General features: G+C 54.2%; 48 protein-coding genes (2 of these 48 only partly in view). 8 read left to right on the top strand and 40 right to left on the bottom strand.

What is annotated here, in order from left to right:
- Positions 1–574 carry the 5' portion of a GGDEF domain-containing response regulator gene (locus tag J2Z70_RS04360; RefSeq protein ID WP_209869808.1) on the bottom strand. The gene continues 1,061 nt to the left of window position 1, outside the view, so 574 of the gene's 1,635 nt are visible here — the first part of the coding sequence; the start codon lies at positions 572–574; its stop codon lies off the left edge, out of view.
- A 233-nt stretch (positions 575–807) separates the two neighbouring features.
- Between J2Z70_RS04360 and J2Z70_RS04365 the strand changes: the two genes are divergently transcribed.
- Positions 808–1,077 carry an ACT domain-containing protein gene (locus J2Z70_RS04365; RefSeq protein WP_036700808.1) on the top strand — a complete coding sequence of 90 codons (270 nt, stop codon included), beginning with the start codon at positions 808–810 and terminating at the stop codon, positions 1,075–1,077.
- Between the two features lie 23 nt (positions 1,078–1,100).
- The gene (locus J2Z70_RS04370; RefSeq protein WP_036733006.1) at positions 1,101–2,459 is read left to right on the top strand and encodes a PFL family protein; all 1,359 of its coding nucleotides are present in this window, start codon (positions 1,101–1,103) and stop codon (positions 2,457–2,459) included.
- Between the two features lie 334 nt (positions 2,460–2,793).
- Here the strand turns inward: J2Z70_RS04370 and J2Z70_RS04375 are convergent, their stop codons facing one another.
- The 3 genes from J2Z70_RS04375 to J2Z70_RS04385 form a co-directional block, all read right to left on the bottom strand.
- Positions 2,794–3,690: a sigma-70 family RNA polymerase sigma factor gene (locus J2Z70_RS04375; RefSeq protein ID WP_209870215.1), complete on the bottom strand. Its 897-nt coding sequence runs from the start codon at positions 3,688–3,690 to the stop codon at positions 2,794–2,796.
- Between the two features lie 105 nt (positions 3,691–3,795).
- Positions 3,796–4,242: a carboxymuconolactone decarboxylase family protein gene (locus tag J2Z70_RS04380; RefSeq protein ID WP_036733003.1), complete on the bottom strand. Its 447-nt coding sequence runs from the start codon at positions 4,240–4,242 to the stop codon at positions 3,796–3,798.
- A gap of 120 nt (positions 4,243–4,362) precedes the next feature.
- A complete protein-coding gene (locus J2Z70_RS04385; protein WP_209869811.1) occupies positions 4,363–5,817 on the bottom strand; it encodes an MFS transporter in 1,455 nt (484 codons plus the stop codon).
- Positions 5,818–5,986: 169 nt separating this feature from the next.
- Between J2Z70_RS04385 and J2Z70_RS04390 the strand changes: the two genes are divergently transcribed.
- Positions 5,987–6,430: a MarR family winged helix-turn-helix transcriptional regulator gene (locus tag J2Z70_RS04390; protein WP_036732999.1), complete on the top strand. Its 444-nt coding sequence runs from the start codon at positions 5,987–5,989 to the stop codon at positions 6,428–6,430.
- Between the two features lie 31 nt (positions 6,431–6,461).
- Here J2Z70_RS04390 and J2Z70_RS04395 read toward each other — a convergent pair whose 3' ends face one another.
- Complete coding sequence (locus tag J2Z70_RS04395) at positions 6,462–7,901, bottom strand: response regulator transcription factor (protein ID WP_209869814.1); 1,440 nt, start codon at positions 7,899–7,901, stop codon at positions 6,462–6,464.
- A gap of 766 nt (positions 7,902–8,667) precedes the next feature.
- Complete coding sequence (locus tag J2Z70_RS04400) at positions 8,668–9,543, bottom strand: SMP-30/gluconolactonase/LRE family protein (RefSeq protein ID WP_425355096.1); 876 nt, start codon at positions 9,541–9,543, stop codon at positions 8,668–8,670.
- A gap of 127 nt (positions 9,544–9,670) precedes the next feature.
- Here J2Z70_RS04400 and J2Z70_RS04405 point away from each other — a divergent pair, with 127 nt between their 5' ends.
- Positions 9,671–10,297, top strand: a complete 627-nt coding sequence (locus J2Z70_RS04405; protein ID WP_209869820.1) for a GyrI-like domain-containing protein — start codon at positions 9,671–9,673, stop codon at positions 10,295–10,297.
- A 2-nt stretch (positions 10,298–10,299) separates the two neighbouring features.
- Here the strand turns inward: J2Z70_RS04405 and J2Z70_RS04410 are convergent, their stop codons facing one another.
- From J2Z70_RS04410 to J2Z70_RS04460, 11 genes are all read right to left on the bottom strand, one after another.
- Positions 10,300–10,965 (bottom strand): hypothetical protein, encoded by a 666-nt coding sequence (locus J2Z70_RS04410; protein WP_036732991.1) that lies wholly within the window; start codon positions 10,963–10,965, stop codon positions 10,300–10,302.
- On the bottom strand, positions 10,958–11,644 hold the full coding sequence (locus J2Z70_RS04415) for a hypothetical protein (RefSeq protein ID WP_209869822.1): 687 nt from the start codon (positions 11,642–11,644) through the stop codon (positions 10,958–10,960). Before J2Z70_RS04415 ends, J2Z70_RS04410 begins: the two co-directional genes overlap by 8 nt.
- 33 nt (positions 11,645–11,677) lie before the next feature.
- A complete protein-coding gene (locus J2Z70_RS04420; RefSeq protein WP_209869825.1) occupies positions 11,678–12,319 on the bottom strand; it encodes a DUF4004 family protein in 642 nt (213 codons plus the stop codon).
- Positions 12,320–12,489: 170 nt separating this feature from the next.
- Positions 12,490–13,821, bottom strand: coding sequence for a vWA domain-containing protein (locus J2Z70_RS04425; protein WP_209869828.1), 1,332 nt, complete (start codon positions 13,819–13,821; stop codon positions 12,490–12,492).
- A 201-nt stretch (positions 13,822–14,022) separates the two neighbouring features.
- On the bottom strand, positions 14,023–14,634 hold the full coding sequence (locus tag J2Z70_RS04430; RefSeq protein WP_036732979.1) for a 50S ribosomal protein L25: 612 nt from the start codon (positions 14,632–14,634) through the stop codon (positions 14,023–14,025).
- 245 nt (positions 14,635–14,879) lie between these two features.
- Complete coding sequence (locus J2Z70_RS04435; protein WP_209869831.1) at positions 14,880–15,845, bottom strand: ABC transporter ATP-binding protein; 966 nt, start codon at positions 15,843–15,845, stop codon at positions 14,880–14,882.
- Positions 15,838–16,821 (bottom strand): ABC transporter ATP-binding protein, encoded by a 984-nt coding sequence (locus J2Z70_RS04440; RefSeq protein WP_209869834.1) that lies wholly within the window; start codon positions 16,819–16,821, stop codon positions 15,838–15,840. The genes J2Z70_RS04435 and J2Z70_RS04440 overlap by 8 nt, the downstream gene beginning before the upstream one ends.
- Positions 16,822–16,833: 12 nt before the next feature.
- Positions 16,834–17,757, bottom strand: coding sequence for an oligopeptide ABC transporter permease (opp4C, locus tag J2Z70_RS04445; RefSeq protein ID WP_209869838.1), 924 nt, complete (start codon positions 17,755–17,757; stop codon positions 16,834–16,836).
- A gap of 13 nt (positions 17,758–17,770) precedes the next feature.
- Positions 17,771–18,724, bottom strand: coding sequence for an ABC transporter permease (locus tag J2Z70_RS04450; RefSeq protein ID WP_209869841.1), 954 nt, complete (start codon positions 18,722–18,724; stop codon positions 17,771–17,773).
- A gap of 70 nt (positions 18,725–18,794) precedes the next feature.
- The gene (locus J2Z70_RS04455) at positions 18,795–20,549 is read right to left on the bottom strand and encodes an ABC transporter substrate-binding protein (RefSeq protein WP_209869844.1); all 1,755 of its coding nucleotides are present in this window, start codon (positions 20,547–20,549) and stop codon (positions 18,795–18,797) included.
- A 250-nt stretch (positions 20,550–20,799) separates the two neighbouring features.
- Positions 20,800–21,702 (bottom strand): ArsR/SmtB family transcription factor, encoded by a 903-nt coding sequence (locus tag J2Z70_RS04460; RefSeq protein WP_209869847.1) that lies wholly within the window; start codon positions 21,700–21,702, stop codon positions 20,800–20,802.
- Between the two features lie 151 nt (positions 21,703–21,853).
- On the opposite strand from J2Z70_RS04460, the gene J2Z70_RS04465 reads away from it, so the two are divergent.
- Both J2Z70_RS04465 and J2Z70_RS04470 read left to right on the top strand, forming a co-directional pair.
- Positions 21,854–22,129, top strand: a complete 276-nt coding sequence (locus J2Z70_RS04465) for a GNAT family N-acetyltransferase (protein ID WP_209869849.1) — start codon at positions 21,854–21,856, stop codon at positions 22,127–22,129.
- Between the two features lie 12 nt (positions 22,130–22,141).
- The gene (locus J2Z70_RS04470) at positions 22,142–22,999 is read left to right on the top strand and encodes a GNAT family N-acetyltransferase (protein WP_209869852.1); all 858 of its coding nucleotides are present in this window, start codon (positions 22,142–22,144) and stop codon (positions 22,997–22,999) included.
- Between the two features lie 325 nt (positions 23,000–23,324).
- On the opposite strand, the gene J2Z70_RS04475 is transcribed toward J2Z70_RS04470, so the two are convergent.
- From J2Z70_RS04475 to J2Z70_RS04490, 4 genes are all read right to left on the bottom strand, one after another.
- Positions 23,325–24,158, bottom strand: coding sequence for a hypothetical protein (locus tag J2Z70_RS04475; RefSeq protein WP_209869855.1), 834 nt, complete (start codon positions 24,156–24,158; stop codon positions 23,325–23,327).
- Positions 24,107–24,559, bottom strand: coding sequence for a flavodoxin (locus J2Z70_RS04480; protein WP_036732971.1), 453 nt, complete (start codon positions 24,557–24,559; stop codon positions 24,107–24,109). The genes J2Z70_RS04475 and J2Z70_RS04480 overlap by 52 nt, the downstream gene beginning before the upstream one ends.
- Positions 24,560–24,820: 261 nt before the next feature.
- Complete coding sequence (locus J2Z70_RS04485) at positions 24,821–25,186, bottom strand: VOC family protein (protein WP_036732967.1); 366 nt, start codon at positions 25,184–25,186, stop codon at positions 24,821–24,823.
- Between the two features lie 105 nt (positions 25,187–25,291).
- A complete protein-coding gene (locus J2Z70_RS04490; protein ID WP_209869858.1) occupies positions 25,292–26,110 on the bottom strand; it encodes a helix-turn-helix domain-containing protein in 819 nt (272 codons plus the stop codon).
- Between the two features lie 280 nt (positions 26,111–26,390).
- Here J2Z70_RS04490 and J2Z70_RS04495 point away from each other — a divergent pair, with 280 nt between their 5' ends.
- Together J2Z70_RS04495 and J2Z70_RS04500 are read left to right on the top strand one after the other, a co-directional pair.
- Positions 26,391–27,254 carry a class I SAM-dependent methyltransferase gene (locus J2Z70_RS04495; RefSeq protein ID WP_209869861.1) on the top strand — a complete coding sequence of 288 codons (864 nt, stop codon included), beginning with the start codon at positions 26,391–26,393 and terminating at the stop codon, positions 27,252–27,254.
- A 3-nt stretch (positions 27,255–27,257) separates the two neighbouring features.
- Positions 27,258–28,004, top strand: a complete 747-nt coding sequence (locus J2Z70_RS04500) for an RluA family pseudouridine synthase (RefSeq protein WP_036732959.1) — start codon at positions 27,258–27,260, stop codon at positions 28,002–28,004.
- Positions 28,005–28,419: 415 nt separating this feature from the next.
- Here J2Z70_RS04500 and J2Z70_RS04505 read toward each other — a convergent pair whose 3' ends face one another.
- From J2Z70_RS04505 to nth, 19 genes are all read right to left on the bottom strand, one after another.
- Positions 28,420–28,863 carry a MarR family winged helix-turn-helix transcriptional regulator gene (locus tag J2Z70_RS04505; RefSeq protein WP_036732955.1) on the bottom strand — a complete coding sequence of 148 codons (444 nt, stop codon included), beginning with the start codon at positions 28,861–28,863 and terminating at the stop codon, positions 28,420–28,422.
- Positions 28,864–29,041: 178 nt separating this feature from the next.
- Positions 29,042–31,483, bottom strand: a complete 2,442-nt coding sequence (gyrA, locus tag J2Z70_RS04510; RefSeq protein WP_036732953.1) for a DNA gyrase subunit A — start codon at positions 31,481–31,483, stop codon at positions 29,042–29,044.
- Positions 31,484–31,869: 386 nt separating this feature from the next.
- Positions 31,870–33,852, bottom strand: coding sequence for a DNA topoisomerase IV subunit B (parE, locus tag J2Z70_RS04515; RefSeq protein WP_036732950.1), 1,983 nt, complete (start codon positions 33,850–33,852; stop codon positions 31,870–31,872).
- Between the two features lie 73 nt (positions 33,853–33,925).
- Complete coding sequence (locus tag J2Z70_RS04520; RefSeq protein WP_036732948.1) at positions 33,926–34,915, bottom strand: ABC transporter permease; 990 nt, start codon at positions 34,913–34,915, stop codon at positions 33,926–33,928.
- The gene (locus tag J2Z70_RS04525) at positions 34,908–35,891 is read right to left on the bottom strand and encodes an ABC transporter ATP-binding protein (RefSeq protein ID WP_209869863.1); all 984 of its coding nucleotides are present in this window, start codon (positions 35,889–35,891) and stop codon (positions 34,908–34,910) included. Before J2Z70_RS04525 ends, J2Z70_RS04520 begins: the two co-directional genes overlap by 8 nt.
- A gap of 51 nt (positions 35,892–35,942) precedes the next feature.
- On the bottom strand, positions 35,943–36,863 hold the full coding sequence (locus tag J2Z70_RS04530; RefSeq protein ID WP_209869864.1) for a GDSL-type esterase/lipase family protein: 921 nt from the start codon (positions 36,861–36,863) through the stop codon (positions 35,943–35,945).
- A 411-nt stretch (positions 36,864–37,274) separates the two neighbouring features.
- Entirely contained in the window at positions 37,275–38,057 is a 783-nt protein-coding gene (locus J2Z70_RS04535; RefSeq protein ID WP_209869866.1) for a CAP domain-containing protein, read from the bottom strand.
- Between the two features lie 248 nt (positions 38,058–38,305).
- Positions 38,306–40,267 carry a WG repeat-containing protein gene (locus tag J2Z70_RS04540; RefSeq protein ID WP_209869868.1) on the bottom strand — a complete coding sequence of 654 codons (1,962 nt, stop codon included), beginning with the start codon at positions 40,265–40,267 and terminating at the stop codon, positions 38,306–38,308.
- A 1,451-nt stretch (positions 40,268–41,718) separates the two neighbouring features.
- Entirely contained in the window at positions 41,719–42,726 is a 1,008-nt protein-coding gene (gene mglC / locus J2Z70_RS04545) for a galactose/methyl galactoside ABC transporter permease MglC (protein WP_209869871.1), read from the bottom strand.
- Between the two features lie 109 nt (positions 42,727–42,835).
- Positions 42,836–44,347, bottom strand: coding sequence for a sugar ABC transporter ATP-binding protein (locus J2Z70_RS04550; protein WP_209869874.1), 1,512 nt, complete (start codon positions 44,345–44,347; stop codon positions 42,836–42,838).
- A 161-nt stretch (positions 44,348–44,508) separates the two neighbouring features.
- Positions 44,509–45,579 (bottom strand): galactose ABC transporter substrate-binding protein, encoded by a 1,071-nt coding sequence (locus J2Z70_RS04555; RefSeq protein WP_209869877.1) that lies wholly within the window; start codon positions 45,577–45,579, stop codon positions 44,509–44,511.
- 365 nt (positions 45,580–45,944) lie between these two features.
- Positions 45,945–46,967: a substrate-binding domain-containing protein gene (locus J2Z70_RS04560; protein WP_209869880.1), complete on the bottom strand. Its 1,023-nt coding sequence runs from the start codon at positions 46,965–46,967 to the stop codon at positions 45,945–45,947.
- A complete protein-coding gene (locus J2Z70_RS04565) occupies positions 46,964–48,790 on the bottom strand; it encodes a sensor histidine kinase (protein ID WP_209869882.1) in 1,827 nt (608 codons plus the stop codon). Before J2Z70_RS04565 ends, J2Z70_RS04560 begins: the two co-directional genes overlap by 4 nt.
- A 2-nt stretch (positions 48,791–48,792) precedes the next feature.
- Entirely contained in the window at positions 48,793–50,442 is a 1,650-nt protein-coding gene (locus tag J2Z70_RS04570; RefSeq protein ID WP_209869885.1) for a response regulator transcription factor, read from the bottom strand.
- 344 nt (positions 50,443–50,786) lie between these two features.
- Entirely contained in the window at positions 50,787–51,251 is a 465-nt protein-coding gene (locus J2Z70_RS04575; RefSeq protein WP_076079220.1) for a GNAT family N-acetyltransferase, read from the bottom strand.
- The gene (gene purT, locus J2Z70_RS04580; protein WP_209870218.1) at positions 51,241–52,431 is read right to left on the bottom strand and encodes a formate-dependent phosphoribosylglycinamide formyltransferase; all 1,191 of its coding nucleotides are present in this window, start codon (positions 52,429–52,431) and stop codon (positions 51,241–51,243) included. Before purT ends, J2Z70_RS04575 begins: the two co-directional genes overlap by 11 nt.
- 632 nt (positions 52,432–53,063) lie before the next feature.
- Entirely contained in the window at positions 53,064–56,765 is a 3,702-nt protein-coding gene (locus J2Z70_RS04585; protein WP_209869888.1) for a dynamin family protein, read from the bottom strand.
- A gap of 432 nt (positions 56,766–57,197) precedes the next feature.
- Positions 57,198–57,464: a hypothetical protein gene (locus J2Z70_RS04590; protein ID WP_036697991.1), complete on the bottom strand. Its 267-nt coding sequence runs from the start codon at positions 57,462–57,464 to the stop codon at positions 57,198–57,200.
- 2 nt (positions 57,465–57,466) lie between these two features.
- Positions 57,467–57,671, bottom strand: partial view of an endonuclease III gene (gene nth / locus J2Z70_RS04595; protein WP_036697993.1) — the final stretch only. Its footprint extends 503 nt past the window's final position; 205 of the gene's 708 nt are visible here — the last part of the coding sequence; the start codon falls outside the window, past its right edge; the stop codon is at positions 57,467–57,469.

The raw sequence follows: 57,671 nt of genomic DNA on the forward strand, positions 1-57,671 counted from the left end.
TCATAATGATCGGAATCCGTTCTTTCTTAGCCTTGCCGATAATCTGCTTCAGTACATCAATCCCGCTGCGGTCCGGCAGCAGAATATCAAGGAGAATCAAATCCGGCTTGTTCTCATAAAAAAGCTTCAGTCCGCGTCCTGCCGACAGCGCAATGCTGACATAATAGGACTCCCGCTCCAGCGATTCCCGCAAAAAAGCAACCAGCTCCACATCATCGTCCACGATCAGAATCTCGTACTGCTGATGGACATTGCCGTGGGATAATGCAATCCCGGGAGTCAACGGGGGCACCGCGCCTTTCGATTCCGGTTCGTTAAAGAGCTCCAGCACCGGATAGATATAATCGCCCCATTCTGCTTCCGTCCAGCTTCTATGGTTATCATCCGAGAAATAGAGCAGCGCATTACCCGAGAAAGCCTCTACGGTATCGAGACCCACAGTGCCCGAGGTGCCCTTCAAATTATGCAGGAAACGGTAAATATCCTTCTCCTCGACTGCTGACTGTTCCGACCATTTCTGCAGAGTTTCTCTCGTGCGCTCTTCAACCAGCTCTTTATATTTTCTCGTTGTCATAATAGCTCCTTATATCCGGCTTATCGTTCAAAACTCAAATAAATCATATTTCACATCAAGTGTCAACATTATTATACGCTCAGGAAAATGCAAGCTCAAATCTCTGATCAGCCCGACACAAAAGCTTTGGTTGATAACCTATCCTTGATTTGACATAATAATTAAAATCGTTCATTCCGTTAATGCGGCAATGAGCGAAGATTTCAGACCATGGATAACGGGAGGCTTTTCAATTGAAGGGGATTATTACGGTACTCGGAAAAGACAAGGTAGGCATTATCGCCAAAGTGTGTACATACCTCGCAGAGCACAATCTGAACATTCTGGACATCTCCCAGACGATTGTGCAGGATTATTTCAACATGATGATGATCGTGGACATCTCTGCCCCCAGCAAGTCCTTCGAGGAGATTGTGGAGGAGCTTCAGCAGGTAGGGGAAGACATCGGTGTGGAAATCAAGCTGCAGCATGAGGATATCTTCAATATTATGCACCGGATTTAACCGGCGAGGGAGGAGCAAGGCTAGTGATCTCGATAGTAGAAGTTCAGGAGACGAATAAAATGATCCGGGAAATGAACCTGGATGTCCGCACCATTACGATGGGCATCAGCCTGATGGACTGCGCCCATACTGACATGAAGGTGTTCAACCAGAAGGTGTATGACAAAATTACCCGCTCTGCCGAGAAGCTCGTGAAGACCGGTGAGGATCTGGAGCGCCAATTCGGGGTGCCGATTGTCAACAAACGGATCTCCGTAACGCCGATTTCGATTGCTGCGGGAGCTGTACATACCGATACCTACGTGCCTGTCGCCCAGATTCTGGACAAGGCAGCCAAGGAGGTAGGCGTCAACTTCATCGGCGGGTATTCCGCGCTGGTGCAGAAGGGCTGTACCAAGGGCGACCGGATTCTGATTGACAGTATTCCGGAAGCGCTGGCGGTGACCGAGAGAGTCTGCTCCTCCGTCAACGTCGGCTCCTCGCGCAGCGGCATCAACATGGACGCCGTGAAGCTGATGGGCGACATCATTCTCCAGACGGCGGAGCGCACCAAGGACCGCGACTCCATCGGCTGTGCCAAGCTGGTTGTATTCTGCAATGCGGTGGAGGATAACCCGTTCATGGCCGGTGCCTTCCACGGGGTGGGCGAACGGGAGTGTGTGATTAACGTTGGCGTCAGCGGTCCGGGTGTAATCAAGCGGGCGCTGGAAGAGGTGAAGGGTCAGGACTTCGAGACCCTGTGTGAGACGATCAAGCGTACAGCCTTCAAGGTCACCCGTGTCGGCCAGCTGGTCGCCCAGGAAGCCTCCAAGCGCCTGAATGTACCCTTCGGCATCATCGACCTGTCGCTGGCCCCTACGCCCGAGATCGGCGATTCCATCGCCGAGATCTTCCAGGTCATGGGCCTGGAGGAAGCCGGTGCTCCCGGCACCACAGCTGCACTGGCCATCCTTAACGACAATGTCAAAAAAGGCGGAGTCATGGCCTCCTCCTATGTCGGCGGCTTAAGCGGCGCCTTCATCCCGGTCAGTGAAGACCACGGCATGATCCAGGCGGTCCAGCGCGGGGCGCTGACTCTGGAGAAGCTCGAAGCTATGACTTGTGTCTGCTCTGTAGGCCTTGACATGATTGCCATACCCGGCAGCACCAGCAAAGAGACCCTCGCAGGCATCATTGCCGATGAAGCCGCCATCGGCATGGTCAACAACAAGACCACAGCGGTCCGCGTCATTCCGGTCATCGGGAAGGACGTCGGTGAAATGGTCGAATTCGGCGGCTTGCTCGGATACGCTCCTGTCATGGCTGTCAACCCGTTCAATTGTGCGGGCTTCGTCAACCGTGGCGGACGGATTCCCGCGCCGATTCACAGCTTCAAGAACTAAGTGAGCATGCAGGCTTAATTGCACTCTGTACATCTAAACCTCCTGACTTTCAACCCATTCTGCGTTTAGTTGTATATCGTACATGTATAAGGCCGTTTTTTCTTACTACTCACCCTTTCAGGCAAAGTTAGTTGTACAGACTACACTTAGACGTGGCATGTGTGAATTTTTGCTGTTTTTAAGTGTACGTTCTACAACTATCCCTAAATTTCACTTGGAGCAAAAGACTTCATCGAGGAAATGGGTGAGTTTTATTATTTTCTTTAACAACCAATAAGACACGTTGCCTTCCCGCTCAGGGAGAGTAACGTGTCTTATTGGTTGTTGCCGGGCATCAGCGCTGCGGCAGCCCTGGCGGTACGATAACATGGGACAGCTTCGCAGGGTCCATCAGAAGATACAGGCTCTGAATCCGTTCCCCGCTGGAATCCGTACTCAGGCAGAGCACGCACTTCACGACTCCCTGATCGGTGAAGATCAGACCCGGCTCGCCGTTCAGCAGCCCGCAGGAAGGCTTCCACTCCCGCAAATAGTGCATAACCCGCTTCGAGGTCAGCAGTGCAGTAACTCCCCGGCGGCCGGTCATCGGCCGGAGAATGGTATGCACCTCGCGGCCTCCGCCGTCGGCAACCAGTACCGGATGCTCGCCCAGCAGCTCCAGCATGCCGCCCACGTCATAGGAGGTGAACGCGGCAGTGAAGCGCACCAGCAGATTCTCGGTGACTGCTCCATATCTGAGCGAGGGTAACCGGGAAGCCGGCTCTGTCTGCAGGATACGCTTGGCCCGGCTGAAGATCTGCCGGCAGTTGCTGCCCGACTTGCCTACCATTCCGGCAATGGCTTCATAGTCGTATTCGAAGGCCTCCCGCAGTACGAATACCGCACGTTCTGTGGGAGACAGACGCTCCAGCAGCACCAGAAAAGCATACGACAGATTATCCTTGCGTTCTGCCGCCGCTTCCGGGCCGTCATATCCCTCGCTTACCGGCTCAGGCAGCCACTCCCCGATATAAGTCTCTCTGCGGCTGCGTGCCGAGTTCAGCATATTGAGGCAGCGGTTGGTCACGCCTTTGGCCACATAGGCTTTGATATTCTGAATGCCGCTCCGGTCCCGGTGCTGCAGCTCGGCGAACATATCCTGCACCGCATCCTCTGCATCGGCAATCACGCCAAGCATCCGGTAGGCAATGGAGAAGGCATAGCCTTTATAGCTCTGATACAGCTCCTCCATACCGGGATTCTCCGCTGCAGGTGTCTTGACCTGAGCCGTTATTTTACCCCTGTCCACTTCATGCCCCCCCCTTCCTTACGATTCCGGCTGCTTCATTAACCGAAGTTAGCCGAAGCAGCCCGGGAACATCCCGGTTGTAATGGCAATCCGGTTCCAGCTGTTGATTGTATTGATCGCCATAATCCAGTCTACCAGTTCCTCTTCGCTAAAGTGCGTAAGCATCTTATGGTACAGCTCCAGCGGAACACCAGCTTCGCTGATCAGCGTGACCTGCTCGGCGAATTCCAGCAGCACACGTTCCTTCGCACTGAATAACGGCGCTTCGCGCCACACACTCAGCAGCAGAATATGATCAGCATAGTTGCCCAGCTTCATCAGATCCTTGCCGTGCATATCCAGACAGAACGCACAGCCGTTGATCTGGGAGACCCTTATTTTAACCAGCTCATACAACACCTTATCCTTGCTGCGGCTTCCTGCATGCTGCTCCAGCGCCATCATTGCCCGGAATGCCGGGCCGTTAACCTCACGATAATTCATTCTTAGACTCAAATTAGGTCGCCTCCTTTATGGTTGTATTGCTCTTCATAACTGTAGACAAGATAGAGCCGGTTGTTGTGACACAAAAAAAGCAGGACAGCGAAATTCCGCAGCCCTGCCCGTTTATTCCTGTTATGCGCTCAGGCTCTTGGCCCTGCGCGAGGAGAACAGCCGCCAACCGGTCAGGAGCGCCGATAACAGGCAGATCCCGGAAGAAGTCAGGAAGACTGCATGCATCCCCGAGAGAAACAGCTCCGGACGTCCTTCTACCAGCCCGGTTACCCGGTAGCCGGCCTTGCTGCTCATTACATTGAACAGGATAGAGGTGGCTAAGGTAATTCCGACGACCATCCCCACATTACGGACCAGCGAGTTCACGCTGCCTGCCGAGCCTAGCTGTGTTCGCGGCACCGTTGACATAATCAGCGAGTTGTTCGGAGAGCCGAACATCCCGCTGCCGATGCCGAGCATGGCGATCCAGACGCCGACCAGCATAACCGGACTGCCTTCGTGCAGCCGGGCCAGCCCGAACTGGGCAACCACCATCACGATCAGACCTGCGAAGGTGAGCAGCTCCGAACCGATTTTGTCCGACAATGCCCCGCTTAACGGAGCGACTATCACCATGCAGATCGGGTAGAGCATCAGCAGGAAGCCTGCATCAAAAGGGGACATGTTCAGCATATTCTGCGCATAAAACGGCGCGATGATATTGAAGCAGAAGTTCGAGACGAACACCAGAAAAGCACAGAATATGCTCAGTGAGAACAAGGGATTCCTAAACAGGGTAAGCTGAAGCAGCGGCTGGGCGCTGCGCTGCTCCACAATCAGGAAGACGATGAAGGTAATCACCGCAGCGGAGAGAGCGGCAATGATCCGGGTATCCCCGTATCCAAGCTGCTGGCCGAGCAGAAGTCCGGCGAACAGAGAAACAATGAAGACAGCAAACAGCAGGCTGCCGGGAACATCAATCCCTGACTTCACGCGTACCAGATCCTTCGGCAGTACCTTCCAGCCCAGTGCAATCGCCAGAATGCCAATCGGCACATTCACCCAGAAAATATACTCCCAGCCCATCGACGATACGATAATTCCGCCTAAGCTGGGCCCCGCTATACTGCCGAGGGACACGAAGGTTCCAATCAAGCCGAGAGCCTTGCCGCGTTCCGTAGACGGGAAAATATCCGTAACAATGCCCTGGCTGTTCGCCATGGTCATCGAAGCACCGACCGCCTGCACTACACGGGAAGCAATGAGCAGCGGCAGGGTGTGGCTTAATCCGCAGAGCAGAGAGCCGATGGTGAAGACGACCATGCCCAGCTTGAACATCCTGATTTTGCCGGCAATGTCACCCAGCTTCCCGAAGAACAGAATCACTGAACAGATCGCCATCAAATACCCGGTTGTCACCCATTCTACCTGGGCCACCGGCAGTGCCAACTCCTTCACCAGCACCGGCAGCGCAATATTCACAATACTTCCGTCCAGTGTAGACATAAAAGTAAACAAATTAAGTACGATCAGAATCAGCCAGCGCTTCTTCTGTATCCCGGCATCCTCCTGATAGGTCGCCTCTAAGCTGCTCATCCACTAACACCCTCTTGGTTCAAATGTAATCTAGTTGCACACGCAACAAACTAATCCTTCACAGTGTACTGCAAATTAGTTGCGTGCGCAACAAAATTACGGTAAGATCTGAGACAGGGCGGTATGCCTTAGGCAGGCTGCCGTTATAATCCTCAGCGAGGTGTCCATTGTGACTTTAAATAGAGAACCCATCGGGAAGCTGATCTCCCATCTTCACCGTCAGAACCAAAAAATACTGGCCAAGGAGCTGCTTCCCTACGGCATCGGCAGCGGAGGCCAGCATAGCTTCTTAAAGCTGGTGCTGAGTCATCCGGGGATCACCCAGGATCAGATGACCAGCCGGATTAAATGCGATAAAGCGACAACTACACGCTCCGTCAAGCTTTTGGAGGCCTCGGGATATATTGAGCGCCGGACAGATCCGACCGACCGGCGCTCCTTCCTGTTGTATCCAACTCCCAAGGCGCTCGATTTCGCCCCCGCCTTCCAGGCGCTGCTGGATGACTTCAACCGCGAGCTGTCCATGGACCTCACCGAGAGTGAGCTGGATACGCTGATAGATCTGCTCCATAAGGTCACCCGTAACTCAGACCGGCTGAACGGGCAGGGCTGAGCGTATTCATTAAGTGGAGACAATCCAGCAGTCACTGCTGTCCCCCGTGTTCAGCCGCGAATAAGGCGCCTTGAAGCTGGCCTTCTGCGCGGAATTCACTCGGCAGCTTGCCGACATGCTCCCGGAACAGCTTGCTGAAATAACGGTCATCCCCGAAGCCGGACCGGCAGGCAATTTCACACACTGGGACAGGGGTCTCCAGCAGCAGTGCTTTCGCCAGCTCCAGGCGCATGCGCCGCAGGCACTCCCCGAAAGTCTCACCGGCAAAGCGGGCGAAGCACCGGCTGAAATAGCCGCGGCTCATATGGATAGCAGCGGCAACATCGCCCTGATTGATTTTATCGCCGGCATGGCTCTTCATATAACGCACAGCGCTGATCAGGCAGAGCATCACCTCTTGACTCAGACCCAGCTCAATCATCCGGCGCTGGACATACCCCGTGAACTGATGCAGCCAGACTTGCCAGTGCCGCCAGTGCCGGTTGCACTCTGCCGCCAGCGCGAGCTCCTGCGCTTCCTCCGCCGTAAGCAGCAGCCGGCTCCAGCCCCGCAGCAGCTCCAGGCCAAAGTCCGCCACTGCCGCAGGGTCCGGCTGCTGCATCGCAACCCCGCTGAGGAACAGATCCCATTCTCTCCGCTCCAGCGTCCAGCGTAGATTCTGCGCCTGTACCAGCGCGGAAGGGACGCCCGTCTCCGGCCGTTGCCGCGCGGCCAGCGCCTGCAGTTCACCATAGTGCAGCCTCGGGAGCGCCTGGCCGCCCGCCGCATAAAACAGCGCCTGCCGGGCTGACTGTTCCAGCACCGCAGCGATTCTCTTCAGCGGCTGACCGCGCACCCCCTCCAGCAGCGCCGCTGTCCAGCTTGTCCCAAGCACCGCTCCCAGCTCTCCTCCGATCCGCGCTGCATCCACAGGATACGGCAGCGGAGACAGCCACATCCCCGGCACAGCATGCAGCGTGGAACTTCTCACCAGAGACAGCGCATACAGCTGCTCTTCCTTCAGTTCCGGCGCAAGCGGCACATATAGCAGTGCTTTGTCCTCAGCGATTACTTTTTGCTCTGCCTTTGAAGAGGTGCTCTTGTTTCCGTCCTCCCACCTGATCCGCTCCACCAGTCTGCGGATAATTTCATCGGCATTCTCCGGCTCCAGCAGCGTTTTGACAATGTAATCCACCGCTCCCAGCCGCAGCGCCTCCTGCACATCATCGAATTCATAATGGCAGGTCAGCACCACGCAGCGTACCGCGGGATACCGCAGCCTCACCTCCCGGATCAGCTCGAACCCGGTCATCCCCGGCAGCGACAGATCCACGAACAGCAGATCCGTCTCCTGCTCGCGCAGCAGCTCCAGTGCCGCATGCCCGTCTCTGGCCTCTCCGGTAATCACCACCCCGAAGGACGGCCAATCCAGCAGTGAGATGAAACCCTTACGCACCAGACGCTCATCGTCTACGACAACAGCCTTAATCATTGAAGTCCTCCTTGCTTTTGATAGGAATAATGATGGATACCGGGTTCCGTCTTTCTCACCGCTCTTCGTGAAAGCGTTTCAATATATAGATACAATACCATATTTTGTTTATTCTGAAAATAAAAAGGCATGCACTTCAGGCTTGAACTCGATGCTTGGTCGTCGCTGTGGTGAACCTCTGACCTCCGGCCGCTGTTGTCCCCAGATTTCATGATTCTATACAACATAAAAAGAGCTGCTCACAGGCAGAATATCCGCCTTATAAACAACTCCGCTTCTGCTATTAGGTACTAGTAGAGCATCAGATTTAAACGTATGAGAATTACTTTAACCCATCGCTTGCTGAGGGTTTACCTCGCCCCGATTAGTCTGCAAGGGGGAGTCTTAATTGCAATTTGTACAACTAAATCGCCGGATGTGCCGCTCAATCTCCGTTTAGTTGTATTTCCTGCAATTAAAATGCCTCTATTCCTGGATTTTCGCCCATCCGGTCAAATTTAGTTGTACAGACTACAACTAGAAGAGGAAGTTCACCCGTTTCACTGTTTTTAGTTGTATAGAATACATTTATCTCAGATATGGTTCGCTACCAACTGAATGCCTGCCTCTTTACTCCATGGAGATCTTTACTTGCTAAAGGTGGCTTCCTTCCAGAATAGGAGTTCATCCGTCCGTTACACCGAGTCCTCCAGCAGAGGGGGCTCTGACTTCACTCTTTTAAATCTGATGCTGTACTAGACCTAGCTGCCTCCCTCCTTCTGCCCCTCTAAAAAGCCGCCCAATTAGCCTCCCGGCCCCTTACTCCCGGCTTGAACCGGAACAATCCGCCTGCCTGCGGCCAGCGTTCCTGCTCTTCTGCACTCATGTATCCGCGTGCCGTAGTGATGTACAGCTCGTCCAGATTCCCGCCGCCGAAGGTACAGGAGGTTACATAATGCGACGGAACCTCAATTTTCTCCAGCTGCTCGCCTGTATGGGGATTCCACCGTGAGATACAGCCCCCGCGCCAATGGGCAACCCAGAGCATGCCTTCACTGTCGATCGTCATTCCATCCGGCCAGCCTTCGCCTTCCGCCAACCGGATGACTGTCCGTCGCCCGCTTACCGAGCCGTCTGCCAGCGAATAATCCATTACATCGATCCCCTTGGTCAACGTGTCAATATAATACATGACCCCCAAGCTGTCGTTCCAGGCCAAGCCGTTGGAGATGCCGATCCCAGTCAATACCTGCCGGACCTCTCCGGCGGACTCCATTACATACAGGCTGCCGTCTCTTCCCGCAAACCTTCTGTTCATCGAGCCGAACCACAACCGTCCACGGCTGTCGCATTTGGCATCATTCAGCCGGTTACCGGGAATTCCGGTCTCCACCGCTGCCAGCAGCTCCACAGGCTGATGCTCCATATATCTGTAGATCCCGTCCTCCATCGTCAGAATCCAGCCGCCGCGCTCCGCCGGTACAGCTGCACTTACCTTTCGCTCAAAGGAATGAATATCATCCGTCCCCTTGCCGGGGTCATAGAGATGTAATTCATTGCTGTCAACATCCATCCAATACAATCTGCCCTTCCTGTGATCCCAATGGGGACCTTCTCCGAGTGCCGCCTTGGCAGCAACCACGCATTCCATCGCTCCGCTCAACATAAACCCTCCTCGAATAAATACTTTCTATGTACTACTGCCCCTCCAGCCTCCAACCTGACATACACCTGTCCGGTTCGCATGCTATGCTGAATGCAGCACAATCCTATGAACTGAGGTGACCCATATGAAGGTCGAATGGAGAAAACAAGACAAAGCCCTATACCTCCCCCCTGCCGAACCGGGGCTGATTCAGGTACCCGCCTTCCCGTATTTCACCCTGCAGGGTGAAGGTAATCCCAACGGCAGCGCATTCGCAGAAGCAGTCGCTGTGCTGTATTCCTTATCCTACACAGTCAAAATGCTGCCGAAAAAAGGTCCCGCACCCGAAGGCTACTACGACTACACCGTCTTCCCGCTGGAAGGAGTATGGGATCTCAGCGAAGCCGGACGCCGCTTAGCCGCTCTTGATAAGAACGAGCTGGTATACACCATAATGATCCGGCAGCCGGATTTCCTGATCCCTCTGCTTGCTGCAGAAGTGCTGGAGCAGGTCAAGCGCAGCAAGCCGCACCCGCTGCTGGACAAGGCCGTCTTCGCCCGCATCGAAGACGGCCTGAGTGTACAAATGCTGCATATCGGCCCCTATGATGATGAACCGCACAGCTTCGCCAGAATGGAGCAATTCTGCTCTGCTCAGGGCCTGCTGCGGGAGTCTCACCTGCACCGCGAAATCTATATCTCGGATGCCCGGCGTGCCCGCCCGGAGAAGCTGCGAACCGTGCTGCGGTTCAAGGCCGCCCGGCAGGATTAACGCTACATTTTCACCGCATTCCTTACCGTTGAGCTCTTGTGCACCTCCAGCAACTCCCGGTACTCCACCGTCTCAATCTCGCAGCCGGGCCCGATCACAACGCTTCCGCCCCGGACGGTCTGCGCCTGCGTATGCTGAAGCTCGATCCGATCTCCTTCGATCAGCCGGGCCGCGAAGCTCATCTTCTTCCCGGGTCTTAGCAACGCGCCGGAACGGCTGCGCTTGATGGAGATGCTGCCGCCGCCGACCGTATCCGCCCTACAGGGGCCGAATAACGTCAGGTCGAGCCTCTCCGCATTTAATAGTCCGCTGACCTCCAGGACTCCGGTAATCTGCACCTGCTCTGCTTCACAATCGCCCGTAACTATGATCCCGCCGGTCAGCTTGATATCCTCAATCCGCAGCCCGCCGCCTGCCGTAAGCTCTCCTTGTCCGCGCAGGCTGGCTGCGTCTACCCGGCCCTTCACCTTGCACTCCCCGGTGATTTTGATATCCTGTACCCGAAGATTTCCTTCAACCGCTACCTCTCCGGTCTGCGCAAGCTTATGGCAGTCCACATCCCCGCTAAAGGTACATTCTCCCGTCACCTTCACATCCTTAAAAACTCCGCCGACAGAGCTCGACGTTCCGAGTATCTTCAGATCATGGCGTTCTACCGCTTCATTCACCGGTCTTCTCCTCCTTTCCCACCTGGACACCGGGATGTACAGTCAGTCCCGTTCTATACTCCACCCGGCCAATCGAGCAGCCCTGTCCGATAATGACCGTACCGCCCCTCACTACATCTGCACTCGTGTATTCCAGATCTAGCGTATCTCCCTCGATGAGCTTGGCCCGCAGCCCGATTTTAAGCTTGGGGATCATTCCGCCGAGCAGTCTGCCCCAGGCCGCGTTACCTTTTTTGCGGATCACCAGGCTCTCCACGCCAATCTCCCCTGCCTCAGACTGACCCTGTAGCCCGAACTCCATCCGGCCCGCACTCAGCAGGCCCCCCACCGTGAATACCCCTTCACCGGTCAGCTCCTCCAGCTCACAATCGCCCTTCAGCTTCAGCATGCCGTCCATTACACAGCGCTCTCCCCGCAAACTGCCTTCTCCGTTCACTACCCCATTCAGCTTCATCTCACCAACCTGCAGATTGCCCTTCAGATTGAGGGTTCCGTTCATCTCCAGCTCATCGGCCGTGAGGTCACCCTTCTGCTTCATCACGCCGTCACAGCTATAGGTATGTGCGTGGAGCGCTCCGTTCATCTTACTGACACCGTTGATATTAACTTTGTTATATCTGCCTCCGGCAGCTGTGTTGACCCCATCCATCACCAGATCCGGCAGTTCATTCTTCTCCATGGTCCAGCCTCCTGTCGTTTACTGTTCCTTACTCTATAAGCCGTCTTCAGTCAAACGTCCATTCAGTAGTTCCGCCAGATCGGCAGAGCGAAGCCTGCTCACCAGCCGTACCCCCTCTTCGAAGGCCAGCCCCGCTCCCGGCAGCGCCATAATGAAGAAGCTAACCCCCATCTTCCGCACAAAAAACAGCTCCCACCCCTTCTCCCCGTACCCCGGCGCATGACTCTCCAGCGTCTGATAGAGCCGGTCTGCTTCCTCCCAGCTGAGCTCCCCCTTACTGAGCAGCCAGTCTGCCGCAAATACATTAAGAATCTGCTCGAAGCTCAGCTGCAAGCCCTCGGCCTCCGGTCTCCCGAACCGCTCTAGACTACCCACCGAAACAATGTTACGTTCCTTTAGCTGGGATACAGTTAAGCTGATTCTGTACGAGGATGCCGGCTCTGACAGCTGATCCGCCAATTCATCCAGGGAGAGATCATCCTTTTTCTGTAAAATATGCTGCACCCGCCCCAAAATCCGCGCCCGCGGAAAAAAGGTCTCTTGTCCCGTAAAGGTAGATTTGCGGATGAACCATTCCTCAGGAATCAGCTGCTTCCGCTTCCAGCGGTACAACTGCCCGTAAGAGATTCCTGTCTCATCGAGCAGCTCCTTTTTGGAGATTAAATCCTCTTCCATATCACCACTCCTTGCGCTCATCGTAACATAACACTGTTACGTTGTAAACTGACAAGCTGCCTAAATCGCTCCCCTCCCGTGCAACAGCGCCTCCTCCTATCCACTCCTTCATAAAAAACAGAGCAGACCCTAGCCCTTACCGGCTTCGGATCTGCCCGCTATACTTCATTCTATGAACGCACAACGCCCTTCTGCCTGGCTTCACGCAGCCATTTCGGGTACTCGTTGAACAGCCGGTCATACAGGTCCTCATCGCTGACCTCGTCCAGATCATCCAGCGCGAAAAAATCGGCATTATCCACATAACGGCCCCGCAGATCGTCAAGCTCACGGAGTACGCCATAATCCGCATTGCCCAGTCCCACAAACTGCCAGAAGATATTATGCTTCGAGCTCTGGATCAGCAGCTTCGATATTTTGGGCGTCTCATAGATGCCCCCGTCGCTGAAGAAGACCACATATACCGGCAGGTCGCCCGGCTCCTCCTTCGTATATTTCTTGATCAGATCCGCCATAACCACCGGCTCATTGTTCCCGATGCCCAGTCCCCCGAACATCTTCGGTCCCGGATAGGTCCGCTTCACATAATCCTCATATCCGTGTTCATTCACGCTTGGCATTCTCTTACTCTTAGTGGCGAAGAACCAGACATCCAGCATTCCGTCATCATCCATTTTGGCAGCCACAGCCAGCACCCGTTCAAAAGCCCGCTGCACGACTCCCTTCGCATATAATTGCGCCATAGAGCCAGATGCATCGAACACCACGGCCACCCTTGCCTTCTCCTGGTCAAGATTCTTCTTGCGCAGTGAAATTCCGACCTGCTGCTTCAGGAGATCAATCTTCGTCAAATTCAGGGCAGGCCGGGGAGCCTCCTCCTGGACTGCTTCCTTAGGAGGTCCGCTGTATGCAGCCGCTGCTTCCGTATGGCCTGACACCGATAGAGTCTCTGCTCCGCTGCCGTGCTCCGGCGCTTCGTCTTCCACCTCGACCCCGTGCGCTTCCGCCAGCGGCTTCAGCCCGCCATGGAAGCCCCGTCCGACCGCGCGCAGCTTGAAGCCCCCGCCGTGGCGGTACAGCTCGGCCAGCACGAGTGAGGTCTCGGCATTGCCTTCCACAATCTCATACACCAGCTCCGTATCCTTCCCTGCCGCGCTGATTCTGCAGCCTCTGACATCGGCGAAGGTGCCGGGACCGTCCAGCGTAGCCGCGAAGACGCATTTATCAATGCCCGAGGCGCTAAGCGCACGCAGATCTATGGCGAACTCTCCGCTGTATTTATCGATAGAATTGAATACGACCGTGTGCTTGGGGTCAGCAGGCTGATTATAAAAGATAAAAAAATCATCGGACGGTACCTTCCCGTTCTCGCCCACCATAAAGCAGCTGATATCCAGAATGGCCGGAGAACTGCTGCAGGATATCTTCACAGTTGCCTGGGTAGAAGCCTCGTCCAGCTTCGCATTGGAGCCGCTTACCAGCTTGATTATATTAGGATTCATGAATGCACTCTCCTACTCTCATATGTAATACCAGGATGTACCAGATTCCCGCTTCCGCAAAAAGGAGCAGACCATTCCCTGCTAAGGATATGTCTGCTCCTGGTTGATCAAAGATTATGACTCTCCATATACAGCCGTTATCTCAGGCTGTCTGCGGAGTTCTCTGCATATAGAGATGCGATGGCTACAGCCAGAAAAGTCTTATTCTTCAGACTTCTCAGCTTCGGCTGCTTCCTCAGCTGGTGCGGCAGCAGCTTCATCAGCCGGCTCCTCCATCACGAGCGGAGGCGATATCCGCACGATCAGCGTATCTTCAGGGGTAAGGATCTCCCAGCCTTCATGCTTAGGCAGATCGGACACCAGCAATTGATCACCGATATCGAGGCCGCTGATATCTACTTCGAGGTTTGCTTCCAGCTTGTCCGGCAAGGTCCGGATATCCAGCTCATACAGCTCCACCTGCTGCACGCCGCCGCTCTTGACGCCGATAGGATCACCTGTGAAGTGGAAGGCTACCTTGGTATCCAGATCAGCCTTCATGTCAATCTGCTGCAAGTCTACATGAAGCAGCGTACGGGATAACGGCTGGCGCTGCACTTCCTGAATAACCGCATTCTTCGAGCCGGAGCCCGGGAATTCCACCTTCAGGATGGCACGCGGATTTTTGCCGAGAATATCATTAAGGGTTTTGGCATCTGCTGAGAAGGACTGGGTATCTGAACCTGCACCGTAAACTACAACCGGTACAAAACCTTTGCTGCGCTGGGATGAATTCGATCCGGATCTTTCAGTCAAGCGTACTGTGGTATTCATGATATTTCCTCCTAATAGTTTTTTGAGCGCTACGCCCTTTTCGTTAAGAAAGCCGGGCAAGTTGCCGGGGGCGACGTACGCCAAGTAGTGTCAGCATAGCTGCATTAAAAAACAAGACCAATTAGCTCTTATGTCTAATCAGTCTCTTATTAACCATATTTGCCCGCTATGGAATCAGTATAGCACCGGGAAAAGAACAAGTCAAAATAGGGTAAAATTCAAATCCAATCCATATTTATAAATGATTACGCTAAATGACAGGCCACCAAATGCCCCGCGCCAGCGTCACGCAACAGCGGAATCTCCGCTTTACAGACCTCCAAGGCGAATGGGCAGCGCGTATGAAATTTACAACCGGACGGCGGATTCGCCGGGCTTGGAATATCCCCTGTCAGCACGATTCGTTCCCGCTTCAGCCGAGGAACCGGCACCGGAACAGCGGACAACAGCGCCTTGGTATAAGGGTGCAGCGGATGCAGGAATAACTCATCCCTGGTTGCCGTCTCCACGATTGAGCCAAGATACATCACACCTATCGAGGTGCATAAATGCTCCACTACGCTAAGATCATGGGAGATGAATAAATACGCCAGCCCTTTGCTCTGCTGCAGTCTGCTGAACAAGTTAATAATCTGCGCCTGGATCGACACATCCAAGGCCGACACCGGCTCATCTGCGACAATCAGGTCCGGATTCAGGATCAGCGCCCGGGCAATCCCGATCCGCTGGCGCTGGCCGCCGGAGAATTCATGCGGGAAGCGGTCAATATGATACGCGGATAACCCGCAGGCCTCCAGCGCCTCCAGCACCAGGCTTCTGACCTCAGCCTTCGTACATAGGCCATGGTCCAGCAGCGCTTCGCCTATGGCGTCGCCGATCCTGATCCGGGGATTAAGGGCACTGTACGGGTCCTGGAAAATAAGCTGCATCTGCGGCCGGATCAGCCGCATCTCCGCAGCAGACAGGCTGTGAATGTCAGTGCCCTTGAACCGGACCTCTCCGTCGGTTTTGTCCGTCAAGCGCAGAATGGTCCGCCCTACGGTGCTCTTGCCGCTGCCGGATTCCCCGACAAGGCCGAAGGTCTCGCCGGGCCGGAGTGTGATGCTGACATCGTCTACAGCCTTCACATGTCCCGCCGTGCGGCCAAGCAGGCCTTGCTTCACCGGAAAATACTTCTTCAGATGCTTCACTTCCAGCAGCGCTTCAGACATATAATTCCGCCTCCTCATACAGCCAGCAGGAGACCTTCTGCCCGTTCCCGGTCTCCTTCAGCAGCGGCTGCCGGGTACGGCAGACCGGCATACAATGCCCGCAACGGTCATGGAAGTAGCAGGATGGAGTAAGCGCAAGCGGGCTTGGTACCTGCCCGGGAATGGAGTAGAGCTCCTCCAGGCGCTGGCCCATCACAGGCTTCGACTTCAGCAGCCCCCGTGTATATGGATGCTGCGGGTTCTGGAACAGCTCCACCACCCCGCCCTCTTCAACAATCTGCCCGGAGTACATCACGATGACATAATCCGCCATCTCGGCCACAACCCCTAAGTCATGCGTAATCAGCAGGATCGACATCCCGGAATCTTCCTTAAGGCCGCGCAGCAAGTCCAGAATTTGCGCCTGAATCGTCACATCCAGAGCTGTGGTTGGCTCATCGGCAATCAGCAGCTTGGGGCTGCAGGAGACCGCAATGGCAATCATAATCCGCTGAAGCATACCGCCGCTCAGCTCATGGGGGTAGCTGCCCATAATCTGTTCCGGACGGGATATCCCGACCTGGGTGATCAGTTCAATTGCACGGCTCCGTGCTTGCTTCTTGTTCATCTTGAGATGTACAGACAGCGGCTCCATAATCTGCTCGCCAATCTTCATGACCGGATTAAGCGAGGACATCGGCTCCTGAAAGATCATCGCAATCTCATGGCCGCGGATGCTGCGCAGAGAATTTTTGTCCAGCCGCAGCAGATCCTCTCCCTGGAAACCGATACGGCCCCCGGTAACTCTGCCGCCAGGCTCCTCCACCAGCCCCATAACCGACATGGCCGTGACACTTTTCCCGCAGCCGGATTCGCCGACAATGCAGACCGTCTCCCCTCTCCCGATCTTGAAGCTGACGTTATCCACCGCCCTTACGGTGCCTTCTTCCGTGAAGAATTCGGTGCTTAGACCGTCTATATTCATTACAGGCTCCATTGATATGGCCACCTACCTCTTCTGTTTAGGATCAAGGACGTCTCTGAGGCCGTCACCAAAGATATTAATCGCAATCACCGTGGCAAAAATCGACAGTCCCGGCGGAATCCACAGCCATGGCCGGTTCTGGAAATCAAGAATGTTGTTCGCCGCGTCAATCATATTGCCCCAGGTCGGAGTAGGAGGCATGACCCCCAAGCCGAAAAAGCTTAGGACGGATTCACTGAGAATGGCACCGCCGATATTCAGCGTAGCCATAACGATCAGCAGCGGAACAATATTAGGCAGCAGATGGTGCAGCAGCTTCCTGCGGTCACGCAGCCCCAGCACCACAGCCGCCTGCATGAATTCGCGTTCCCGCAGGCTCAGCATCTGGCCCCGCACCATTCTTGCCAGCCCCGGCCAGTTCACAATACTCAACATCAGCATAACGATATACATCCGGTAATCCGTCGGAATCTTCCACTCCGAGAGCAATGCGCCGAAGATGAAGAGCAGCGGCAGACCGGGAATGGTCATCAGCAGATCGGCAATCCGCATAATGATCTGATCCAGCAGCCCCCCGTAATAACCGGCAATGGCACCCAGCAGCGACCCGAGAAATACTGACAGCAGCATGGAAGCAAGACCTACGGTGAGGGATATGCGTCCGGCCTGCATCACCCGGGTCAGAATATCCCGGCCCAGCGCATCCGTGCCCAGCCAGTGCTTCAGGCTCGGGGGTTTATTCATGAATGCCATGTTGATTTTGTTATCTGTATAGGGCGAGAAGAACGGACCGATGAAGCATAACACAAACATTAAGACAACCACCGCGAACCCGGCAACGGCCAGCTTATTGTGCATAAGCCTCCGCAAGGATTGCCGCATTAGGGACGATTTGCGCAGTCCGGGGCGGATTCCCTCTATTTCTTTTACTCTGATATCAGTTGCCATGAGAACTCCCCTCCTATAACCGGACACGCGGATCGGCCACCCGGTACAGAATATCCGATAGCAGGGTCCCGATGACGGTCAAAATAGCCAGAAACATGGTGAAGCCCATCAGCAGCGGATAATCCCTTAACCCGAAGGACTTCATATACAATTGGCCGATCCCCGGCCAGTTGAAGATCTGCTCGATAATAATCGAGCCTCCGAACAGGGCAGGCAGCTCGAAGCCAACCAGCGTAATTGCCGGCAAAAGCGCATTGCGCAACGCATGGGAGAACAGCACCTTCCGCTCCTTCAACCCTTTTGCACGGGCCGTCCGGATATAGTCCTGTTTGAGTACATCAATCATATTGCTGCGGAAGTAGCGGGTTAATGAACCCAGTCCAAGCAGCGTCATCACAATGACCGGCAGCGTCATATGCTGCACGACTTCCTTGAAGTAGGCGAAGCCTGCCGCGGTGCTGCCCGTAGTCGTCATCCCGCCCGGCGGCAGCCACTTCAGATCCACAGCCATAATCTTGATCAGGAACAGGCCGATGAAGAAGGACGGCAAGGACATGGCAGCGAAGATGGCAATCATCACCAGCGTGTCGAACCAGGAATACTGCTTATAAGCAGAGATGACACCGATTATTACTGCGATAAGCCAGGTGAGGAACGTGGAGACAGCGGCCAGCAAAAAAGAATTCCAGATATAATCACCAAACAGCTGAAGCACCGGCTTCTGCTGGGCAAGTGAATATCCGAAATCCCCGTGGAAGGCATTGCTCATCCAGGTCCAGTAGCGTTCCAGTACCGGTTTGTTCAGGCCGTAGATCTCCCGCAGCTCCGCTTTGCGTTCTGCCGTCAGCTTGATGTTCCCGGTAATGAAGTCCCCCGGTGTAAGGGCATAGAGGCAGAAGATCAGCAGTGAGGCGGCAAAAAGGATGATCAGCATATACAGCATTCTTTTAGTCAGATAAGTGCTCATGTATGGCTCCTTAGGATTCATCCCCCTGCCTGCCCCCGCCTTGTGACGCAGACAGGAGATGAATCATTCGTTATTTCAGAGTCCAGTTCGGCAGACTGCCGGCAAGACCGATGAACGGGCTGACCGAGAGATTCTCAATGCGGCCGTTATAGGCGTATACCGTTTTTTTGTAATTGGTAAAAATGACTGGCAGCTCGTCGTTGAATAGCTGATACAGCTCTTTATAGACTGCTTTGCGCTGTTCAATATCCGTGGTAGCCAGCGCTTTGTTGTACAGCTCAGTAAACTTCGGGTTGTCATAGTCCGTGATCTCACCATCGAAGAACTGCATGAAGCCATCTGCCGGATCGGTCAGCATGCTGGTAGAGAAGGAGACGAGATCATAGTCCCCGCTCTCTGTCTTTGAGACCAGCGAGTTGAAGTCGGCGAAGATCTCCGGCTGGAAGTCAATGCCGAGCGCCGCGAAGTTCTCTTTGGCGACCGCGATGAAGATGTCTGAGCTCTTGCTCTTGCTGGCCAGATAATGGATGCTGAGCGGCTTGCCGTCCTTCTCGCGGATGCCCCCTGCCCCTACCGTCCAGCCGGCTTCATCCAGCAGCTTCTTCGCCTGCTCAGGATCATATTTGTAAGGATTAATGCCTTCCTCAGTATAGGACCAGGAGATTGGCGAAGCAGGAATGTTGGCTATTGCCCCCGCGCCTTCGGCTGCGTCCACATAGATGCTCTGCCGGTCCAGCCCATAGACAATCGCCTGTCTGACCCGCTTATCCTTGAGCTGCTCATGCTTCAGGTTAACCTGCATATAGCCATAAGTGCTTGGGGTATACGGTAGAATATTGACATAACCGAGCTCTTTCAGCTTCGTGATATTTTCTTCTGTTGCAGGAAAAGAGGCATAGTCCACCTCACCCGTCTCAAGGAACTGCCAGGCATCCCCTGAGGTGGTTTTGTAGATAAAATGTTCTGTCTTAGGCTTGCCCTTGAAGTAATTCGGGTTGGCAATCAGCCGGACCTCTTGTCCGGGAATGAACTTCTCCAGCGTATAAGGGCCATCGCCCAGCGGCTTCTCATGCAGCTTCTTGATATATTCGAGCTGGCCGAATTTGTAGTCCTTGCCATAATAGGCCTTGGACAGCACATTGGAGCCCAGAGTCACCAGCGCCGTGGCATTGGGCTGCTCCAGCGTAACGGAAAGGGTCTGCGGATCAATAATCCGGATGCCTTCCACCGTCTTGGCCGTTCCGGCCTTGTAAGCCTCCCCGCCCTTCACCTTCAGTGAGGGAAGCGAAGAACCGCCGTCATAGGCTTTGTCATACTGGAGAGTCCAGGTGAACGCCACATCCTCCGCCGTGAGCGGCGAGCCGTCGCTGAACTTCAGATCTTTGCGCAGGTGGAACGTATATGTAAGCTGATCGTCCGATACCTCCCAGCTCTCGGCCAGCTCTGGCGTTGGCACCCCTTTGTCATCCACCGTCACCAGCGATGCATAGAGCAGCGAGGAGACATTACCGTCATAACCGCTCTCCTGGAAGTAAGGCGTGAAGGCACCGCTGGGATCGGTAAGGCCTACGATGATGGTATCGGTGCGTTTCTGCGCGGCTGCCGGCAGCTTCGCAAGGTCGGTTGCAGTAAAAGGCTCATTAAGCGCACCGGCAGGCACCACCTCTGGGGACAAAGTCGCTGCTGAGTTGGTTGAAGCACCCGGAGCAGAGCTGGCAGGAGTGCCTGTGGATGCTGCTTCCGGGCTACTGTTATCGGAGCAGGCGGACAGCAACAGCGAAGCTGTCAGGAATAAGGAGGACAACACAAACGTACTTTTTCTCATAACATCATCTCTTTTCTCACAATTTATAAATTCTAATAATTCCTACCCACTAAGTATGAATAAAGACCGATAGTTCACATTATAGAAAGTAAAGTCGGTTCTGTAAATAGAGAACTACAAAATAATTCTCCTGAAGAAGAATTAAATTAGTGAATCACAGCAAAAAAAGCCAAAATCTTCTCCTTAGTTGAGAAGACTTTGACTTCTGGTTTGACGCTATAGCAAAACTGAGAATAAAAGCTGTCCGCTGTTATTTCAGATACTCTGACAGCTGCTCATTCATCTGCTGAATGCCCTCCATCCGCAGACTGTACGCAATGACGTTCTCGCCCTCGATATAAGCATTCAGCAGACCAGCACTCCGCAGACTTGTAATGTGATCATGAACAATTCCTTTGGACAGACCTGCCTGCCTGGCAATCTCCGTGAACGATTTGCGCTCACCGCCCAGCGATTTGAGAATTCGGAGCCGGCTCTTCTCGCCCAGACTGCGGAGCGTCCGGTGCATGGTAGGTGAAATCTCTTCTTCCGGCACCTGGATTCTTGCGGCATAATGACAGATCGTCAGGTCACCGAAGTTATACAGGATATTAATCGGCTGAAAGTGGAACTGCGGAATCAGCACCAGTCTGCGCAGACCGCCGCCCGGCAAGAAAAAGAATCCGTTCGTTGTCTTGTTCACAAATTCTGCAACCGGGCTGCCTGTGAGCATCTCCCTCCGTTCCTCAGCATGCTGCTGCAGCTTGTCCATGATCCCCGGATTGCAGCTGCTGAAGTATTGCCGGTTCCACTCCGACAGCAGGAAGACCATGCGGCTGCGGTATAGCTCCATTTGTACGGGGAAATTACTTACATAACCTCCAAGAGTCTCGTACATCTCCCCAACGGGCAGGCCTTCCAGCCAATCCAGCACACTGCTCACACTCTTTTTGTCAGGACACAGATGAATCAGCAGATTAAACAGCTTCCAATCACTATCCAGCTCCGTCTCCTCTAATGCTTCCAGCAGCTCCGGGCTCAAACGGCCTGACACCTCCGCCGCCCAGGACATGCCGAGATCTATCTTTTTACTCCCCTTCTTGCAGATGTACGTATGTATACTGCTTATTAATTCATATACCGGGTGAAAATGAACCTCTGCCTTGTAATCCATGTCTATACCCCCTGATGCAACTTCTTTTCATTACAGCGTTAGTGCCTTAATCATATCATATTATTCCCTTATCCTTCTTTCGCTTTCTCGCTTTTTGCCGGACAGGGTAGTAAAATAAAGGCACTATACCGGAATGGAGTGAGGTTATAAGATGGACAAGATTGTAAAGGGAGAAGGACGTTTCTATATCGCTGGTGACGGAAAAGACCTGGCCGAGATTACATACAGAACCGAAGAGAGCACAGGGAATCTGGTGATTGACCATACCTTTGTCTCCGAAGATCTGCGCGGCCAGGGGGCTGGAGAGAAGCTCGTGCGGGCGGTCGTTGACCTGGCCCGTGAGCAGAGTGTCAAGATTGTACCGGTGTGCCCGTATGCGGCCCATCAATTCGAGAAGCACGAGGAATACAAGGATGTGCTCAAATAGGAGGAAGAACGTTTGACGAATACAGATACACTGAAACAGATTGAAGAGCTGCAGCAGCGCTGCGAACAATATGAGGGCATTGCCTTGAAGCTAAACTGGGACATGCTCCGGCATCCAGGAGAAGCAGGCGGTGCGAAATACCTGGTGACCTATGAAAAGGATGTGCTGACCGGATTCATCGGCCTGTACGGCATCAGCGGTGATCTGGAGGTATGCGGCATGGTCCGGCCGGGCTACCGCCGCCGGGGGATCTTCAGCACCCTCTGGAAGCAGGCAGAGACCATCATCCGCGGGGGTAAGGTGAAGACGCTGCTCCTGAACACACCTGCGGCTTCGGCTTCAGGCAATGCCTATCTGAAGACCTTGCCGCTTGCCTTCAGCCATTCGGAGTTTCAGATGAAATGGGATGGTAAGGGCAGCAAGGTTAGAGCCTCAGAGGCCAGCTCGGCCTCAGGCAATGTCATGCTCCGGCCTGCACGTCCGGAGGAGACGCCTCTACTCATCGCCTTCGACTGCGACGGGTTCCAGATGACCGAAGAGGATGCCGCAGAAATGTATGTGCAGCACGAACAGGAAGGCTCCCAGGAGCATATCATCATTGAGCTCAGCGGCCAGCCCGCCGGGAAAATGCGTCTGTGGTCCGAGGACAACGAAACCTGGATCTACGGATTTGTGGTAGACAAGAAGCTGCGCGGTCTCGGCATCGGCCGGAGTGCCCTGCAGCAGACCATTGAGCGGGAGCAGCGGAATTATAACGGAGTGAATCTGGAGGTTGCGCTGGATAACCCAAATGCGCTGAAGCTCTATGAGAGCTGCGGATTTGTCGTTCAGAGCCAGCAGGATTATTACACCTATCCTTTGAACAGCTAGCCTGGCAACGAGTATTCCAAGAAGCATCATTTGGTCCATATGCCTGCGCACCAGCACAATGTATGCTGTTTTTCGCATACATTTGGGCCATACGCCTTCGTGTGAGCACAATGTATGTTGTTTTTCACATAAATTTGGGCCATACGCCCGCGCGCCAGCAAATGTATGTTGTTTTTCGTATACATTCGGCCCATACGCCTGCGTGTGACACAATGTATGCTGTTTTTCGCATACAATTCCTAAAAAATCAAAAAGCATCCCCTCATGGTCAAATGCCTTGGGGGAGATGCTTTTTTGACGTAGTCTCTTAACTCATCGTCTGCTTCTACATCAGTCCGTAGCCCCGCACCTGGGCTTCATCCCGGTCGCTGCGGCGGTTGCTGCATTTCACGCAGCCTGCTGCCTGTTCCTCCCGCTCCAGGAAGACAGACAGCAGGCGCACATAATCCAGCGATTCCTGCAGGGGCATGACTGCTCCGTCATACAGCTGCCTGCGGCCATCCAGCAGCGAGTAGATGGCGATCGTCTCTGCCGGCTTCCCGTAAGCCTTATGGCAGAATACATTCGCCATATGCAGAAATCCGGTAATCACCTGCGGGTCAGCATGTACCATGAATTTCTGGATATTCAGACTGCGTCCCGTAAGCTTCGAATTCCAGGCCAGCTGAAAAATCACCGCCAGCTCAATCTCAAGCTCCCGGACAGGAACATGCCACTGTTCGAACCGCATCACCGGAATCTCTCCGGTGTAACTGCCTGCGACAATCCGCATCAGCTCATCAGCCACCGCCTGCTTGACATCCCAATAATGCATCAGGGAAGGAAAAGCATTGCCCTTCGGCGGCCAGCGGCGCTCCAGCAGAAACTGGACAGGCGTCTCCCGGCGCACCTCGGGACGCAGACTGTAGTAGTCATTAAGCGTATGTCCGACTGCAAATTGAACCTGTTGTCTCCAGCGGGGAAGTCCGGTAGCGGGAGCTCCGCTGCCGGCCACCTCGGCCCCGCCCAGCATGATGTGCTCCATGCGGTAATCGTTCAGACGTCTGTACCGGCCAGCTTCAGCATCCGGCTTCGTTCCTGTGAAGTCTCCTGCCGCCGCGCCCATCCTTAAGAGACCGCCGCGCAGATCTCGATGAACTGGCGCCCGTAAGTGCGGCAAGCCTCTTTCTCCGCTGCATTCGGGCCGTATTCAATCTTCAGGCTGGGCTGCACAATCTCGGCCCCGCGCTCCTTCAGCTTCTCTTCAATCTGATCCACTGCTCCGCAGTAGATCGCATACCCGGTGTCTCCGCTTCCGAAGGCCGCCGCCTTACAGGCGCTGAGATCCAGCTCATCCAGCTCTTCATAGAAATCCAGGAATTCATCCGGCAACTCGCCGTCTCCCCATGTGTACGCACCCAGCATTACAGCCTCATACGCTTTTATCTCATCCGCATTGCAGTCCATGACCGATTTCAGTACGGCCTCTCCGCCTGCCGCGCGTATTCCTTCCACGATCAATTCAGCGATTTCCTCCGTATTGCCAGTCAAGCTGGCATATGCCACTAGCACTTTAGCCATGACTTTTATCCTCCCAGGGTCCAAATGAAATGTATTCTCTATAGTCCGGTCCCTTAAGCAGACCGCATCTTGCTTACCTTAATACTGTGTTAATCTTATTCTATTTGATAATGATTATCATTGTCAATATTAAAAAAAGTGATTCTGCTCTTAGCCTGGCCATCCTTGCCGTATAACACAAACAGCGCCAGTCCAGGACATAACTGCTGCCCGGAGCTGACGCTGCTCAGTATTACTATTATCATATGATGTGTGGAACGATTAATATCCGCCTTCCAGCAAGGTAATTGCGTTGCCGTCGGGATCACGGAAATTCATCTCTTTACCGCCGTACTCCATGGTTGCCGGAGGCTGGCAATCCAGTCCTTTCGCCTTCAACTGCTCATACGTTTCGTCCAGACTGCCGCAGGAGAATACCAGATTAACGGTGCCGGTGGTAAGATTCTCCCACTTGTCTGCGTTCCATATAATGATGCCGGGCTGGCTGGCGTCTATCGCAATTTTGGCCCCGCCAGCTTCTCCATAGCCCTCGAATGGAACCGGAATACCCAGTACCTCCGAATAGAATGCTACCAGAGCTACGGGGTCTTTACTGTACAGGTTGATGCCGTCAAAAGCTGTAATCATAGTGATATCCTTCCCTTCATTGCTTGTATTGTGATCGGGCTGGTGTCAGCCGTTCTATCCTCATTGTACTTCTGCCTGTATGGCTTGTATTGCAAAAAAACGACATCAGCGCCGGGCATGACTCAGCGCATCCAGCGGAGTTCTGCCTGCGAACTTCTTGAAATTGTTGATCAAATGCGACTGGTGGCTGTACCCGTAGGTGAACACCATATCCTGCATTACGCCCTTCGTCTGGGAGGAACGGTACAGGTCACGCCAGACATTCTGGAAACGGATAAGATCGGCGACCTTTTTGGGCGGAAGGCCGATATGCTGCCGGAACAGCCGTTCAAGCTGGCGGCTGCTTAAGCCCGAGCTGCTCTCCAGCGCCCCTGCCGTCATGATCCCGCGTGATGTAAGCAGCCTGTGGACCGCGTTCATCATCCCGTCACTGCTGCGGTTTCCCCGTTCCAATCTCCGCAAAAGGAAAGCTTCAGCAGCAGCGATGCGCTCAGTCATTGTACGGATATGCTGGAGCCTGTCTCCCAGCTCCTTACGGAAGGTTCTGAAATAATACTCTACCGGAACATGCACATTCAATACCTCCGTCAGCGGCTCGTCTGCGAACAAATGAACGGACCAGAAGTGAAACCGGATGGCGAAACGCTCTGTCGTAACAGACTGTGCTGCTTGTCCTGCCTCAAACGGAGTGTCGTTAATCCCGCAAAAAATCCCGCCGGACTCCCCTGTCCGCTCATCCCATTCCCATATGATGTCCATGCAGCTATCAGGTATGATAGTCTCCGTCTGCTGCGGCAGCCGGGGCTGTGCTCCTGATCCCCAGTAGCAGCGGATATACGGCTGAAGCAGCCTGCCCGGCAGATACTCGCCGCCCCCGGCCGGATTGGCCGTTATCGGATGATACAGCGCCGAAAGATTATACATCCCAGTGCAGCCTCCTTCCTTTGCTGTAACCTTGTATTCAGATCATACACAATCCCTGTACGAAGCGCCAGAACACCCGCTTTTCAATTGGCTAAGTCCCCTGCTTACCGAATGATTATGTTGCAAAATGATCTGCCCTGCTTTTCCTGGTAATATTATACGCCTCTTGCTTGTTGGCTACACTGGGAATAGTCGCAGCTTTGCAACCATTTTGTTTGTAGCTGCAGGCTTAAATGTTGTACAATAAAGGCTAAATGACTTTTTGAAGGATGGATTAATAATGTATATAGCCAGTGATTGGAAAGACTATGAAGTGATCGATACCGGGGGCGGGGAGAAGCTCGAACGCTGGGGCGATATTATCCTGCGCCGGCCGGACCCGCAGATCATCTGGCCGCTGGCCAGCGAGAGCGCCAAGTGGCGGGATGTGCACGGACATTATCACCGCAGCTCCGCCGGTGGCGGGCAGTGGGAGATGAAGAAGACCATACCGGAGGACTGGAAAATCAGCTACGGCAAGCTGAAGTTCCACCTCCGCCCGACGAACTTCAAGCACACCGGGCTGTTCCCGGAGCAGGCGGCCAACTGGCGCTGGATGATGGACAAGATCGCAGCGGCTAACCGGCCTATCTCCGTCCTCAACCTGTTCGCTTATACCGGCGGAGCCACTGTTGCGGCAGCAAGTGCAGGAGCCTCCGTCGTGCATGTCGATGCAGCCAAGGGGATGGTTCAATGGGCCAAGGAGAATGTAGCCCTGTCCGGTCTTGCCGACAAGCCGCTCCGCTTCATTACCGATGATGTATTCAAGTTCGTCCAGCGCGAACAGCGCCGCGGCAGCAAATATGATGCTATTATTATGGACCCGCCGTCTTATGGAAGAGGGCCGGGCGGAGAAATGTGGAAGCTCGAATCCAGTCTTTATCCGTTCTTGGAGAGCTGCATGGAGATTATGAGCGACCGTCCGTTATTCATGCTGATTAACTCCTATACGACCGGCATCTCGCCAACCGTACTGCGCAATATGCTGTCAATGACGATGGGCAAGCGCTATGGCGGCAAGCTGAATTCCGGTGAGATCGGCTTGCCGATTACAGCCTCCGGCATGAATCTGCCTTGCGGGATTCTGGGCCGCTGGGAGGCGTAAGCCATGACCGGAACGAATAACGGCGCAGCAGGAGAATCCGGCAGCAGCCCCTCCCGGTTCGAGATTCTATATGAGGACAACCATCTGCTCGGCATTGTGAAGCCTGTGAACATTCCCGTTCAAGAGGATGCTACAGGCGACCCGGATTTGCTGACCCTGCTGAAGGAAGATGTGAAGGAACGCTACGCGAAGCCGGGCAACGTCTTCATGGGCCTGGTTCACCGGCTGGACCGGCCTGTAGGCGGTGCGATGATCTTCGCCAAGACCTCGAAGGCAGCCTCCCGGCTATCCGAGAGTGTGCGCACCCACGCCTTCCAGAAGGTCTATCTGACAGTGGTGCATGGTCAGCTTCCAGGCGCAGAGGCCCGGCTGGAGCATACGCTGCTTAAGGACCCTAAGAGCAATACCGTCCAGGCTGTCCGTGAGGGAACGCCGGGCGGCAAGCAAGCCATCCTTGATTATACCGTGATTGGTACGGCAGAAGGCTATTCGCTGGTGAGGATTGACCTGCTGACCGGCCGCTCCCACCAGATCCGCGTCCAGCTCAGCGACGTTGGCTGTCCGCTATATGGAGATCAGAAGTACGGCGCGGCCGTGAACAGACCGGGACAGCAGATTGCATTATGGTCTGCACTAACCCGGTTCCCGCATCCGGTGACCAAAGAAGAAGTCGAGCTGCTCTCCCTGCCTCCCCGTTCCTATCCCTGGAATCTTTGGACTCCGCAAATGCAAAAGCAGGCTATCCTTTAACGGACAGCCTGCTTTTTTTGAAATATAAGCATTCATATGTTTCACTCAATAACTTATTCTTCTATTTCCCGCTGTAACAGTGCCGTCCAAACAAGGATAGCACGACAGGAGTGGCGATAGATAGGCTTAAGTGTATTTTATACAACTAAAACATCTGAAATATAACCGATCACCCGTATAGTTGTATTTCATACATTTAAATAGTCAATAATTTTGATTCTTCCCTTTTTGGACAGGTTTTAGTTGTAGAGAATACAGTTATACGATGAAAATATGCTTTTTCGCTGTATTTAAGTGTACATTCTACAACTATCCCAGTGTCTCACTTGCAACTGAACGCTTTCAATTGCTGCATTGGATTGGATAGTTAACCTGCTTCGACTTGTTTAGTTCTGATGCTCTAAGTAGCAGGTGCTTATACGGACTGTACCGAAGCTGCGTCATCCACGGCCGGGGCAACCGCCATCTTGCCCATGAGGTAGAGCAGCAGCTGCTGATTATGGGAGGAAATGGGGTCCAGCGCTTCTGCAAAAAAATCACTGCGGACCTTCAGTCCGCGCAGCGTCTCCCGCTGGCCTGTCTCGGTGATGCTCACCCAGACAATTCTGCGGTCTGAGGCATCGCGTTCACGGACAATCAGATTATGCTTCTCCATCCGGTCAAGCAGCATCGTTACGGCCGCCGGGCTGGTTGCCAGATGAGGGGCCAAATCAGAAGGCTTCATCGCATCACGCTCCTGCAGCAATTCCAGTACGGTAAGCTGGGCATCAGTCAGTGTAGGGGCAAGCTTGCTGTCCATATGTAGCTTATAGTCCTTTAATATCTTATGCCAGATTTTACTGAATTCAGTGGAGTGCACACTTATTCCTTCCTTTCCTGCGGATCTCTATAAGGTATATTTACTTTTTCGCCAGAAAAATTCCAAATCCTTCAAGGCCAAAAAATAAAATCATATCTGCAATTATTCCCCCCCAAATTAAAAGCGCGGGCAGCCCGTTACCCTGAGCTGCCCGCGCCGTTCCATGCGGTATTATATTTTACTTGACTGCCTGAAAAAGAATGGCGATCTCGTCCTTCTTCTCGACAGCAACCAGCTGCTTGCCTGTAGAACGGCGTTCAGCAATCGGTGCCGATTCGGAAGAGAAGGAATGTACCGCGCCGCTCTGGGTGATGGCGGTCACCTCCAGCGGCTCCTTGCAATAGAATGCGCCTGCCAGCCTGCTGCCGTTCGGGCGGACACGCTTGCCTTCCTTGAACTCGAAGGTTGGCATCCCTTTGCCTCCGCGGCTCTGGGAAGGATAATCCACCATCAGGGAGCGCTTGGCATAACCGATGTCGGATATCGCCAGGATCTCGCCTTCATCCTCACTGACCCAGAAGCAGGAGACCACCTCATCTCCTTCACGGAGCTGAATTCCCCTAACTCCTGTGGCCACCCGGCCCATAGGATTCACTTCATTCTCACGGAAACGGATGCTCATGCCCTCACGGGTAATCAGCACGATGTCCTTGTCACCCCTGCTGTGAGCCACTGTAATGATCTCATCGCCTTCGGCCACCTTACAGGCGGCAACGGCTCCGGAACGGCTTGTAGAGTACTCCTTGAGCTCGGTACGCTTCACTTGCCCCTTGCGTGTGATGAAGACCAGACTGGCCAGCGGGTCCTCCAGGTTGCCGACCGGCAGTACACTGACGACACTGTCTCCCTTATTCAGTCCGATCACGTTGACGATGGCCGTCCCCGGATCTTTCCATTTGAACTCTGGAATCTGATGCACAGGAAGCAGGAAGTATTGACCCTTGCGGGTGAAGACGAGCAGGCTCTCCCGGGTATTCAGATCCAGCAGCTTGACGATATGATCGCCATCCTTGACGCCTGAAGAGTGGCGCTCCCCGCCCGAACGGGTGAAGGACAGCATGCCGGTCCGCTTGATATAGCCGTCTGCAGAGAGCGCAACCAGCACATCCTCCGCATTGACCAGAACCTCCATGTTGACCTTAAGCTCCTCTACCTCGCCCTGAATCAGGGAACGGCGGTCGATTCCGTATTTGTCACGGATCTCCAGCAGCTCCTTGCGGATAACGGTAATCAGCTTCTTGTCACTGTCCAGAATCCCCTGGAGCACAGCAATCCGGGCCAGCATCTCATCCAGCTCCTTCTGCAGCGAATGAATCTCCAGATTGGTGAGACGGTAGAGCTGCAAGGTAAGGATAGAATCAGCCTGTCTTTCGCTGAAGCCGAACATCCATACCAGATTATTCTGGGCATCCTGACGGTTCTTCGATGCCTTGATGGCAGCGATCACTTCGTCCAGAATATTCAGCGCCTTGACCAGTCCCTCTAAGACATGGGCACGGTCCTCCGCCCGTTCCAGATCAAACCGGGTACGGTGAGTGACCACTTCGCGCTGATGGGCAATGTAGGCTTCAAGGATCGCTTTGAGCCCTAGCTGCTGCGGAGCCTTGTTAACGATGGCTACCATGTTGAAGTTGTAGGTGACTTGGAGGTCGGTTTTTTTGAGCAGATAGGCTAAGACGCCTTGTGCATCTGCCTCCTTCTTCAGCTCCACCACGATGCGCAGGCCCTCACGGCCGCTCTCATCGCGGACCTCGGCGATCCCTTCAATCTTTTTCTCCAGACGGATGTTCTCCATGGAGGTCACCAGGCGTGACTTCACTATCTGGAAAGGCACCTCGGTGATCACGATCTGCTGCTTCCCGCCGCGCAGATTCTCAATCTCCGTCTTGGAACGCAGATAGATACGGCCTTTGCCGCTGCGGTAAGCATCCATAATGCCGTCTCCGCCCATAATGGTTCCGCCTGTCGGGAAGTCCGGCCCCTTGATGAAGGTCATGATATCCTCAAGCGCAATGTCCGGCTTCTGCATGACCGCGATGCAGGCGTCGATGACTTCCCGCAGGTTATGCGGTGGAATCTCCGTGGCGAATCCGGCCGAGATCCCGCTCGTTCCGTTCACCAGCAGATTCGGATAACGGGAGGGAACAACCACCGGCTCCTTGGCCGTATTATCGAAGTTGTCCTTGAACAGTACGGTGCGCTTCTCAATATCGCGCATCATCTCCATGGCAATCGGAGACAGACGCGCTTCTGTGTAACGCATCGCCGCCGCCGGGTCATCATCCATGGAACCCCAGTTGCCGTGTCCGTCTACCAGCACATGCCCCATCTTCCACGGCTGTGCCATCCGCACCATCCCGTCGTAGATCGAGGAGTCCCCGTGGGGATGGTAGTTACCCATGACATCACCGACGGTTTTGGCTGACTTGCGGTATGGCTTATCCGGCGTATTGCCGGAATCGTACATGGCATACAGAATCCGGCGCTGCACGGGCTTCAGTCCGTCGCGCACATCGGGGATCGCCCGGTCCTGAATGATATATTTGGAATACCGGCCAAACCGGTCACCCACGACCTCTTCCAGAAAAGCCGGCAAAAATTGCTCTGATAAACTGCTCATATCCTCTTCACCTTCTGTTCCTCATTCTGTCCGCGTTTTTAAAGATTGATGATCTGACCGCTGCGCTCTTGCGTTATTGAATTCAAAAACCAAACAATATTTTGATAACAGGTAAGATCGTAACTGCGGTGATTTTGGACTTCCGGCCGCTGTTGTATTTAGATTTCTGATTCATAGGCCTAGCGGATGAAATCTAAATACAAAGGCGGACGCTGACGCTCCTACAGTTCCAAAATCCCCTCCGTTACTTTCCCTTGTATCAGTTTATCAAAACATAGTTCACAATCCATTGAATTCAAGAACCAGCCGCTATCGCTTAAACAGATCATCAAAAAATTAAAAACGCGGAAGGTATCGTCACTTCCCACTACTACTTACGATCTTTGTTACTCCACGATCTCCGTGAAGTCGACGTTCTCGACAATCCAGCGCTTACGCGGGTCGACCTTATCGCCCATCAGCGTGGAGACGCGGCGCTCCGCCTTGGCGGCATCCTCGATCTGCACCTGAAGCAGCGTACGCGAATCGGGATTCATCGTAGTCTCCCACAGCTGGTCCGGGTTCATCTCACCCAGTCCCTTGTACCGCTGCAGCTCGAAATTCTTCCCGAATTCCTTCAGATAATTCTGCAATTCCTCATCACTCCAGGCATAGCGGACCGTCTCCAGCTTACCCGATTTACGTGTCAGCTTATACAGCGGCGGCTGGGCGATATAGACCTTGCCGGCATCGATCAGCGGCTTCATGTAGCGGTAGAAGAAGGTCAGCAGCAGCACCTGGATATGTGCACCGTCCGTATCGGCATCGGTCATAATGATGATTTTGGAATAATTGCTGTCCTCCACGGCAAAATCAGGCCCGATTCCCGCACCGATTGCCGAAATGATCGCCTTGTATTCGTCATTCTTCAGGATATCCAGCAGCTTGGCCTTCTCGGGGTTCATCGGCTTGCCCTTCAGCGGCAGGATCGCCTGAATCTTGGAATCCCGGCCTTGCTTCGCGGAGCCACCGGCTGAATCGCCCTCGACGATGAAGATCTCGGTACGTGTAACGTCCTTGGACTGTGCAGGTGACAGCTTGCCGCCCAGGTTCGAGCTCTCACTGCGCTTCTTGCCGCTGCGGATCTCATCACGGGCCTTGCGGGCCGCTTCACGGGCCTTGGAGGCCTGAATCGATTTTTTGAGCAGACTCTGTGCAACTTGGGGATTCTCTTCCAGGAACCGCGCCATCCGCTCAGAGACGATGAAGTCCACGGCACTGCGGGCAGATGCGCTTCCGAGCTGATCCTTCGTCTGTCCGACAAACTCCACATCCGACATCTTGATGCTGATGACCGCCATCATGCCTTCGCGCAGATCATTGCCCTCCAGATTCTTATCCTTCTCCTTGAGCAGCTGCGTGCGGCGGGCGTAATCATTCAGCACACGTGTATAGGCTGTCTTGAAGCCTGTCTCGTGTGTTCCCCCGCTGCGGGTAGGAATGGAGTTGACAAAAGAAGCGATCGTCTCCGTATACCCCGCATTATACTGCAGCGCGATTTCCACCTCAATCTCGTCCTTCTCGGAGCTGAAATGAATTACATCGTGCAGTACATCCTTGCCTTCGTTAAGGAATTGCACGAACTGGCTGGCGCCGCCTTCGTAGAAGAATTCATCCTGACGCCCGCTGCGCTCGTCGCTCAGATTGATTCTAAGCCCGGAATTCAGGAAGGCGATCTCCTGTACCCGTTCTGCAAGCGTATCATAGTTGAATGAAATGCCCGCAGCGAAGACGCGAACATCCGGCTTGAAGGTAATCTTCGAACCGGTCTTATTCGTATTCCCCAGTATCTCAAGACCGGTCACTGGCTCACCGACATGTTCTTTTCCGCTTTTGTCGACCCAGTATTCAAAGCGCTGACGGTGAATCTTGCCCTCGCGGTAAATCTCCACTTCCAGCCACTCGGACAACGCATTGGTTACTGAAGCCCCGACCCCGTGCAGGCCGCCCGACTTCTTGTAGCCGGAGCCGCCGAATTTGCCGCCTGCATGCAGTATAGTGAATACCACCTGCGGCGTTGGGACTCCTGTCTTGTGCATTCCGGTCGGTATTCCGCGTCCGTTGTCAATGACGGTCACCGATCCGTCTTTACGCAGTGTAATATCAATCTTCGAGCAAAACTTGGCCAAATGCTCATCTACGGCATTATCTACTATTTCCCATACTAAATGGTGCAGACCCGAGGAACTCGTACTGCCAATATACATGCCGGGCCGTTTGCGGACCGCAACCAGACCTTCGAGCACCTGAATGTCGTCAGCATCGTATCCAGTCCGGCCTGCTTCGCCGTTCTTAGAGACTTTTGCAAACATATCGATCTGTTCGAGCATTCATGCTCCTCCTTCACTTGTCTTCCTGTCTCTCTAAAAATGCAAACAAACGTTTTCGTTCACTTTGTACATTCTAATTCAAAATATCCCGTTTCGTAAAGACGGCGAATGAAATGATTACGGCCGCAAGTCCCCAAATGCCCAAAACTGCCATCGAAAAGCCCAGTGTCATGCCCTCTATCGGCGCGGGAGTGCCCGCTAAATAAGTCGTCAGCTCCATATTGACCATAAATAAATATTTGGCCGCCGTCCATGCGGAAGCCATATTCGTCAGGATCGTTCCGGCAATCAGCGCCGCCATCATCACTACAATGCTCGCAGCCGTACTGCGGACCAGCACCGACACCATGAAGGCCAGCAGGGCCACCACGATGCTGACATACCAGATCAGCCCGCCCTGCATCAGCAGATACTTCCACTGCTCCACGGCATGAACCTTCGTCATATCCACAGTATCACCGTTTAGCTGGAAGCCTGTAAAGACTGGAACATTGAACCCCTTATAGCCAAAAGCCAGCCCCGATATCAGATAGCTGATTACGAATACGGACAGGACAATCAGCGAGACGAACATCAGCAGCGCTACCATTTTGCTGAACAGTACCTTCCAGCGTCTGACCGGGCGGGTCAGCAGCATTTTGATCGTGCCTGTCGTCCGCTCCCCGGAGACCAGGTCGGAGGCAACCGCCATGATCAGCAGCGGAATGAACAGGGAGACGGAATTATTGACAAACTCCCGGGTGAACGTTACTCCGCTCGGCTCGTTCGGATTCACATCATGGTCCAGATAATACTGCAATTGCTGGAGAAAAATCCGCCGGTACGACTTCCATTCCTCCGGAATCCGGTCGCTGCCGAGCGAATTCTGGTTATCGGTAATCTGCTGCTGGATCTCCAGCCTCCAGTCAGAGTTAAATTTGTCACGGCTGCGCTCGGCTATGCGCATTTGCGCATAGGTAAACATTGGCACCAGCACAAGCAGGATGAGCAGGATGACATAGAAACGTTTCTTTTTAATAATCTTCAGGCACTCATTTCGGATGAGCGGCAGCAGGTTAGTCAATGGCTTCACCTTCCGTTAGCTTCAAGAATAGCTGTTCCAGTGTAGGGTTGATTTTATGCACAGCCCGGACTTCCACCTCTTGTGCAACCAGCACGGCAACAATCTCCGGGATCAGCTCCTCGTCCATCGCCGTAACCAGGGAATTCACGCCCATGCCTGCGATGACCGAGTCATCCAGGGTAACCTCGTCCAGATGAAGCAGCGCGATATCCGGCCGCCCGGCCATGATGTCTCTTGCCCGCTGAAGCGGCTCCAGCTCCCACAGGACATACGGTGAGTTACGGGCAACCAATTCATCTACAGCGCCAACAGCGAGTACGCGGCCTTTGCTTATAATGGCTACCCGGTCGCACAGCAGCTGAATTTCGCTAAGCAGATGACTGGACACAAAGACCGCCAGCCCTTCGTCTGCCAGCTTACGAATGAATTCGCGCAGCTCTTTGATCCCCTTGGGGTCCAGGCCGTTGGTCGGCTCATCGAGAATCAGCAACCGGGGACGGCCGAGCAGAGCTTGGGCAATACCGAGCCGCTGGCGCATCCCCAGCGAATACGTGCTGACTTTATCCTGGATGCGCTGATCGAGCCGCACGATTTCAACGACCTCGGCAATCCGCTGCTCGTCCACTCCGGGCTGCATACGGGCGAAATGCTGCAGGTTCTCCCAGCCCGTCAGATACGTGTAGACCTCCGGATTCTCGACAATAGAGCCAACGTATTGCAGCGCTTTTTCCGGATTCCGGTTCACATTATAGCCGCAGACGGTAATCGTCCCTTCGCTCGGGCGGATCAGGTCCACCAGCATGCGGATGGTTGTGGTTTTGCCTGCTCCATTCGGACCGAGAAAGCCGAAGATTTCGCCTTTTTTCACATCAAACGTCACATCATCTATAATCCATTTGCGGCCGATTTTTTTACGGACTCCCCGGGCGGACAGGACGACCTCATCCCCCGGTGCCTCATGAATGGTTCTCGCCATCTTATTCAGCTCCTTGCCACAGTCATTTCTGTTCAAAAAAAATCATCCGATTCAACGAACTGCTTGTACAATCCGCTCGCTCATCCGCTGATAGCCGTCCCCGTTCGGGTGAAAATGATCATTTGACAGATATTTCGCCAAATGGCGGTCGAACAGGTCAAAGGTCGGGACCAGCGTCATGTTCTGATGCTTGTTGATCATATCCATCGCCGCATTATTCCACGCCGTTACCGCCTGATTACCGGGAATTAGCAGCCCCTCGATATCTCCAAAGGGATTATACAGTCCGATGTAATAGACTTGGGCCTGCGGATTCACTTCTGCAACTGTATCCAGTATGCTGCCCAGCCGTTTGGCAGCCCCAGGCAGAGCGGAGAGAAGCGATTCCGGGGTCAGATCACCTGCAGACGCGGTTGGAACCGGGGTAGTGCCTTCTACCTTATTATTGGCAGGTGCTTTCGTGCTCTGAGGTACCGTTTGCTCCGAAGGCTTCTCAGCGGCAGCTGCTTGTCCGCTGCTCCCGCCTGTGCCCAGAATATCCGAGCCCCGGAACAGGTCGTTCCCGCCGATGGAGATCAGGATGACATTCGCCTGACGCAGCGCGTACTGCACCCCTTCCTCCTGAAGCTTGCTCTGTAAAGCAGCTGTGGTCAAGCCGTTAATGCCCATATTGCCCAGCAGCTCTGCCTTTCCTCCATTGGCCGACAGGGCGTCCACGGTCCGTTTAACGAACCCTTGCCCGGAGTTGTCACCAGTCCCTTTGGCCAAAGAATCGCCAAGCGCCAGGATCTTGTATTCGTCATCTGCCGCGGCTGTCGGTGCAGCCGTCTCCTGTGGAAGGGAGGAGAGGAACTGCTCCCCCTTCGGGTTCAGGATATCTCCCACTGCATACACAAATCCTGTAATCAAAAGTAAAGTTGCCAGGATGGACACCAGGCTTACTGTCCTCCAGGTCCATTTGGAATCCTTCAATGCTATCCCTCCATCTGCCGTACTCTTCTGCCTCTTCCATCATTCACAACATTATTAACTATGTAGATAAACATAATTCTTCTTTGCACAATTTGCAAACGAAAAGGGTTTGTTTAGGTGAGTGGCGCGGCTGCGGTGATTTTGGACTTACGGCCGCTGTTGTCTCCAAATTTATTGAATGAACCGTTATACGGTTAAAATTCGGAGACAAAGGCGGACGCTATCGCTCCTACAGTTCCAAAATCCCCTCCGCCGCTTCACACCTAAACGGTGGAAGCAGTAAGAGCGGCACGATGGCGCTACGCTGATCGTGCAAGATTAATATTACTTCAATATCCTAAAAATCATAAAAACGCCCCCCGGCAATGCCGGAGGGCGGAGTTAACGTTACGTTACTTTGATTACCTTATATTATTTACCGATGAATTCCTGGACCCAGTAGTTATTATCGAAGCCAACACCGATGTAATTGAAATTCGCGCTCAGGATGTTAGCCTTATGACCCGGGCTGTTCATCCACGCCGTCATAACTTCCTGAGGGGTCTTCTGGCCCATAGCGATATTCTCACCGGCCGCCTTATACGTAATGCCGAACGCCGACATCATATCGAAAGGTGATCCGTAGGTCGGAGAAGTGTGTGAGAAATAGTTGTTCGAGCGCATGTCCGCAGCCTTCGCCGCAGCCACTTTGTTCAGGCTGTCCAGTGCGGAGACAGGGGCTAGTCCAGCTGCAGCGCGCTCTTTGTTCACCAGTGCGACTACTTGCTGTGTGTAGCTGGAGGCGTTATTGCCAACTGCAGGAACCGCAGATGGGGCCGGGGTTACCACAGGTTTTGCAGTAGCAACGGGGGCCGGGACTGGCTTAGCAGTTGCTGCCGGTGCCGCTGTAGCCACTGGTGCTGCTGTTGCAACCGGCTTAGCCGGAGCTACCGGCTGTGCTGCCGGGGCAGCTGCAGCTGGCGTTGTGTATACAAAGGTTTTAGTGACAGTGTACGTATTGCCACCCAGTACAAAGGTCTTCGTTGAATTGTTCTGTGTGAAATAGTCCATGAGCTGTGCGAAATTCATATCTGATCCGGCTGCCGCAGGGGCACCGGCTGCTGCTGCGTTTGCTTGTAATGGAAGAGAAATGCCAAGCGCCATAACAGCGGCTACGCTTCCACCTATCATTCTTCTCAAAGTCTTGCTTTTCATTCTGCCATCTCCTTAATCTTCGTTGTGGTGTATCATGGGGACAAGGGTGTCTGTCTACATATGTTACAAAGTTGTAATCTGTTCCTAGGTCATTGTAACACAAAACTATCAGCTGTGCGCTTCTAAATTCTGTCATTTTATAGATAGAAAAGGCTTGTACCCTACAGCAGCGGCAAAAGAAAACAGCATTGCCGTCCTTTTCAGGACGGCTGTGTCTATCCTATATATCGGCGATTCTATCGCTTAATTTAATGAAAAGACTGCCAGAACTCCCCTTCGGTCGAGATCAGGCCCATAATCTCAGCATACGGAATGCGGAAGGTTGGAAATCCTGCGGCGTACGGAGCAATCTCATAAGGTGCAAAATACAGGTACAGCGCCTCCGCATCCACATAAAAGGGCTGATCGGCTGTAATGCCTTTATACGTATCAGGGAAAACATAGGAATACTGCGGATCATTCGCAATCTGCTTGCCGACAATGTCACTGAGCTTCTGCACGTATTTACTGCCGGGCTTGAACAGATCGCTGAGCGTGTAGAACTTGCCGGTGCGCAGGTTGATATGCTCATAGATCCGCGTAGGCATGCCGTGCGCAGCGCCGAACGGAAAATGATAACCGCTAAGCTCCAGCACCAGCAGATTCTTGCGGAAGAAGGATACGGCGAAATCTCCCGTATAGCTGAAATCCTGCGTGCCTCCCCCCGTCCCCGCCCCGTATGGGAGCGACAGATTGCGCAGCTTGTCATTCACTGCCTTCGAGACCTCAGCAACCGCGATCCCTTCCACGACCGGATAATAGACCAGATAATCCCGGTTAGGCTTGTATTTCTTCTCCAGCACAGAGTAGGGCGGTCTGAGCGGAATGACCCCGTTTTGCCGCCAGACCTGCTTGCCTTTACGGTCATAATAGGAGGTGCGCAGATCAATATCCGCGCGGATCAGGCTGCCGCTGAAGGACAGTGATCCTGAGCCTGCGATGACCGGGGGCTGGGCGGCTTTTTTTCCGCTGGTGTCAATAAAATACGTATCCTTGGCATCATACACCGACGCGAGTCCCTGCTGATAATTGTTCACGCCCAACAGCGGGTGGGTGCTGAGAATTCTTCCGGTCAGCGCATCGGCGATGACATATCTGGAGCCTCTGTAGGGCTGATCCGCATACAGCGGGGTCCCCAGCGCCACACGGTTCTCTCCCAGCTGCTGCACCTCATAATAGACGGCGGGAATGATCATTTTCCCCTGCTTATCGATCAGACCGTAGGCGTTGCCATAATCAGCGGCTGTGTTAATCACGGCCCGGCCCTCCGAGAACGGCAGAGCTGCCGTATACTGCGGCTGGATAGCAATCATGCCGTCCGTGTGCAGATAACCGTATTTTCCATTCTCCGTCGCCTGAAAGGCCAGCAGCCCATCCCCCGGATACCCGACAAAAGGATGTTTGTACGTATGCAGCACCACGCCATGGAGATCAATCAGCGCATATTCCCCTTCGGCTATTTTGACCAGTGCAGTCCCGTTCGAGAAATCCCCGGCGTCCAGATAGACGGCTGGCAGCACCTCTTTGCCCTGGGCATCCAGGTAGCCATACAGCGAGTTTCCCCCGGTAGTATTCTGCTTGGAGAACAGCGCACGGCCTTCGTGCAGCGAATTCAGATAGTCATAGCGCGCGGACGTCACCTCTTTGCCTTTTTCATCAATAAAAGTGTAGCCCTTCGCATCCGATACCACAGCCCGCCCCTCGGAAAAAGGACCAATAAAATTATAGATCGGTTTGACCCGCTCCCGCCCGGAGCTGTCAATCAGACCGCTGACATTCCCCCGCTGCACCACTGCCAGGCCATTCTCCTGAAACTCCTCCGCATAATCATATCTCGGCTCAATCACAATCCGGCCTTCGTTGTTGATATATCCCCACAGCGTCCCGTCCTTAAGTTTAAAAGGAGCCGGATGCAGCAGCGCTGCCCGCAGGCCTCCCCCGTCATCCGGGAGCACAATGAGCGCCTCCAGGGGCTTTTTGGAGTAATCTACACGGTATAAGCCCGCCTCTGCCGGGATGGTCACGAACAGCTCCTCTTCCGCCCGGATGAAATCCTCCTCCTGCTGCGGAATACACTCATTCCAGCCGATACCGTCCCACCGCCATACCTCCGTCTGAATCAAACCGTTGTCGTTCCCTTTTCCCAGCTCGTTCAGCTTAATCCTCAGCATGTTGTCGTTCTCCTTTACAAAGGCTTTTGCCTATAGACTATGAGAGTGAGGGGGAAAGGGTGTGTCTGTGTCTAGGCGATAATAAAGCGATAAATAAAGCGTTAATTAAAACAGAAAGGCGATGTCGTAACTGCGGTGAGTTTTGGACTTCCGGCCGCTGTTGTCTCCCGATTTCCTGATTTAAACCGCTAATCGCGGTAGAAATCCAACCTAGCTTATGCTTACGATGCGAGCTTTCCTACGGAAAGCTTTCAGGCGGACGCTCCCGCTCCTCCAGTTCCAAAATCACCTCCGTTACTGCTGCCTTTCTGTGGGTAAAAACACAAACACACCCTTTTGGAGGGTGTGTACCGGGGATACAAGGGCTGCTTCGCCTGCCCTTGAAATATGAGACTAATCAACTAATCCTTCTGCTGGGCGGGCAAAGGTTTAATAAAACTTTGTAAAGGATAGAGGCCTAAGACTCTATTCAGCGGACTGGATAAATAAGTTAGTTTGCATAAGTGTCGAACCTAACCGCTGTCTGACTGCTAACTACTTGCCACTCGCTGTCCGCTGGCTGATTGTTAACTCCTTCCCCCTACTGCCTGCTGTTTGATTGCTAACTGCTTGTCTCCCACTGCCTGCTACCTGATTGCTAACTACTTGCCTCCCGCTGCCTGCTGTTTGATTGCTAACTGCTTGTCTCCCACTGCCTGCTACCTGATTGCTAACTACTTGCCACTTGCCACCTTTCGCTCCTGCCGCCCACTCCCTGCTATCTGCGCCTCTGGAACAGAATAAAACTATTAATTAGTCACTATTAGCTGCGAAATCCTGCCCAAAATGCAACATTCGGCTACGTATATCGACTTTAAACTAACATTGTTGTATGAAAGGCAGCATTTGTCCGCCCGCAAGCCAATTAGAAGAGGAAATGTTGTAATTCGTGCAGCAACTATCCCCAGTTCCCCTGTTTCAGCCAGCCAGAATTGCAATTATTGCAACATTTCACGATCATGTGATATCAGGAGCGGAAGGGAATTGGGAACTGAAGGAGCGGGAGCGTCCGGAAGCCCAAAAGCATGTAGGCACGTGTATTCTAATGATTTGGAGCAACGCTGCGACAAATCCGGGCAAGCCAAAAAGCGTTTGCGAGATACCGCAAACGCTCTTTGCCTGCCTTCCCCACCCTTGGTGAGGTGATAGGAGTACCGGAGGGGATGTGAGATTGGAGGTGCGTAAGCACCCGATGAGTTCTTGAATTCAATCGTAATGGAATTTGATCTGTGAACTGTTTCCCGGGTAGAAGGTAAGTGGCGGAGGGGATTTTGGAACTGGAGGAGCGGTAGCGTCCGCCTTTGTCTGCGGATTTCAACCGCTAATAAGCGGTATGAATCAAGAAATCTGCAGACAACAGCGGCCGGAAGTCCAAAACTCACCGCAGGTACGGATCATCACCGAACCCCAAGCTATTTTTTCGATGAATATTTCCGCATATCAAACGATACCGCAGCGATGATGATCAGACCTTTGATGATCAGCTGGTAGTAAGGGCTGATGCCGATGAAGGTCAGGCCGTAGTTGATCAGGGTGAAGATGATAACCCCGACCAGGACGCCTGGAACGGTACCAATCCCGCCGGTAGTGGATACGCCGCCGACAACGCAGGCTGCGATGGCGTCAAGCTCGTACATGTTACCATAGTTGTTGGTAGCGCCGCCGGTTCGGGCTGCTTCGAGCACACCAGCAAGACCGTACAGGGCACCAGCGATGGCGTAGATGTAAATCAGGTTCTTGGAGACATTGATCCCGGATACCTTGGCTGCCTGCATGTTGCCGCCGATGGCGTACATGTTCTTACCCAGCTTGGTTTTGTTGAACAGCACCCAGACTATGGCTGCAACGCCGAGGGCTATAAGTACGATGTACGGGATGGAATATTGGCCGCTGCCGATGAAGCCGGAGCCGATGTTGGTGAAGTCAGGACGCAGGCCGCCGATCGGCTGGGACTGGTTAGGGTCCATATCGAAGTACAGGGAGTTCAGACCGTATACGATCAGCATCGTGCCCAGAGTGGCGATAAACGGCGGAACGTTCAGCTTGGAGACGATAATCCCGTTGACGAGCCCGCAGAGCAGACCGGCCACAATGGCGATCAGAATCGGCAGCCAGACCTGCACCTGTGGCAGATCGGGGAAGAAGCGGCGGGAGTAGTCGGGAATCTGCAGCATGGAAGCTGAGATGACAGCAGTGAAGCCGACCACCCGGCCTGCCGACAAGTCGGTCCCGGCGGTGATCAGGATAAAGGCTACCCCGAGTGCAATAATAACGCGTGTGGAGGACTGGATCAGTACATCCCGCAAGGTGTTGATCGACATGAAGCTTGGCTCGTATATGATGATCCCCATAATCAGCAGGATCAGTACGATGTAGATTGCGTTTTGAGTCACGAAGGACTGCGCTCTTTTAATAGTCATAATTGTGTTCCTCCTTAATTGTTACGCGAAGTTTAAGCATTCGTTGCTGAGCTTCTTCAGCCTTGCATCTGCCCTATGGTCTTCGCCGTCCTGTGAGTGCAGCTCCTGATTAATGCTGAGCAGCGAGTCGCATTACTTCGGTTTCTGTAGCCTGCGCACCTTCTAATATCCCTGTCAGCCGTCCTTCGGACATCACCATGACACGGTCAGACATCCCCAGCAGCTCAGGCATTTCCGAGGAGATCATGATGATGCTCTTCCCCTGCTTCGCCAGGTCGGCAATGATCGTATAGATCTCGAACTTCGCACCGACGTCAATTCCGCGTGTCGGCTCATCGAGCAGCAGCACCTCGGGCTCAGTGAGCAGCCATCTGGCCAGCAGCACCTTTTGCTGATTCCCGCCGGATAGATTCATAATCTGCGTCTTGGTCGTTGGCGTTTTGGTGCGCAGCTTTTCAATCATTTTATCGACTTCAACCTTCTTCTTGCGGCCGTTCAGCAGCAGATAAGGCGTCTTGTAGCGGTCAAGGTTGGCAATGGCGCCGTTCTCATGCACAGACAGCACCGGAAAAATCCCTGTCACGCGTCGCTCCTCGGTCAGCAGGGCCAGGCCGTGTTTTTTGGCATCCTGCGGAGAATTAATCTTCACCTTCTTGCCGTCAATCGAGATGGAGCCGGATTTTACTGCACGCAGTCCGAACAATGCTTCAATAACCTCAGTTCGCTGTGCGCCGACCAAACCGCCGACACCCAGAATCTCCCCGCGTCTCAATTCGAAGGACACATCCTTGAAGGATCTGGGCTCGGGTGAGGTCAGACCTTCTACCTTCATGAACACCTTGCCTGGAACATTAGTACGCTCCGGGAAACGGTTCGTCAGATCACGCCCGACCATCTTGGAGATAATCAGGTCCGTGGTCAGTTCGGCCGAGGGCCAGGTGCCGATCTTTTTACCATCACGCATAATCGTCACTTCATCGGAAATCTCCAGGATTTCTTCCATTTTGTGAGATATATAGATAATAGCTACGCCTCTTTTTTGCAGGTCCCGGATGATCCGGAACAGATGCTCCACTTCCACGCTGGTTAAGGACGAGGTTGGCTCATCCATGACAATCACGCGGGAGTGAAAAGAGACCGCCTTCGCAATTTCGATGGATTGGATCTTGGATACAGACAGCTTGCCCACCAGTGTTTCGGGATTCAGGTCGATATCCAGATCTTTGAATAAGCTTTCAGTGTCGGTGAACATTTTTTTGTGGTCAATGAACTGCAGCGGCCCAATGCCTTTGGTCGGAAAACGTCCCAGCCAGATGTTCTCCATCACGCTGCGGAAAGGTACAGGGTGCAGCTCCTGGTGGATCATCGAGATACCGTGCTTCAGTGCTTCGCTCGAACTCGTGATGGAGGCCTTCTGGCCATCCAGGAAGATCTCACCGGCATCCGGTGAATAGATTCCAAAGAGACATTTCATCAGTGTGGACTTGCCTGCCCCGTTCTCGCCCATAAGTGCATGAACCGAGCCCGGACGAACCTTAATGCTGACTCCATCCAGCGCCTTCACGCCGGGAAATTCTTTGGTAATGCCGTTCATTTCCAGCAAAAATTCCGTATTTGCCATGTTGTTACGCCCCCTACGCTTTTTGTCTTTTTCCATGAGAGGCACAGCGGTTCCATCCTGCTCCCTACCCGTAAGGAATTCCGGAGAGCGCATTGCAGCGCCCTCCGGGACTGGTATCTATGATACGTATCTGTATCTGTAGCCTTGCACCAGTTAACGGATTACTTGGCGTCTGCTACGTTGTCTTTGGTAATCTTTTTGTAAGAGATCCATACAAACTGGTTGTCTGTGATGTCGAAGCCTACGTTCTCTTTGGTTGGCGTTTCGCCTTTGGCCAGCAGAGCGGCCAGGGTGATCGCTGCTTTACCTTGGTTGTTGGCATCGTTCAGTACGGTACCCAGCATCGTTCCATCCTGCAAAGCTTGAACCGCAGGAGCTGTTGCATCCACGCCTACAACCGGCATGTATTTGTCGCCGCTGAAGTAGCCTTGAGCCTTCAGGGCTTCGATCGCGCCGAGTGCCATATCATCGTTGTTGGCCAGTACGGCTTCAATCTTGTCGCCATGGGAGCCGAGGAAGGCGGCCATTTTCTCCTGGCCTTTTACACGATCCCACATCGCGGTATCTTCAGCCAGCTTCTCCACCTTGATGCCTGCATCTTCGATTGCCTGGATGGAATATGTGGTGCGAAGTTCTGCATCCTGGTGTCCCGGTTCGCCCTTCAGCATGACATACTGCAGCACGCCGTCGCCGTTCTTGTCCGCTTCGGGATGTGCCTTCCAGTAGTCCACGATCAGCTGGCCGGACATGGTGCCGGACTCTTCAGCTTTCGCACCTACATAGTAGACTTTATCCCATTTCTTCATATCTTCCGGCAGCGGCTCGCGGTTCAGGAAGACCACCGGAATGTTCGCTGTCTTGGCTTTGTCAATGATGACGCCCGCAGCGGTGCGGTCTACCGGGTTGATCAGCATGCCGTTATATTTCTTGGTGATGAACAGATCCACCTTATCGTTCTGTGTAGGCTGGGAATTCTGGCTGTCTACGATATCAACAGTGGCAATGCCCTTGGCAGCAGCATCGATGGCGTTGCGGACACCCGTCATGAACGTGTCGTCGAATTTGTAGATCGCTACGCCGACCTTCGGAGTCTCAGCCGAGCCCGAATTCGCCGTGTTAGGCGCAGTTCCTGTGTTAGCAGGGTCAGCCGCCTTGTTATTGTTGCCGCCGCAGCCTGCGAGAGCAGCACCCAGCAATGCACTTGCAAGTAGAACGGAAGTGATTTTTTTCATGTCTAATTGACCTCCTGAGGATATTTCTTTATTTGGGATGATCCCGGTGTGTCCCGGGTACATCCTTATTATGCCCTACGTGAAAACGGTTGCGAATATAAAATCCTACTCATTTCCATGAAAATTCTACTATCAATATACATTGAACTAATGGTTTTTTATGTTTTGGAATTAGCCGTGACTCCAGAGAAGTTTTGGACTTCCGGCCGCTGTTGTCTACAGATTTCATGATTTTATACCTTTTTTAACGGTTGAAATCCGTAGACAAAGGCGGTCGCTACCGCTCCTCCAGTTCCAAAATTCCCCTCCGCCACTTTTCCTTTAACTTAAATTTTTGTTCAATCTATATAGATCTTAAATTTCTGCTACCGGACAAACGGGAACAGCAGCTTCTGATTCTCCGGCCACAGCATATTCTCCAGATCAATGAGCTTGGTGCCCGTGTCCACGCGTTCGGGGATATCCATGCCTTCGAGCGCCTCCACGGCATATTTCACCGCCAGATACCCGTTGCTGAACGGATTTTGAATGACGGTCGCCTGCACCGTGTCATCCTGAAGCGACTCCATCATGGAGGGCGAGCTGTCAAAAGCAATCATTTTCACACTATCCCTATCAAGGCCCTGAATCACCCTCGCCGCGCCTTGTGAAGCAATCTCATTCAGAGTGGCAATGCCGCGAAGCTGAGGATACTTGTTCAGCATCTCCCGGGTCAGATTTTCGGCGTCGGAGGTGCTGGAGGAGGTGTAGGCGATCTGTACGACCTTAACGTTAGGAAAGCGGGCGGCATAATTCAAAAAACCCTTTTCCCGCTCATCTGCATCCCGCGCACCATAGTCGATGCTGCCAGTCTTGCCGGAGTCCGGGGTAAGCGACGAATTGGTGAAGTTAATAATCCCGATCTCGCCATAGCCCTGGAGCAGCTGAATCAGCCGCTCGGCGGACTTCTGTCCGGCCTCGTAGCCGTTCGACCCCACATAAGTCCGAACCTTGGCCGAGCCAACCTCCGCATCGACGGAGATCACCGGAATTCTGGAATACGCCGCCTGGTCCACGACCTGCGCCAGTCCCATATAGCTGCTGGCCGCGAGTATAATCACATCTGCTTTCTCCTGGATGGAATCTTCCACCATGACGACCTGCTCCTCAATATCACTCTCCGAATCCGGCGCTTTGAACGTCAGATTGACATTGAATTCCTTGGCCGCAGCCTCTGCTCCGAGCTTCAGGGTGTTCCAGTAATCCCCTTTGTTCATCTTGACAATCAGGTGGATATTCCGCGTCTTGCTGGTGCTGATATAGGCTGGCGAGGCATTGAAACAAGAGGACACAGAGATCCACAGTACTCCGCACAGCAGCACGGTGAGCCATACACGCACGCTTTTCACAGGTTCGTCTCCTCCTTCTGCTCATCCATAGCCTCTCCCGCCGGGCGGGCCGGGAACACAATCGTAACAACCGTCCCCTCTTCCAGCTCACTCTGAAAAGCAAGCCCGTACTCCCGCCCGTAATACAGGCCGATCCGTTCGTGCACATTCCGGACACCGACCCCTGATCCGCTGGTGCTTTTGACGCTTCCGCTTAAAATGCCGTTCACCGTCTCCTTGGACATCCCGAGGCCGTTGTCGCTGACCCTGATGATGATTAGCCCGTCCTGAAGCCCGGCGGTGATCGAGATCAGCCCCTCGTCCGGCATCATTTCGATCCCGTGATAGAGCGCGTTCTCCACGATAGGCTGCAGAATCAGCTTAATCGTCTGGCACTCTAGGACCTCTTCCTGCGCCGTGATCTCATAACGGAATTTATTCCTGAAGCGGAAGCTCTGAATCACCAGGTAATGGCGGATATGGTCCAGCTCTTCCTGGATGGTGATAATATTCTTGCCTTTGCTGAGGCTGATGCGGAAGAATCTGGAGAGCGACTGGATCATGGTGACGACTTCATCCGTTTTGCCGCGTTCTGCCAGCCGGATGACGGAATTCAGCGTATTGTACAGAAAATGCGGGTTGATCTGCGATTGCAGCACCTCAAGCTCACCCTTGCGCTTCGTCTCCTGCTCATAAATGATCTGCTCCATCAGCTGGCGGATACGCTGGAGCATCATGTTAAAGCGCCTCGACAGCTGCTCTACCTCATAGGCTCCGCTAACATTAATCGGCGTATTCAGATCCCCCTCCGCCACCTGCTTCACGGTACGCTCCAGCTTGCGGATCGGGCTGGCAATCAGCCAGGACAGGAAGACCGACACCGCAATCACGCAGACCAGAACAACACCAAGAAACCACGCCAGGAACTGGTTCAGATCCCGCTTGGTGGTGACAATCTCATCGTAATAGGCGACCCCGACAATCTTCCAGCCGGTCTGCGCCAGCGTGCGTACGGTAATAAAGCGCTTCTCCCCGGTCGATTCGTCCAGATAGCTGCGGTAGGCGTATTCCAGCACCGGCTCCACATTCTCATACTTCAGCCCGGCGTAGATGAGCTGCTGCTGCGGATGATAGACGATATTGCCGAGCGGGTCGAGGATGTAGGCATAGCCTCTTTTGCCCAGCTTGACCTGCTTACTAAGTTCGTCAATCGTTCTGAAGTTGAAGTCCAGCAGCAGCACACCGGTTCTCAGCTCCCCGTTCTCCCTGTATTGAATCAGCTTGGAGATGGAGACCACCCACGTATACCTGCCCTTGAACAAATTCTGGATATGCGGTGCGGAATAGGAGATCTCCGAGGTATGCTTGGCTGTGGTGAACCAGCTCTGGCTCTCAAGCCCTGTGTTCATGCGCATCGTCTGCCCCGGCGTCCCTACGACATACTGCCCCTGCGGGGTAAAAACAGCCACTGACACCAGATCCTCGCGGCTGCTCATCAGTGTATCCATCCGTTCATAGAGCAGCGGGGAATCGATGGAGGGCGTAGAGGTAATCTGCTTCTCGGCGGTCGCAAAAATACTGCCCATCCCCTTCACATACAGCTCCAGGTTATAGTTCACCTGCTCGATGATCTGCTGCATGTTGAGATTGGCATTCTCCTCCGCCGTGTTGGCGAACTTGCCGTACAGCATCACACTTACAATCACGGCCACTGCCGCAGTCACCGCCATGAACGTCAGCATGATGATCAGCTGGATACTCCGCAGCTTCGAGGACAGGCGCAGCCTGCCGCTCTTGCGGGACCCCGGCCGCAACGGGAAGAAATAACCCCTCGGCTTGTTCATGGCTATTCTCCCCGCGCGCTGTTCTTATACTCTTTGGGGGATTGTCCGTATTTCTTGCGGAAGCAGAAACTGAAATAGTTCGGGTCGGCAAAACCGATCCGCTCGGCGATCTCGAACGCCTTCAGCTCGGTGGAACGCAGCAGCTCCTTGGCGGCCTCCAGCCGGATCTGCAGCAGATAGCTGACGAAGGTCATCTTCATTTCTTTTTTGAAAATGCTGCTGAAATAGCCTGTGCTGATATGCAGATGCTGGCACACCCTGCCGATGGATATATCGGATTCTTCATAGTGGCTGCGGATATATTCCTTAGCCTGGTCAATGAGCTGCTTGTAGCTCGACTGGCGCTCCGAAGCGATGGAATCCATCAGCCGGCTGCATACGGTAATAATCCACTGCCGGGCTTCTTCCAGGTTGTTGAATTTATTCATATCGCTAAGCGAGGTCAGGCCGGGTCCGATAAAATCATTCGTTCCGCTCCCAGATTCCTTCGCCACCCGCAGAATGGAGGTAATGATCTCCAGCAGGAAGATCTGATAATCCTGCGCCGAGGCCTGCTCCGTATCCAGTCCCCGGAACAGCTCGTCCACTACTTCCCGTAGCTCCTGAATGGTGCCCAGCTTGATCGTACGGATCAGCGACTGTTGGGTCAGCTCATCATAGTCCAGCATCCGGCTGGACCGCGATTCCACATCCTCAATCCAGATGACCCGGTTGTTGCCGAGGATCAGCCGGTAATCAAGCGCTTGCAGCGCATCCCCGAAGGAATGGAACAGCATGGACGGTGCCTTGCAGACGGTTCCGGCCCCGGCGGTTACGGTAAACTTCAGGAAGCGCTGCACATTCTGGCAGATCTCTTCGAGAATGGCGAAGGTTCTGGCGGTAATGTCGCTCTCCTCCGGGCTCTGGCTGACCGAGAGCAGCACAACATCATCCCGGTGGATGAATACCTTGCCGAAGCCATGCTTCTGGCAGATCTCCTCCGCGATGTTCAGCACAGCATAGAGCTGGAGATTACGGTCGCCGGTATCCCGCAGGGACACGGGCTGCTGAGCTTGAACGGCGGAAGAATGGTCCGGGCGGATATAATCGATGCTGATCACGGAGGACTGGAAGCATTCTCCGGTGAGGGGGATGCCGTACTCTGTGCTTTTCTCGGCGATCTCTGCGGAGCGCAGGCGGCGGGACACGAGGGTAGAGAGGAACTGCTCGCGCAGAACGGGCAGGCTCTTGCGGTAATGCTCGCTCAGCACGAACACATTCTCCTTCTCGGCGATCTCGGTCTCGATCGTGGCGCGAACCTTCAGCAGAACATCAATCAGCTCCTGGGACGAGAAGGGCTTCAGGATATATTCATCAATCTGCAGCTTAATCGCCTTCTGGGCGTATTCGAATTCATCATAGCCGGTCAGAATGATAATCTTCGTATTCGGATGGCGGCTGCGTATCCATTCTGCAAGCTGCAGGCCATTCATGAAGGGCATCTGAATATCAGTAACGACCACATCCGGCAGCAGCCGGTCGATCGCATCCGCCGCCTCCCGCCCGTTCTCAGCCTGCTCAACGACCTCGAAGCCGTACTGCTCCCAGTCAATCTGGGCGATAATGCCTTCTCTTACATCTTCCTCGTCTTCGGCGAGTATTAATTTGTACATGCTTCATCCCTCTTCGGCATAGAATATGGAGGTTCACAGAACTATAATAGCTGATTCAAATGGCCCGATCTATGGTTATATTAAAAAGGCCGCAGCCCGCTCCAGGGTAGCTCATACGCAGGGTAATTTACTATATAGGCTGCCTACATATTATGCAAGGAAATATTGTTTGCATTCGAAGAGTATGGGGAAATACGAATAGAAGATTATTGTGAAATATGACTAGTGAGAGGGTAGAGTCGGGGCCAGCGGATTCAGGGGTATTAGTGCACCTTATTTGCTTCACCCCCAAAAAAACCATCCCGATTACGCCGGGATGGGGATGTTCGGTTACACGTATAGGATTATAGCAGGGCTTTGTTGAAGCGGTAGCCTGTTGTCTTTTCAAAACCGATATGGCGGTAAAACGCATGTGCAGGTGCACGTTCAACGCGATTGCCGCTCCGCAGGAACAGCTGGCAGCAGCCCTGATGGCGTGCCCATTCTTCCGCTGCAGCTACGAGTCTTTTGCCAAGGCCTTGTCCTCTAAGCTCCTCTGCTACGATCAGCGCGGTAATCTCCGTAATACAATCGGCATGCTTGTAGTAGGACTTCACCTGCCGTAAACCGATCATTCCCACAACTTCGTTATTGAGCTCTGCGACGAGTGTGCAGTGGAACGGATCATGCTCCATGCCTTCCATTCTCTCTTTCATCACGCTAAGCGTTGTCGGATAGCCGAATTCACGCAAAAGGGCTGTCACTCTCTCCAGATCATTCATGCCGCATTTGCGAATTTGCAGTACCTGCTCCTGAGTACTACTGTTCATCCTTGTATACCTCCACTTGTAGCTTAGACGCAGCCTGCTTGGCCGTCATCCGCGCGATTTCAATATCTTCCGCTGAACTGAGTGTTACTGCCATCCGCCGTCCCGGGCGGATCTCCGGCTTGCCAAATATCCGGACCTGCGTGCGGGGAAGGGCCAGCGCCTCTTCAATCCCGGTCACCGCAAAAGCTTGTCCGGCTCCATCAGTCTTCAGGGTGGCCGAAGCTCCCGGTGTCAACAAACGTACCGCTTCCAGCGGAAATCCAAGAATGGCTCTGACATGCAGAGCAAATTCCGACAAATCCTGCGTAATCATTGTAACCATACCTGTGTCATGCGGCCGGGGGGACACTTCACTGAACAGAACCCCATCCGCGGTGAGGAATAATTCTACTCCAAAAATTCCATAACCGCCAAGCTGATCGGTAACCTTCCGGGCGATGGCCTCAGCCTCTTCCAGCTGCGCCCCGCTCATCTGATGCGGTTGCCAGGACTCTACATAATCGCCATCCTGCTGAATGTGGCCGATCGGCGGACAGAATACGGTTCCGCTAACCGAGCGGACGGTAAGCAGTGTGATCTCGCTCTCAAACGTAACAAAAGCCTCTACGATGACGCGTGTTCCCTTCGCACGAGCGCCTTCGAGCGCCGTATTCCAGCAGCCTTCCGCATCCTCAGGTGTTCTGCACACGCTCTGGCCTTTGCCGGAAGAGCTCATGATCGGCTTAATGACACAGGGCGTTCCCAGCTCCGATACTGCCTGGCGTAGTTCGTCCAGACTGTCAGCAAACCGGTAGGCTGCTGTAGGTAGGCCCAGCTCTTCTGCCGCCAGACGGCGGATGCCTTCGCGGTCCATGGTCAGCCGTGCAGCACGGGCAGTAGGAACAACCAGGAATCCTTCTTCCTCCAGCTCCACCAGCGCTCCGGTAGCAATGGCTTCAATCTCCGGTACAATCAAATCGGGCTTCTCTGCACGGATAAGCTGCTTCAGTGCCTCTGCATCAAGCATGTCCAGTACATAAGAGCGGTGGGCGACGCCCATCGCGGGTGCCGCTTCATAACGATCCACAGCTACGGTCTCTACGCCAAGGCGCTGAGCTTCGATAATGACTTCCTTACCCAGTTCACCGCTGCCGAGCAGCAGCAGCTTTTTACTCCGGGCTGATAAAGGAGCTCCCCACATTGTCGACTCCAACCTCTTTTCGCAAATTTGTCTGCTGACTTCTCTGTTTCTGTAAAATGTCGCAGTTTGATTGTAAATTTTCAGTCTTCTTTATTTTCATCCATCATCCACCAGATTGCAAGCATTCTTCGACATTTTCCTACAAACTTCACAGATGGCTGTTCAACAGACTTGTGAAAACGGTTTTACTGTCCCTTTTAGGGGGCAGCACCATTTCATTGAGAAATACAAGGATATGTTATCAAGTGCATGGAACAAATTCATCCTAACGGATGAATGGGATTACCTGCGCTCCGGCACAATGTATGCTGTTTTTCACATACATTTGAGCCTTGCGCCTGCTTGAGAGCACAATGTATGCTGTTTTTCACATACATTCGGGCCACGCGCCTGCGTGAGAGCACAATGTATGCTGTTTTTCACATACATTCGGGCCACGCGCTTGCGTGAGAGCACAATGTATGCTGTTTTTCACATACATTCCGCCTTTAGGTGAGATCCGATACTCTTCTGCTCCTCACGGCGACTCTTCAGCCACATTCAGCCACAAAGTCACTCCACGCATCATTCAAAGAACTCTCAACCACAAATTCACACACGCCTTGTCCACAACAGGAGGATGCTATAGTTTCCTATACAACGGCGAAAGCCTGCTCCTGAAGCCGTAATTCTTCGGCGATCCGGCCCCAATGCTGCGCACCATCACCCCCTTTCAGCAGCGCCGACATGGCTGCCTCCTGTTCGGACAGGCCTTCACGCAGCTGATCTGCAGCCTGGGATAAGGCGGCTGCTGCTGCATCGGTATAAAATGTCAACAGAGAGTCCTCCTGTCCTTGCGCCGCCGCAGCCACCGCTTCTTTGAACCACGGCTCGGCAGCCGCGCGGATCTCTGCCCGGCCCGGCCCCTCAAAGAAGTGGCGCGGAGATTTGAAGCGGCTCCACAGTCCGGCCCAGTCCAGCGGAGCCAGTACGCAGTCCAGCTTCGCCGGTGCCGGCCAGCGCTCATCCGGATTCTCCAGCAGCTGAAGCTCCTGAGCCGGAATGGACAGCTCTGCTGCAGCCGCTGTAGCCGCCTGGGTCACGAATCTGCGCCCTGCCGACTCCAGCCGCAGGGTCGTTGCCCACAGCTCCTGCTCCAGTTCACGCAGAATACTGCGCTCCAGCTCCCGCCCGCAGGCGATGAAGATGTCCTTCAGGTTCCCTCCGTCTTCCCGGAGAATGGAGGGATGGAAGGACTCCTGGAAGGAACGCCCGAAGGAAAAGGCAATCCGCTGCCGGACATGATAGAGCAGCTCCGCACCTTCTCGGCGCAGGTCCCGGAGGGGGCGGTCTTCCTTAGCAAGTGCGGCCAGCCGCAGATTCGCCGCTTCCCGGCGCTGGCGGAACTGCTTCATTCCTTCCTCCTGCTGGTCTGCCTCCATCAGCGCAAGGCGTTGCCATTCTTCCGCGCGCCCACGCACCGAGCTTAGGCTGTCCCTGGCTGCTGCCAGAGACAGTCCCGGCAGTTCATCACCAGCGAACGCGGAGAGTGCGGCTTCAAAGCTGCCGAATCCCGAGGCTTCGTAGACTTCCGCCGCTCCGCTTGACTTACCCTCCAGCGCAAGCAGGCTGGACACGCTGTAGATCCGCGGCGAGGTCAAGCCTCCGGCCCGCAGATTTTGCGCCACATGCTGCTTCACCTCTTCAAGCTCCGCCTCGTCCGCTGCGAGGTCTGCGGCGTTGATGATGAAGAACATCTTATCGAGCGCGAAGCTGTCTTTGATTCTACCCAGCTGGGCAAGCAGGCTGCGGTCAGCCTTGGAAAAGGCGTGGTTATAATAAGTCACGAAGCAGATGGCATCGGCGTTCTTCATGTAGCCGAAAGTTACACCAGTGTGCCGGGCATGTAAGGAATCCGCACCCGGCGTGTCCACTAGTACAATACCGCTCCGTGTCAGCGGACTGTCATAATACAGATCCGTGCTCTGCACGAAGCAGGCGCGCTTCTCGTCTGCGACCAGGCTGCGGTATTCCGCCAGACTGACCGTCCGCTCTGTTCCGAGCAGCGGACGGGACTCCTCCCATCCGACGGCAGCTGCCCGCAGGAAGCCGGCATGCGGCAGCGCGGACGGATGGAGCCCGCCGGTCTGCAGCCGGGCCACGGCTGCGGTCCACGAGTCGTGCTGCGGCGTCGGCAGTTGCAGCACGCTGAAGGAATGGAGGATGTCCTCCCAGACCTCCTCCGCCCGCTTCATGGTGATGGCCGCCGTCCCGTGGGCGAAGCCGCCCTCCGGCGCCAGAATCCGCCCGACGGCAGCCGTTGCCGGATGCGGCGACACGGGCAGCACCTCTTCGCCCAGCAGGGCGTTGGCGAAGGAGGATTTGCCGGCGCTGAACGCTCCGAACAGCGCCATCGTGAAGCGGCCGCCGGCGAGATCCTCCGCCCGCGCCGCCAGGCTGCGCGCAGCCGAGGCCATGGCCGGCTCGCTCCGCAGCACCCCGGCCGCCGCGTGCAGCGCCGCAGCGGCCTGCGTCAGCCGGCGGCGCCCGCCCGCCGGCGTTGCCGTTCCCGCCGCCCAGGCCGGGGCGGCGCCGGGACTTGCCGCCGCTGCTACGCGCGGCGGCGTTTCCGGGCTGGCGGCGCTGAGCGCGCCAGCCGCCAAGGGCGGCACCCCCGGCAGCGCGCCGGGGGTGAGGGTGCGGCGCGGCGGCAGCAGCGCCGCAAGGGCGTCCGCGCGGGCGGCAGCCGCGCGGTCCAGGGCGGCCAGCGCGGCGTGGGCCGCAGCCTGCCGCCGCAGGGCAGCTTCGCGGCGCGCAAGCTCCGCGCGCCGCTCCTCCACCAGCGGCGGCAGCGCATCCAGCAGCGGCTCGCCGAAGGCCAGGACCGCGCGGCGGAACTGCGCCTTAATTTCTGCCGCAAGCGTGCGGCAGAAATTAAGCAGCGCCTCGCCCGAAGCCCCGGTCCCCGGCTTCACCTGATCCGCCAGCCACTGCTGGCTCACCGCCGGGAAAGCCTGCTTCAGCAGAGGCTCCGCCTCCTCCTGCCACAGCTCCAGGCCTTCCGCCCATTCGCGCACGAGCTGGAGAGTGTGCCACTCCAGCTGGGCAGTGATCTCTCTCTGCTGAAGGCTGTGCCAGTGCAGCAGCCGCGCTCCCTGCTCCTTCTCCCGCTTCGCAGCGGTGAAGAACAGGCCGCGCCGGAAGCCCGGCTGGAGGCTCCCGATGTATGCGCCCGCCGCGTCCCGCAGATCGGCCGGCATCAGATTCGTGTTGCCGAGCAAGGCGTCCAGCCTGCTGCGCAGCTCTAGCCGCGCCTCTTCAGGCAGCTCCTCCAGCGATGCTTCCTCCTGCATCGTTGCCCGGAGCTCTGCTTCCACAGCTTCCGCTGCTGAACCGCCTGCCTCTTCCAGCAGCGCAGCCCGCTCCTCCTCCTCCTGCTCACTATAATCCGCCAGGACAGCATCCGCCGTATGATGCATGGAGCGGGACAAGCTGTACTCCAGCAGCCCCTGCCGCTGCTCCAGCAGACCGGAGATCACCGCCAGCAGATCCTTCCACTGATTCAGCGGATGCTCCTCCACCTTAAGCGAAGTGAACAACAGTCCCGCAGAATGAATCCCCCATTCCCGGAAAGCGCTTTCCACTTGCTGCCGGTATTCCTCCAGCGGAATTTCCTGCTCTCTGTGCTTATCGATCTGATTGATGATCAGGTACAGCGGCTTGCCCCAGTCGCTAAGGCTTTTGGCAAACGCCAGATTATTCTCCGACTGTACATGATTGTAATCCATCACATAGAACACCGCATCTGCCAGATGCAGCGCCGAGCGGGTCGCCGCCTGATGGCCCTCGTCTGTCGAATCTACGCCGGGCGTATCCATCAGCACCCCGTGATTACCCAGCACCGGGACATCCTCCCACACCTCTATCGCTGAATATTCAGTTCCCTGGCGGCAGTAATCCTGAAGCCGGTCAGGCGTAGTCTTGATCACCCCGGGATTCCCTCCGGTGCTTCCGTCCACCGGATGAAGCAGCACCTGCGGTGCTCCGCTGCGGATCGATACAATATTGGCGCTGGTTGGAACCGGACCCGAAGGCAGCACGGCCTTACCGCAGAGCTTGTTAATCATGCTCGACTTTCCCGCCGAGAAATGTCCGCAGAATGCGAGTGTCAGCTCATCTGCCTGCTCCTTGATCTTTAGATCCGCTACGATCTGCGCACTCTTCTGTTCTCCCCATTGCCTCAGCCGCTCCTCAAGCAGCCTAAGCGCTGACGACCCCGCTGTAACCTGCTTCACTCTTTCCCGTTCTGCTCCCACAACATCCCCGCCTCCGCTGCGATCTATAGCTTCTTTCATTATTATTACATTTGTATGATTTATCTCACTGCAAGAATAGAACAATTATATTTTATCATCAGATCGTCACAAATCAAATGTCCACATTTACAAAATCAGCTATAAACCTTCACGAAAAACAAGATTTCGCAGATAGCATTCCAATCTCGCCCGTAAATACTGCTTATATGGGTTCGCAAGTGGAAACGGCTTTGCCGTCCTTTTAAAGGACGGTACCGTTTCAGCGAGAAATAGAAGGATAAGTTATCGTGTGCAACCTATAAATTCTTATATTTCAAAATAACCCCACAAAGTGGGGCTTTAGCGTAGGTGATGACTCAGGTACTTTGCGGGGACCCCAAAACATATACATTCTTATCTGCCAAAAAAAGAGGCTGCCCCGTTTGCCACTTCGTGGCTATGGGACAACCTCTCTAATCAACTTCAACCGAATTAAGCTGTTTCCAGCACGGGAAGCAGGATTTCAAAGACTTTGCCGTGCTGCAGAATGGTCAGGCCACGGGATTTGTCTTTCATTACGACAACCTCTGGCTTCGCGGACATACGCTCCAGGTAGAACTCAGGCACATCGCCGGAATGGCTGATTGTGATGCCTTCCACTTCCTGCTCTTCGTTCTCTTCCATCGGGCTGTCCACAACGCGGTCAAAAATATCAGAGAACGCTTCAAAATTATCAGTATATACAGAAATGCACTTCATCTCTATCCCATCCTCTTCTTCTCTAATTCTTGGTTAGCTTTCGTATGATCCTTAGCTTTCCTGATTACAGCAGTTTTCATACGTTTTTTGCCCTCCCGGCATACATCCAGCAGCGGGCAGATCTGGCACCCGGGATTCTGAGCCTTACAGTGATATCGCCCGAAAAAGATCAGCCGGTGGTGCGTCAGCGTCCATTCGTCACGCGGC

The sequence above is a fragment of the Paenibacillus silagei genome, from assembly GCF_017874735.1.
Lineage (GTDB): Bacteria > Bacillota > Bacilli > Paenibacillales > Paenibacillaceae > Paenibacillus_AQ > Paenibacillus_AQ silagei.

Excerpts from the sequence above, each read along its gene's own strand:
- J2Z70_RS04415 (WP_209869822.1), bottom strand. The coding sequence starts at position 11,644 with ATGGAGAAGAATGAACTGCCGGATCTGGTGATGGATGGGGTCAACACA.
- J2Z70_RS04450 (WP_209869841.1), bottom strand. The coding sequence starts at position 18,724 with ATGAGCACTTATCTGACTAAAAGAATGCTGTATATGCTGATCATCCTT.
- gyrA (WP_036732953.1), bottom strand. The coding sequence starts at position 31,483 with ATGAGCAGTTTATCAGAGCAATTTTTGCCGGCTTTTCTGGAAGAGGTC.
- J2Z70_RS04385 (WP_209869811.1), bottom strand. The coding sequence starts at position 5,817 with ATGAGCAGCTTAGAGGCGACCTATCAGGAGGATGCCGGGATACAGAAG.
- J2Z70_RS04495 (WP_209869861.1), top strand. The coding sequence starts at position 26,391 with ATGTATATAGCCAGTGATTGGAAAGACTATGAAGTGATCGATACCGGG.
- J2Z70_RS04525 (WP_209869863.1), bottom strand. The coding sequence starts at position 35,891 with ATGGCGAGAACCATTCATGAGGCACCGGGGGATGAGGTCGTCCTGTCC.
- J2Z70_RS04460 (WP_209869847.1), bottom strand. The coding sequence starts at position 21,702 with ATGGATTACAAGGCAGAGGTTCATTTTCACCCGGTATATGAATTAATA.
- J2Z70_RS04465 (WP_209869849.1), top strand. The coding sequence starts at position 21,854 with ATGGACAAGATTGTAAAGGGAGAAGGACGTTTCTATATCGCTGGTGAC.
- J2Z70_RS04570 (WP_209869885.1), bottom strand. The coding sequence starts at position 50,442 with ATGTACAAATTAATACTCGCCGAAGACGAGGAAGATGTAAGAGAAGGC.
- J2Z70_RS04375 (WP_209870215.1), bottom strand. The coding sequence starts at position 3,690 with ATGGAGGAGCTGTATCAGAGCTATAAAGGCTATGCCTTCTCCATTGCC.
- J2Z70_RS04425 (WP_209869828.1), bottom strand. The coding sequence starts at position 13,821 with ATGAATCCTAATATAATCAAGCTGGTAAGCGGCTCCAATGCGAAGCTG.
- J2Z70_RS04565 (WP_209869882.1), bottom strand. The coding sequence starts at position 48,790 with ATGAACAAGCCGAGGGGTTATTTCTTCCCGTTGCGGCCGGGGTCCCGC.
- mglC (WP_209869871.1), bottom strand. The coding sequence starts at position 42,726 with ATGACTATTAAAAGAGCGCAGTCCTTCGTGACTCAAAACGCAATCTAC.
- J2Z70_RS04540 (WP_209869868.1), bottom strand. The coding sequence starts at position 40,267 with ATGCTGAGGATTAAGCTGAACGAGCTGGGAAAAGGGAACGACAACGGT.
- J2Z70_RS04440 (WP_209869834.1), bottom strand. The coding sequence starts at position 16,821 with ATGGAGCCTGTAATGAATATAGACGGTCTAAGCACCGAATTCTTCACG.
- J2Z70_RS04550 (WP_209869874.1), bottom strand. The coding sequence starts at position 44,347 with ATGGCAAATACGGAATTTTTGCTGGAAATGAACGGCATTACCAAAGAA.
- J2Z70_RS04430 (WP_036732979.1), bottom strand. The coding sequence starts at position 14,634 with ATGAATACCACAGTACGCTTGACTGAAAGATCCGGATCGAATTCATCC.
- J2Z70_RS04500 (WP_036732959.1), top strand. The coding sequence starts at position 27,258 with ATGACCGGAACGAATAACGGCGCAGCAGGAGAATCCGGCAGCAGCCCC.
- J2Z70_RS04420 (WP_209869825.1), bottom strand. The coding sequence starts at position 12,319 with ATGGAAGAGGATTTAATCTCCAAAAAGGAGCTGCTCGATGAGACAGGA.
- J2Z70_RS04395 (WP_209869814.1), bottom strand. The coding sequence starts at position 7,901 with ATGATTAAGGCTGTTGTCGTAGACGATGAGCGTCTGGTGCGTAAGGGT.
- J2Z70_RS04435 (WP_209869831.1), bottom strand. The coding sequence starts at position 15,845 with ATGTCTGAAGCGCTGCTGGAAGTGAAGCATCTGAAGAAGTATTTTCCG.
- J2Z70_RS04405 (WP_209869820.1), top strand. The coding sequence starts at position 9,671 with ATGAAGGTCGAATGGAGAAAACAAGACAAAGCCCTATACCTCCCCCCT.
- J2Z70_RS04490 (WP_209869858.1), bottom strand. The coding sequence starts at position 26,110 with ATGTATAATCTTTCGGCGCTGTATCATCCGATAACGGCCAATCCGGCC.
- J2Z70_RS04585 (WP_209869888.1), bottom strand. The coding sequence starts at position 56,765 with ATGAAAGAAGCTATAGATCGCAGCGGAGGCGGGGATGTTGTGGGAGCA.
- opp4C (WP_209869838.1), bottom strand. The coding sequence starts at position 17,757 with ATGGCAACTGATATCAGAGTAAAAGAAATAGAGGGAATCCGCCCCGGA.
- J2Z70_RS04480 (WP_036732971.1), bottom strand. The coding sequence starts at position 24,559 with ATGGCTAAAGTGCTAGTGGCATATGCCAGCTTGACTGGCAATACGGAG.
- J2Z70_RS04555 (WP_209869877.1), bottom strand. The coding sequence starts at position 45,579 with ATGAAAAAAATCACTTCCGTTCTACTTGCAAGTGCATTGCTGGGTGCT.
- J2Z70_RS04590 (WP_036697991.1), bottom strand. The coding sequence starts at position 57,464 with ATGAAGTGCATTTCTGTATATACTGATAATTTTGAAGCGTTCTCTGAT.
- purT (WP_209870218.1), bottom strand. The coding sequence starts at position 52,431 with ATGTGGGGAGCTCCTTTATCAGCCCGGAGTAAAAAGCTGCTGCTGCTC.
- J2Z70_RS04485 (WP_036732967.1), bottom strand. The coding sequence starts at position 25,186 with ATGATTACAGCTTTTGACGGCATCAACCTGTACAGTAAAGACCCCGTA.
- J2Z70_RS04575 (WP_076079220.1), bottom strand. The coding sequence starts at position 51,251 with ATGAACAGTAGTACTCAGGAGCAGGTACTGCAAATTCGCAAATGCGGC.
- J2Z70_RS04535 (WP_209869866.1), bottom strand. The coding sequence starts at position 38,057 with ATGAAAAGCAAGACTTTGAGAAGAATGATAGGTGGAAGCGTAGCCGCT.
- J2Z70_RS04455 (WP_209869844.1), bottom strand. The coding sequence starts at position 20,549 with ATGAGAAAAAGTACGTTTGTGTTGTCCTCCTTATTCCTGACAGCTTCG.
- parE (WP_036732950.1), bottom strand. The coding sequence starts at position 33,852 with ATGCTCGAACAGATCGATATGTTTGCAAAAGTCTCTAAGAACGGCGAA.